This is a genomic window from Kitasatospora sp. NPDC043950, assembly GCF_056435345.1.
Map to the genome: position 1 here is coordinate 10,126 of NZ_JBWKER010000038.1, position 55,969 is coordinate 66,094.

Annotated in this window: 52 protein-coding genes and 3 pseudogenes; 35 read left to right on the top strand and 20 right to left on the bottom strand. The window is 73.4% G+C overall.

Features of this window, described 5'->3' with window-relative positions:
* Positions 1-129 precede the first annotated feature (129 nt).
* From AC07BF_RS24510 to AC07BF_RS24520, 3 genes and pseudogenes are all read left to right on the top strand, one after another.
* Positions 130-951, top strand: a pseudogene (locus tag AC07BF_RS24510) (DPP IV N-terminal domain-containing protein); the annotation flags it as partial.
* Between the two features lie 145 nt (positions 952-1,096).
* Entirely contained in the window at positions 1,097-2,152 is a 1,056-nt protein-coding gene (locus AC07BF_RS24515) for an alpha/beta hydrolase family protein (protein WP_478333919.1), read from the top strand.
* A 139-nt stretch (positions 2,153-2,291) separates the two neighbouring features.
* Positions 2,292-3,120, top strand: a pseudogene (locus AC07BF_RS24520) (phosphotransferase).
* Positions 3,121-3,177: 57 nt separating this feature from the next.
* On the opposite strand, the gene AC07BF_RS24525 reads toward AC07BF_RS24520, so the two are convergent.
* Genes AC07BF_RS24525 through AC07BF_RS24535 form a run of 3 tightly spaced genes read right to left on the bottom strand, consistent with a single transcriptional unit; the run spans position 3,178 to position 3,916 of the window.
* Positions 3,178-3,300 carry a hypothetical protein gene (locus AC07BF_RS24525; protein WP_363624651.1) on the bottom strand — a complete coding sequence of 41 codons (123 nt, stop codon included), beginning with the start codon at positions 3,298-3,300 and terminating at the stop codon, positions 3,178-3,180.
* Positions 3,297-3,551, bottom strand: coding sequence for a hypothetical protein (locus AC07BF_RS24530; RefSeq protein ID WP_363588041.1), 255 nt, complete (start codon positions 3,549-3,551; stop codon positions 3,297-3,299). The genes AC07BF_RS24525 and AC07BF_RS24530 overlap by 4 nt, the downstream gene beginning before the upstream one ends.
* On the bottom strand, positions 3,548-3,916 hold the full coding sequence (locus tag AC07BF_RS24535) for an ATP-binding protein (RefSeq protein WP_350877349.1): 369 nt from the start codon (positions 3,914-3,916) through the stop codon (positions 3,548-3,550). Before AC07BF_RS24535 ends, AC07BF_RS24530 begins: the two co-directional genes overlap by 4 nt.
* A gap of 285 nt (positions 3,917-4,201) precedes the next feature.
* Between AC07BF_RS24535 and AC07BF_RS24540 the strand changes: the two genes are divergently transcribed.
* The 7 genes from AC07BF_RS24540 to AC07BF_RS24570 all read left to right on the top strand — a co-directional run bounded on the left by AC07BF_RS24540 (position 4,202) and on the right by AC07BF_RS24570 (position 8,443).
* The gene (locus AC07BF_RS24540) at positions 4,202-5,062 is read left to right on the top strand and encodes a helix-turn-helix domain-containing protein (protein WP_363624649.1); all 861 of its coding nucleotides are present in this window, start codon (positions 4,202-4,204) and stop codon (positions 5,060-5,062) included.
* The gene (locus AC07BF_RS24545) at positions 5,055-5,255 is read left to right on the top strand and encodes a DUF397 domain-containing protein (protein WP_363624647.1); all 201 of its coding nucleotides are present in this window, start codon (positions 5,055-5,057) and stop codon (positions 5,253-5,255) included. Before AC07BF_RS24540 ends, AC07BF_RS24545 begins: the two co-directional genes overlap by 8 nt.
* Positions 5,256-5,366: 111 nt before the next feature.
* Positions 5,367-5,672 carry a hypothetical protein gene (locus tag AC07BF_RS24550; RefSeq protein WP_478333920.1) on the top strand — a complete coding sequence of 102 codons (306 nt, stop codon included), beginning with the start codon at positions 5,367-5,369 and terminating at the stop codon, positions 5,670-5,672.
* Complete coding sequence (locus tag AC07BF_RS24555) at positions 5,644-6,168, top strand: DUF6879 family protein (protein WP_478333921.1); 525 nt, start codon at positions 5,644-5,646, stop codon at positions 6,166-6,168. The genes AC07BF_RS24550 and AC07BF_RS24555 overlap by 29 nt, the downstream gene beginning before the upstream one ends.
* A 30-nt stretch (positions 6,169-6,198) precedes the next feature.
* Positions 6,199-7,047: a helix-turn-helix domain-containing protein gene (locus AC07BF_RS24560; RefSeq protein WP_478333922.1), complete on the top strand. Its 849-nt coding sequence runs from the start codon at positions 6,199-6,201 to the stop codon at positions 7,045-7,047.
* A 117-nt stretch (positions 7,048-7,164) separates the two neighbouring features.
* On the top strand, positions 7,165-7,620 hold the full coding sequence (locus AC07BF_RS24565) for a glycine-rich domain-containing protein (protein ID WP_478333923.1): 456 nt from the start codon (positions 7,165-7,167) through the stop codon (positions 7,618-7,620).
* Positions 7,621-7,720: 100 nt separating this feature from the next.
* Positions 7,721-8,443, top strand: a complete 723-nt coding sequence (locus AC07BF_RS24570) for a class I SAM-dependent methyltransferase (protein WP_478333924.1) — start codon at positions 7,721-7,723, stop codon at positions 8,441-8,443.
* 111 nt (positions 8,444-8,554) lie between these two features.
* Here the strand turns inward: AC07BF_RS24570 and hutI are convergent, their stop codons facing one another.
* From hutI to hutU, 4 genes are read right to left on the bottom strand one after another with little or no spacing between them, the layout of a single operon-like run.
* Positions 8,555-9,730 (bottom strand): imidazolonepropionase, encoded by a 1,176-nt coding sequence (hutI, locus tag AC07BF_RS24575; RefSeq protein ID WP_363588051.1) that lies wholly within the window; start codon positions 9,728-9,730, stop codon positions 8,555-8,557.
* Positions 9,731-9,764: 34 nt separating this feature from the next.
* Positions 9,765-11,144, bottom strand: coding sequence for a formimidoylglutamate deiminase (locus AC07BF_RS24580; RefSeq protein ID WP_363588053.1), 1,380 nt, complete (start codon positions 11,142-11,144; stop codon positions 9,765-9,767).
* Positions 11,135-12,316, bottom strand: a complete 1,182-nt coding sequence (locus tag AC07BF_RS24585; protein WP_478333938.1) for an allantoate amidohydrolase — start codon at positions 12,314-12,316, stop codon at positions 11,135-11,137. The genes AC07BF_RS24580 and AC07BF_RS24585 overlap by 10 nt, the downstream gene beginning before the upstream one ends.
* A gap of 17 nt (positions 12,317-12,333) precedes the next feature.
* Positions 12,334-14,001 (bottom strand): urocanate hydratase, encoded by a 1,668-nt coding sequence (hutU, locus tag AC07BF_RS24590; RefSeq protein WP_363588055.1) that lies wholly within the window; start codon positions 13,999-14,001, stop codon positions 12,334-12,336.
* Between the two features lie 437 nt (positions 14,002-14,438).
* Between hutU and AC07BF_RS24595 the strand changes: the two genes are divergently transcribed.
* A complete protein-coding gene (locus tag AC07BF_RS24595; protein WP_478316857.1) occupies positions 14,439-14,624 on the top strand; it encodes a hypothetical protein in 186 nt (61 codons plus the stop codon).
* 1 nt (position 14,625) lies between these two features.
* Here AC07BF_RS24595 and AC07BF_RS24600 read toward each other — a convergent pair whose 3' ends face one another.
* Complete coding sequence (locus AC07BF_RS24600; protein WP_363588061.1) at positions 14,626-14,949, bottom strand: hypothetical protein; 324 nt, start codon at positions 14,947-14,949, stop codon at positions 14,626-14,628.
* Between the two features lie 59 nt (positions 14,950-15,008).
* Positions 15,009-15,878, bottom strand: a complete 870-nt coding sequence (locus AC07BF_RS24605) for a MurR/RpiR family transcriptional regulator (protein WP_363588063.1) — start codon at positions 15,876-15,878, stop codon at positions 15,009-15,011.
* Between the two features lie 205 nt (positions 15,879-16,083).
* Here AC07BF_RS24605 and AC07BF_RS24610 point away from each other — a divergent pair, with 205 nt between their 5' ends.
* Positions 16,084-16,503, top strand: a complete 420-nt coding sequence (locus AC07BF_RS24610) for a hypothetical protein (RefSeq protein WP_478333925.1) — start codon at positions 16,084-16,086, stop codon at positions 16,501-16,503.
* A gap of 107 nt (positions 16,504-16,610) precedes the next feature.
* Here AC07BF_RS24610 and hutH read toward each other — a convergent pair whose 3' ends face one another.
* The gene (gene hutH, locus AC07BF_RS24615; protein ID WP_363588067.1) at positions 16,611-18,194 is read right to left on the bottom strand and encodes a histidine ammonia-lyase; all 1,584 of its coding nucleotides are present in this window, start codon (positions 18,192-18,194) and stop codon (positions 16,611-16,613) included.
* 157 nt (positions 18,195-18,351) lie between these two features.
* On the opposite strand from hutH, the gene fdhD reads away from it, so the two are divergent.
* Positions 18,352-19,221: a formate dehydrogenase accessory sulfurtransferase FdhD gene (gene fdhD, locus AC07BF_RS24620; RefSeq protein WP_400844707.1), complete on the top strand. Its 870-nt coding sequence runs from the start codon at positions 18,352-18,354 to the stop codon at positions 19,219-19,221.
* Here fdhD and AC07BF_RS24625 read toward each other — a convergent pair.
* On the bottom strand, positions 19,211-20,410 hold the full coding sequence (locus AC07BF_RS24625; protein ID WP_400844709.1) for a macrolide family glycosyltransferase: 1,200 nt from the start codon (positions 20,408-20,410) through the stop codon (positions 19,211-19,213). The two genes, fdhD and AC07BF_RS24625, sit on opposite strands and share 11 nt — an antisense overlap.
* Before the next feature lie 127 nt (positions 20,411-20,537).
* On the opposite strand from AC07BF_RS24625, the gene AC07BF_RS24630 reads away from it, so the two are divergent.
* Positions 20,538-21,134, top strand: coding sequence for a TetR/AcrR family transcriptional regulator (locus AC07BF_RS24630; protein ID WP_363588073.1), 597 nt, complete (start codon positions 20,538-20,540; stop codon positions 21,132-21,134).
* Between the two features lie 607 nt (positions 21,135-21,741).
* Here AC07BF_RS24630 and AC07BF_RS24635 read toward each other — a convergent pair.
* The 3 genes and pseudogenes from AC07BF_RS24635 to AC07BF_RS24645 form a co-directional block, all read right to left on the bottom strand.
* Positions 21,742-22,974, bottom strand: a pseudogene (locus AC07BF_RS24635) (GGDEF domain-containing protein); the annotation flags it as partial.
* 347 nt (positions 22,975-23,321) lie between these two features.
* A complete protein-coding gene (locus AC07BF_RS24640; RefSeq protein WP_363588075.1) occupies positions 23,322-24,446 on the bottom strand; it encodes an adenylate/guanylate cyclase domain-containing protein in 1,125 nt (374 codons plus the stop codon).
* 169 nt (positions 24,447-24,615) lie between these two features.
* Positions 24,616-25,509 carry a biotin--[acetyl-CoA-carboxylase] ligase gene (locus tag AC07BF_RS24645; protein ID WP_063351348.1) on the bottom strand — a complete coding sequence of 298 codons (894 nt, stop codon included), beginning with the start codon at positions 25,507-25,509 and terminating at the stop codon, positions 24,616-24,618.
* Between the two features lie 241 nt (positions 25,510-25,750).
* On the opposite strand from AC07BF_RS24645, the gene AC07BF_RS24650 reads away from it, so the two are divergent.
* The 5 genes from AC07BF_RS24650 (at position 25,751) to AC07BF_RS24670 (ending at position 30,685) form a co-directional block, all read left to right on the top strand.
* Complete coding sequence (locus AC07BF_RS24650; protein WP_363588077.1) at positions 25,751-27,340, top strand: acyl-CoA carboxylase subunit beta; 1,590 nt, start codon at positions 25,751-25,753, stop codon at positions 27,338-27,340.
* Positions 27,341-27,365: 25 nt separating this feature from the next.
* On the top strand, positions 27,366-27,587 hold the full coding sequence (locus AC07BF_RS24655; RefSeq protein ID WP_363588079.1) for an acyl-CoA carboxylase epsilon subunit: 222 nt from the start codon (positions 27,366-27,368) through the stop codon (positions 27,585-27,587).
* Between the two features lie 235 nt (positions 27,588-27,822).
* A complete protein-coding gene (mmpB, locus tag AC07BF_RS24660; protein WP_279634918.1) occupies positions 27,823-27,948 on the top strand; it encodes a morphogenic membrane protein MmpB in 126 nt (41 codons plus the stop codon).
* 73 nt (positions 27,949-28,021) lie between these two features.
* Positions 28,022-28,621 (top strand): nucleoside triphosphate pyrophosphatase, encoded by a 600-nt coding sequence (locus AC07BF_RS24665; RefSeq protein WP_400330463.1) that lies wholly within the window; start codon positions 28,022-28,024, stop codon positions 28,619-28,621.
* Positions 28,622-28,909: 288 nt separating this feature from the next.
* Positions 28,910-30,685 (top strand): acetyl/propionyl/methylcrotonyl-CoA carboxylase subunit alpha, encoded by a 1,776-nt coding sequence (locus AC07BF_RS24670; protein WP_400811329.1) that lies wholly within the window; start codon positions 28,910-28,912, stop codon positions 30,683-30,685.
* Between the two features lie 79 nt (positions 30,686-30,764).
* On the opposite strand, the gene AC07BF_RS24675 is transcribed toward AC07BF_RS24670, so the two are convergent.
* Both AC07BF_RS24675 and AC07BF_RS24680 read right to left on the bottom strand, forming a co-directional pair.
* Complete coding sequence (locus AC07BF_RS24675) at positions 30,765-31,721, bottom strand: DeoR/GlpR family DNA-binding transcription regulator (protein ID WP_400811353.1); 957 nt, start codon at positions 31,719-31,721, stop codon at positions 30,765-30,767.
* Positions 31,722-31,957: 236 nt separating this feature from the next.
* On the bottom strand, positions 31,958-33,406 hold the full coding sequence (locus AC07BF_RS24680) for an NAD(P)H-quinone dehydrogenase (RefSeq protein ID WP_350877308.1): 1,449 nt from the start codon (positions 33,404-33,406) through the stop codon (positions 31,958-31,960).
* A 99-nt stretch (positions 33,407-33,505) separates the two neighbouring features.
* Here AC07BF_RS24680 and AC07BF_RS24685 point away from each other — a divergent pair, with 99 nt between their 5' ends.
* A complete protein-coding gene (locus AC07BF_RS24685; protein WP_363580278.1) occupies positions 33,506-33,943 on the top strand; it encodes a gamma-glutamylcyclotransferase family protein in 438 nt (145 codons plus the stop codon).
* A 12-nt stretch (positions 33,944-33,955) separates the two neighbouring features.
* Here the strand turns inward: AC07BF_RS24685 and AC07BF_RS24690 are convergent, their stop codons facing one another.
* Positions 33,956-34,951, bottom strand: coding sequence for a hypothetical protein (locus tag AC07BF_RS24690; RefSeq protein WP_363580276.1), 996 nt, complete (start codon positions 34,949-34,951; stop codon positions 33,956-33,958).
* A 246-nt stretch (positions 34,952-35,197) separates the two neighbouring features.
* Here AC07BF_RS24690 and AC07BF_RS24695 point away from each other — a divergent pair, with 246 nt between their 5' ends.
* From AC07BF_RS24695 to AC07BF_RS24720, 6 genes are all read left to right on the top strand, one after another.
* Positions 35,198-37,438 carry a cache domain-containing protein gene (locus AC07BF_RS24695; RefSeq protein ID WP_363630740.1) on the top strand — a complete coding sequence of 747 codons (2,241 nt, stop codon included), beginning with the start codon at positions 35,198-35,200 and terminating at the stop codon, positions 37,436-37,438.
* A 21-nt stretch (positions 37,439-37,459) separates the two neighbouring features.
* Complete coding sequence (gene pgsB / locus AC07BF_RS24700; RefSeq protein WP_363630738.1) at positions 37,460-38,809, top strand: poly-gamma-glutamate synthase PgsB; 1,350 nt, start codon at positions 37,460-37,462, stop codon at positions 38,807-38,809.
* Entirely contained in the window at positions 38,806-39,288 is a 483-nt protein-coding gene (locus tag AC07BF_RS24705) for a poly-gamma-glutamate biosynthesis protein PgsC/CapC (protein WP_063349074.1), read from the top strand. The genes pgsB and AC07BF_RS24705 overlap by 4 nt, the downstream gene beginning before the upstream one ends.
* 56 nt (positions 39,289-39,344) lie before the next feature.
* Entirely contained in the window at positions 39,345-40,430 is a 1,086-nt protein-coding gene (locus AC07BF_RS24710) for an NlpC/P60 family protein (protein ID WP_478333926.1), read from the top strand.
* A gap of 217 nt (positions 40,431-40,647) precedes the next feature.
* A complete protein-coding gene (locus AC07BF_RS24715; protein ID WP_350877297.1) occupies positions 40,648-41,469 on the top strand; it encodes a purine-nucleoside phosphorylase in 822 nt (273 codons plus the stop codon).
* A 152-nt stretch (positions 41,470-41,621) separates the two neighbouring features.
* Positions 41,622-43,346 (top strand): phospho-sugar mutase, encoded by a 1,725-nt coding sequence (locus AC07BF_RS24720; protein WP_478333927.1) that lies wholly within the window; start codon positions 41,622-41,624, stop codon positions 43,344-43,346.
* 63 nt (positions 43,347-43,409) lie between these two features.
* Here AC07BF_RS24720 and AC07BF_RS24725 read toward each other — a convergent pair whose 3' ends face one another.
* Positions 43,410-44,084 carry a PH domain-containing protein gene (locus AC07BF_RS24725; RefSeq protein ID WP_363580266.1) on the bottom strand — a complete coding sequence of 225 codons (675 nt, stop codon included), beginning with the start codon at positions 44,082-44,084 and terminating at the stop codon, positions 43,410-43,412.
* Between the two features lie 207 nt (positions 44,085-44,291).
* Here AC07BF_RS24725 and deoC point away from each other — a divergent pair, with 207 nt between their 5' ends.
* The 4 genes from deoC to AC07BF_RS24745 all read left to right on the top strand — a co-directional run bounded on the left by deoC (position 44,292) and on the right by AC07BF_RS24745 (position 48,528).
* Positions 44,292-45,278, top strand: coding sequence for a deoxyribose-phosphate aldolase (gene deoC, locus AC07BF_RS24730; RefSeq protein ID WP_350877291.1), 987 nt, complete (start codon positions 44,292-44,294; stop codon positions 45,276-45,278).
* Positions 45,279-45,283: 5 nt separating this feature from the next.
* The gene (locus AC07BF_RS24735) at positions 45,284-46,759 is read left to right on the top strand and encodes an aldehyde dehydrogenase family protein (protein ID WP_363580262.1); all 1,476 of its coding nucleotides are present in this window, start codon (positions 45,284-45,286) and stop codon (positions 46,757-46,759) included.
* The gene (locus AC07BF_RS24740) at positions 46,752-47,654 is read left to right on the top strand and encodes an aldehyde dehydrogenase family protein (RefSeq protein WP_363624611.1); all 903 of its coding nucleotides are present in this window, start codon (positions 46,752-46,754) and stop codon (positions 47,652-47,654) included. The genes AC07BF_RS24735 and AC07BF_RS24740 overlap by 8 nt, the downstream gene beginning before the upstream one ends.
* Before the next feature lie 265 nt (positions 47,655-47,919).
* On the top strand, positions 47,920-48,528 hold the full coding sequence (locus AC07BF_RS24745; protein ID WP_363580258.1) for an ATP-binding protein: 609 nt from the start codon (positions 47,920-47,922) through the stop codon (positions 48,526-48,528).
* Between the two features lie 250 nt (positions 48,529-48,778).
* Here AC07BF_RS24745 and AC07BF_RS24750 read toward each other — a convergent pair whose 3' ends face one another.
* On the bottom strand, positions 48,779-49,441 hold the full coding sequence (locus tag AC07BF_RS24750) for a SigE family RNA polymerase sigma factor (RefSeq protein WP_107453068.1): 663 nt from the start codon (positions 49,439-49,441) through the stop codon (positions 48,779-48,781).
* 591 nt (positions 49,442-50,032) lie between these two features.
* Between AC07BF_RS24750 and AC07BF_RS24755 the strand changes: the two genes are divergently transcribed.
* From AC07BF_RS24755 to AC07BF_RS24775, 5 genes are all read left to right on the top strand, one after another.
* Complete coding sequence (locus AC07BF_RS24755; RefSeq protein ID WP_063349065.1) at positions 50,033-50,710, top strand: response regulator transcription factor; 678 nt, start codon at positions 50,033-50,035, stop codon at positions 50,708-50,710.
* A 120-nt stretch (positions 50,711-50,830) separates the two neighbouring features.
* Positions 50,831-52,375, top strand: a complete 1,545-nt coding sequence (locus tag AC07BF_RS24760; RefSeq protein ID WP_400811318.1) for an ATP-binding protein — start codon at positions 50,831-50,833, stop codon at positions 52,373-52,375.
* Complete coding sequence (locus tag AC07BF_RS24765) at positions 52,372-52,686, top strand: hypothetical protein (protein ID WP_363580254.1); 315 nt, start codon at positions 52,372-52,374, stop codon at positions 52,684-52,686. The genes AC07BF_RS24760 and AC07BF_RS24765 overlap by 4 nt, the downstream gene beginning before the upstream one ends.
* Before the next feature lie 141 nt (positions 52,687-52,827).
* Positions 52,828-53,463 (top strand): VanZ family protein, encoded by a 636-nt coding sequence (locus AC07BF_RS24770; RefSeq protein ID WP_478333928.1) that lies wholly within the window; start codon positions 52,828-52,830, stop codon positions 53,461-53,463.
* Between the two features lie 229 nt (positions 53,464-53,692).
* Positions 53,693-54,172, top strand: coding sequence for a hypothetical protein (locus tag AC07BF_RS24775; protein ID WP_363580250.1), 480 nt, complete (start codon positions 53,693-53,695; stop codon positions 54,170-54,172).
* Between the two features lie 90 nt (positions 54,173-54,262).
* Here the strand turns inward: AC07BF_RS24775 and aspS are convergent, their stop codons facing one another.
* Entirely contained in the window at positions 54,263-55,540 is a 1,278-nt protein-coding gene (gene aspS, locus AC07BF_RS24780; RefSeq protein WP_478333929.1) for an aspartate--tRNA(Asn) ligase, read from the bottom strand.
* Positions 55,541-55,969 lie beyond the last annotated feature (429 nt).

The following is a 55,969-nucleotide window of genomic DNA, read 5'->3' on the forward strand; positions in this document are numbered from 1 at the left end:
CCGTGCACCCCCCCCCCCCCCCCCCCCCCCCCCCCCCCCCCCTCCCCCCCCCCCTCCCCACCCCCCCCCCCCCCCCCGGCCGTTTTTCCCCTCGACAGCGCCGCGCCGGCCGTGCCTATGGTGCCCGGCATGACGACCGACCCGTTACCGCGCCAGCTCGCCCGCACCCGGTGCTTCACCCTGGGCGCCCCCGCCCACCCGGGCATCACCGCCGACGGCGCCGCCGTCCTGTTCCTGCGCAGCCGCGGCGGCACCGACCCGCTCGCCTGCCTCTGGGCGCTCGACACCGCCACCGGCCGGGAACGGCTGGTCGCCGACCCGGCCGCGCTGGGCGCCTCCGGCGGCATCGCCGCGTACAGCACCGACGCCACCGGTCGGCTCGCCGCCTTCGCGCTGGACGGCACGCTGTGGCTGGCCGACACCGCCTCGGGTTCGCTCCGCCCGCTCGCCTCCGCCGAGCAGCCGGTGGATCCCCGCCTCGACCCGACCGGCCGCCGGATCGCCTACGTCAGCGGCGGCGTCCTGCGGGTGGCCGGTGCGGACGGTACGGGCGACCGGGCGCTGGCCGAGCCGGAGTCCGAGGACGTCGGCTACGGCCTCGCCGAGCACGTCGCCTCCGAGGAGATGCACCGCACCCGCGGCCACTGGTGGTCCCCCGACGGCACCGCCCTGCTGGTCGCCCGGGTCGATGCCGGTGCGCTTACCCGGCTCTTCCTGGCCGACCCCACCGACCCGCAGCACCCCCCGCGCGCCATCCGCTACCCGCTGGCCGGCACCGCCAACGCCGACGTCACGCTCTGGCTGCTCGGGCTGGACGGCCGCCGCACCCGCACGGAGGTCCGCTGGGACCGCGCCGCCTTCGAGTACCTCACCGCCGCCGGCTGGGACGGCCACGGCCCGTACGCCGCCGTGCAGAGCCGCGACCAGCGCACCGTCCGTACGTTGGCGATCGGGGCGGACGGGGACACCCGGGTGCTCGCCGAGCGGACCGACCCGCGGTGGGTCGAACTGCTCCCGGGACTGCCGGTGCGGACGGCGGGCGGCGGGCGGGGCGCTGGTCGACACCGCCGACCTCGGCGACACCCGGCACCTGACCGTGGACGGCGAACCGGTCACCCCGGAGGCGATGCAGTTGCGGGCCGTCGTCGGGGTGGAGGGCGAGCGGGTGCTGTTCACCGCCTCCGACGAACCCACCGAGACCCACCTGTGGACGTACGAACCGGGCTCCGGCGTACAAAGGCTGAGCAGCGGGCCCGGCGTACACGGCGGCGTCGAGCGCGGCGGCACGCTGGTCCTCACCACCGACGGCCGCGCCACCGTTCTGCGGGAGGGCCGCCCGCCGCTGCCGCTCACCTCGTACACCGAAGCGCCCGTCGTCACCGCCCGCCCCGAGCTGCTCCGCCTCGGCCCGCGCGAACTGCGCGCCAACCTCTTCCTGCCGACCGGCCACCATCCCGGCGGCACCCCGCTGCCCGTCCTGCTCGACCCGTACGGCGGGCCCGCGATGCAGAAGGCCACCACCGGCGGCGCCTGGCACGAGCAGGTGTCCCAGTGGTTCGCCGACCAGGGCTTCGCGGTGCTGGTGGTGGACGGCCGCGGCACTCCGGGGCGCGGGCCGCACTGGGAGAAGACGGTCTACGGCGACAAGGCCGGGCCCGCCCTGGAGGACCAGATCGAGGGCCTGTGGGAGACGGCCCGGCTGCGGCCGGGAGTGCTCGACCTCGACCGGGTCGGCATCCGCGGCTGGTCCTACGGCGGCTACCTCGCCGCGCTCGCCGTGTTGCGGCGCCCGGACGTCTTCCACGCCGCGTCGGCCGGAGCGGCCCCCACCGACTGGCGGCTCTACGACACCCACTGGCAGGAGCGCTTCCTCGGCCACCCCGACGAGCACCCCGAGCACTACGACAGCGGCTCACTGATCGCCGAGGCGCCGAAGCTGAGCCGCCCGCTGCTTCTGATCCAGGGCCTCGTGGACGACAACGTGCACCCCGCCCACGCCCTGCGGCTGTCCAGTGCGCTGCTCGCCGCCGGCCGCCCGCACGAGGTCCTGCCGCTGCGCGCCACCGGCCACCGGCCGACCGACGAGGCCGTGGTGGAGCACCTGCTCCGGCACGAACTGGAGTTCTTGCGGCGGTCGTTGGGCGTGGGCTGAGCGGCGCCCGTACGACCCGACGCCGCAGCCTGGTCCCCGCCGCATAGAGACCGCCTGACCGCGCAGGAAAGCCGATCTGCCTGTGGACCGGGCCTTGGGGAGCGGCTCCGACCCCGCCGGGCATCGCTACCGTTGCCCGATGACGGATCTGCGCCGGGTACCGGTGGACGAGGTGCTGGGACGTGTCGAGACGGCCTTGGGGACGCGGCTCGACAGGGCTGCGGTGGTCCGCAAACGCCGATCCGTGGGAGCAGGCACGGCGCGTGGCACGTGGGTACGCATCGAGCGGCGGGGGCTCGACCGGATCGGCGCCCAGGGCGGGGACGGCACCCCCTCCGCCGAGGCCCTGCACGGTATCGCGAAGCCCGCGTGGCTGGCCGGCCTCGCCTGGCGGGACGAGGCCGAGCCGGTGATGTGGCGGGCCGACGAGACCGAACTGCTGCCATCCACCCCAGCGGGGTCCGCAGTCGTGGCCGAGGAGCCCCGGCTGCCGCCCGGATGGTGGTCGGAGTTGAACGCCTCTCTCGATGCGCTCGCCGGCCAGCGGACGAATCGGATCGCCACGCCGGACACGGAGACCATCACCCAGGAGCTGGTGGCTCAGACGATCCGTCAGGTGTTCCCGGACGTCGATGCCACGGTGAGCCCGGTGGTGTCCGGCGCACGCGGACCTGAACTGGGCGAACGTGACAGCGCCCGAGTTCTGCGTCTTCGACTGGGAGGACTGGGGCATGGCCCCACGTGGTCTGGACGCTGCCACCCTGTGGGCGGCGTCGCTTGCCGTACCGGCGCTGGCCGATCGCGTCCGCGTCGAGCGGAGCGGCGACTTCGCGAGCCGGGACGGCAAGCTGATGACCTTGTTCGTCGCGGCGAAGATCCTCGGGCCGTACGCGCATCCCGAGGACCCGCGCCTTGAGGGCGCCCGCGTGTTGGCGGAGCAGGTGGCGAAGGAGCTTAAGGCGGACTGACGCAGAGCGGGCAACCGCGCGACCCTCGCCCTGGGTGGGCGAGGGCCTTCGCGTGTTTCAGCGCTGCTCGTCGCGCTCCTCGGGGCGGGGCATCTTGAGGGTCGCGAGGACGCCGAGGGCTACGGTGGCGATCGCGAGGGCGAGGAGGGCGAGGAGGACCGCGACGATGAAGAGCTTCACTGGCGCCACCCCTCGTCGTCATCGTCCAGGTCGCGGAGCAGGTGGAGGAGGTTGAGCAGAGTGCTGACCGGTGCATTCCCGAAGTCGATCAGGATGCGGCCGTCGAGGGTCGTTTCGCCGGGCGAGGCGGATCCCCAGAGGAGCCCGTGCGGCAGGCCGCGCCTGTGCAACTCGCCCAGGAGGTCCATGATGTGGGGCTTGGTGTAGTCGCGCATCCGGGAGTCCTCCGGAACGACGGGGTCGCGGGTCACGCGAGGGAGTCCAGCTCCAGCTCGTACCAGATGGTTTTGCCACGCTTCTGCGGGTCGACGCCCCAACGGCGGGTGAGCCCGGCGACGAGCTGGAGGCCCCGGCCGGACTCGGCGAAATCGGCGGGGGTTCGCTGCCGGGGGAGGGCGTCGCTCTCGTCGGAGACGGTGACCCGGAGGGTGCGGCCGAGGACGGAGAACCAGACGACGGGCGCGGGGGTGTCGCCGTGCCGCCAGGCGTTGACGATGAGCTCGCAGAGGGCGAGTTCGGCGTTGAAGATGGCGTCGGCGTCCCAGCCGCTGCGGGTCATGGCGTCCCGCAGGGCCTGCCGGGAGAGGGTGAGCGAGGGGGTGTTACGGGTGCACACGGGAACCTCCGTGAGGCTGTGGTGTGGGGAGAGGTGGTGACGGTCATCGCCGTGAGCCAGGCCGGGGCGGCGGCTGCTCTTCGGCGTGCGGGCAGCAGGCGCCTACTGCCCTGCATGCAGGCACTACTGACGATCCGTCGGATCAAGCCAGAAACGACAGTAGCGCATCCGCTCTTTAATTAAAGCCAAACGGGAGAAGGTTCCTCCTCACGAGGGAAGAAGTCCGGATGGATCCGCAGGCGCCCGGCGCGGCACACTGGCCTCTGCACCGGCAGAGAGGACGCCATGCCCCTTCGAGTCCCCACCCTCCGTCAGCGACGACTCGGCGCCGAACTGCGAAGGATGAGAGAGCAAGTCGGCTTCGGCGGCAGCCACCTCGCCCGTCTACTCGGCGTGACTCCCGCCCTGGTGAGTCAGATGGAGATCGGGAAATCAGCCGTCACCGTGGCGCGTCTGCACGAGATCGCAGAGGCCTGCATGTGCGCCAATGCGCCCTTGGTCGAAGCGCTTGCCGACATGGCCAGGGAGCGAGACTCGGCCTGGTGGGACGAGTATCGAGCGGCACTCGCGGCCGCCCCGATCGATGTGGCAGAAATCGAAGGTCACGCGAAGAGACTCAAGAGCTTCACCATTGGCATCATCCCGGGACTACTTCAGACGAACTCGTATGCGACTGCGGTGTTCGCGAGCGGTTTCACCCCTCTCCCGGATCGCGAGATCGGCCGCAGAGTGAACTTCCGCCTACGGAGACAACAGATCATCCGGTCCGGCGAAACGCCTTACATGGCGCTCATCCACGAGGCGGCGTTGCGCATCCAGTACGGCGGGCCTGTGGTGCTCAGAGACCAGCTCGATGCACTCGTCAGCGACTCCCATCTTCCCGGCGTCTCACTGCGAGTCGTGCCCTTTGCTACGGCCGACTTCCCCGGCCCCAGTGAGAATCTGATCTATGCGGAGGGACCAGTGCCCGAGCTGGACACGGTCCAGGCTGACTCGTCGCACGGGTCCCACATCTTCGACTCGCCCGCCCAACTGGCGGGCTACCGCGCAATCTTTGAGCGCATCGAAGCTGTCGCGCTCCCGGAACGAGAGTCGCGAGATCTTATTCGCTCGATCACGAAGGAAATGAACGGCAAGTATGAATAGCACCGAGTGGCAGAAGTCCAGCTTCAGTGAAGCGGCCAACAACTGCGTCGAGATACGTGCGCTTGACGGGCTGGTCGAACTCCGGGAGTCCGATGAGGGCGACGTCATCGTCCGCACCACCCGCCTCAAGCTCGCCGACTTCCTCCGGGGCGCCAAGGCCGGCGAGTTCGACCACCTCACCACCGCCCCCTGAACGAATCGTTCCGGCGGCCTCTTGCTCCCCGCAAGAGGCCACCGGTAGAGAGGATGCGGCCAAGTCGGCAGAACTTGGCACCAACTACGCCCGTGCGTCATGCTCTTGACGATGGCTGCCGAGTCGGGGAGTGTCATGCAAATCCACGCAACCGAGTTGCAAGGGGAAGTTGCCATGGCACTGCGGTTCATTGGGATCGACCCCAACACGGGCGATGACGAGTGCCCGACCGTCTGGTACGACGACGAAGCTGACGAGATCGTCGTACAGGGCTGGAAGGCCACCGAGAAGCTGCGCGCCACGTGCCGGGAGACCGGGAGCATCCCCGATTCGGAGGATGTGGTCCGGCTGCCGGCCCGCATGGTGCCGATCTTGAGGAAGGCGTGCGATGCCGCCGAAGGTACCGACATTCGCTGAGCAGTTGGCTGCTGTGCGCTCCAGCGCGGTTCACCTGGAGATGCGCGACTCCTACAGCGTGGTGAAGGAGGCGGAGGCGATCTCCGCTTGGCGGGACGGCTTCCGGTACGACCCGGCCGACCGTGCGTCCTGGTGGCGTCCGTGGCTGACGCTGATCGAGGAGACCGTGAGCCGGGGTGTCGAGGTTCGCCGTGCCCGGATCGTGTCCGAGCCGGTCTCGGAGTACATCCGGTTCGAGCACTCCGGAACGTTCACCAACATCGCCGCAGGCGAGCAGATCCGCTGGCTGCCGCGACGGAAGGCAGCAGACCTTGCCCTGCCAGGCTGCGACTTCTGGCTGTTCGACGGCGAGTTGGTGCGGTTCAACCACTTCACCGGCAACGGGGAGAGCGCTGGGCCGTCCTTCAGTGACGATCAGGCGGTGGCCCTCCTGTGCGCCACCGCGTTCGAAGCAGTCTGGCAACGGGCGGTGCCTCACGAGCAGTTCAGCGTCTGACCGCCGCCGGTTTCGAGCGCCCCAGCGACGATGCCGAGCTCCCCGTCCTCCAGCGTTCAGGCAGCCCGCGCCGCCCTCGCCACCCGCCTCGGCGAGCTGATGCGGAACGCCGGTCTGAAGGGCGGGGAGCTGTCCGCCCTCTGCGGCTGGCACCCCGCCAAGACCTCCCGCATCCTCAACGCCAAGGCTGCCCCGTCCGACTCGGACATTCGCGCATGGTGCCAAGCCTGCGGCGCCGACGACCAGGCACCCGATCTGATCGCCTCCAACCGGGCGGCGGACTCCCTGTACGTCGAGTGGCGACGCATCACCCGGACCGGCCTGCGCCACGCCCAGGAAGCCCGGGTGCCCCTCTACACCCGCACCCGCCTTTTCCGCGCCTACTCCTCCCGTGTTGTTCCCGGTGCCCTGCAGACCCGGGAGTACGCCGGCGCCCTGCTGCGCACGGTGGCCGACGTCCGCCAGACCCCGGACGACGTGGCGAACGCGGTCGAGGCCCGGCTCGCCCGTTCCAGCGTCGTCTTCGAGGGCGGGCGCCGCTTCGTCGCAGTCATCGAGGAGTCCGTGCTGCGCTACCGAATCGGCGACGACACGGTGATGGCCGGACAACTCGGCCAGCTGCTCAGGGTCATGTCGATGCCTTCGGTCTCGCTCGGCGTCATCCCGTTCACGGCTTCCCGCACCATGTGGCCCACGGAGACCTTCAACCTGTTCGACGACCGCCAGGCCGGGGTGGAGCTGCTGTCGGCCCAGGTCACCGTGACCGCGCCCAGCGACCTCACCCTCTACGCGCAGGCGTTCACGCGTTTCGCCGCCCTGGCCGTTCACGGCAGCGCCGCTCGCGCACTGATCACCGCCGCGATCGACTCGCTGGGGTGAGGCATCCGCAATTCTCCGCAACTTCCTTGAGCTCCAAGGAACTTGGTCCGTAGATTTCACAGAACCGCCGGGCGGCGCCCGGCGCCACCAGGTGCCCCACCAGCAGTCGGAGGAACCATGGCAACCGCAGTTGCACCCGCCGACCTGATCGTCGGCCCGCTTCGGAACGTGCGCGACCACATCCCCGCCGCCCTGTGGGACAAGCAGATCGGCCTCCTGATGCGCGACTACCCCTACGACACCATCATGGCCGCCCGCGTCCTCGGCCAGGGCTACGCCTACCTGCTGACCGCGATGGCCCACCGCAGCGAACACCTGGGCCTCGGCCCCAGCTCGCTGGTGGACATCGGCGTCCACACGATCATCCTGGACACCGTCGCCTACGCCGAGCTGTGCCGAAAGCACAACGACAGCCACTTCCTGCACCACGTGCCGGCCGTCGAGTACAAGGACGACGGCACCGTGCTGCGCACCGCCCAGCTCATCGCAGCGGACGGTTGGGACGTGGACCTGCCGCTGTGGGCGGATGCCGCCAAGTGCAGCCCCTGCCACCCCGGCAACGACTCGCACTGACGGGATAGTTGCGGTGGCCCCAGGCTCAGTCCGGGGCCACCGCGACCCGGAAGGGTGGAGTTCACCCGAACCCCTGCGCCGGCGCACACCGGGCGCGAGGATGACCCGGGTGACGACCACCCCCTCTCGTACCCAAGCTGTCGCGCCGGACCTCTGGCACCACTACGGCCGCGCCCGCGCCGACACGGAGCGGACCGTCCCCGGCGCCTTCCACTGGGTCTGGGCCCAGGACGGCGGGCCAGGAGTCGAGGTGCTGGGGGACTTCACCGGCCTCGTCGTGGCCGACCTCGGCGCGGGCGCCGCCCGTCATGCCGCCCACCTCGTCACCCACTACGCTCCTGCTCGGGTCGATGCCGTCGATGCCTCCCCCGCGCAGCACGCGATGGCCTGCGACCTCTACGGCCACCTCGCACCGCACCTGCGCACGGTACGCGCCGACGCGACCGCGCACCTGGAGGAGCATCCAGACGAGTACGACGTGCTCTACTCCGTGTTCGGCAGCCTCGACTTCGCCGACCCCCGCCGACTGCTTCCGGCCGCTGCCCGCGCCCTTCGACCCGGCGGACTGCTGGCCGCCTCCACTCTGGGCCACTACCTCGGTGGTGCCCCCGCTGAACCGGACGTCCAGCACGCCGACGTTCCGGCCCGCACCATGGACGGCGCCCCGGCAACCATGCGCCGCTGGGTTCTCCAGGAGACCGTCTGGACGAAGCTGTTGGACGAGGCGGGGTTCACGAAGATCAGTGTCGACCGGCTCTCTCCCACCGTACCGAGTGCACGCGCTGCAGACACCCTGCTTGTCCGCGCCTACCGTCAGCCCTGACGACCTTGGGATAAATCGGCATCGCGGCATGCTGGCCGTTCCGGCTGCCGGATCACTTCACGTCGCCCCGTCGAGCCGCGGCTCGACGGGGCGACGTGAAGTGATCCGGACTCAGACCTCCCGGACGCCCGCGCGCCAGACCGCCGCCGTCAGTGGCACGCCCGGGCGGTAGGCCAGGTGGACGTGCGAGGGCGCGTCCAGCAGCAGCAGGTCCGCCCGGGAGCCGACCGCGACCGTCCCGACGTCGCCGCGACGCAGCGCGTGGGCGCCGCCGGCCGTGGCCGCCCACACCGCCTCGTCCGGGGTCATGCCCATCTCCCGGACCGCGACCGCGATGCAGAACGCCATCGAACTGGTGAAGCTGGAGCCCGGGTTGCAGTCGGTGGAGAGTGCCACCACGGCCCCCGCGTCGAGCAGCCGCCGCCCGCTCGGGTACTCGGCGCGGGTGGAGAACTCCGCACCCGGCAGCAGCGTCGCGACCGTCGCCGACCCCGCCAGCGCCGCCACGTCCTCGTCCGTCAGGTGGGTGCAGTGGTCCGCCGAAGCGGCCCCCAGCTCCACCGCGAGCTGCACGCCGGGCCCGTACGTGAGCTGGTTGGCGTGCACTCGCGGCGTGAGGCCCTTCTCGATCCCCGCCGTCAGAACAGCCCGCGCCTGGTCGCCGTCGAAGGCACCCTGCTCGCAGAACACGTCCACCCAGCGGGCGTGCGGGGCGCAGGCCTCCAGCATCTCGCCGGTGACCAGGTCGACGTACCCGGCCGGGTCCTCGGCGTACTCGGGGGCCACCACGTGCGCACCCAGGTAGGTGGTCTCCGGCGTGTGCCGCGCGGCGATCCGCAGCGCCCGCGCCTCGTCCTCGACCGTCAGCCCGTAGCCGGACTTGCACTCGATCGTGGTGGTGCCCTGCCGCAGCGCCTCCCGGACGAACCGGGCCAGGTTGGCGTCGAGTTCGGCGTCGCTCGCGGCCCGGGTGGCCGCCACCGTGGTGCGGATGCCGCCCGCCGAGTAGGACTGCCCGGACATCCGGGCGTTGAACTCGGCGGTCCGGTCGCCCGCGAACACCAGGTGGGCGTGCGAGTCGACGAAGCCGGGCAGCAGCGCCCGCCCCTCGGCGTCGAAGCGCTCGTCCGCTGCCGGGGCCTGCGCCGCCGGGCCGACCCAGGCGACGGTGCCGCCGTCCAGCACCACGGCCGCGTCGGTGAGCAGGCCGAGCGGCCCGGTGCCGTGCCCGGGGTCGTTGGTGACCAGGCTGCCGATGCCCGTGATCAAGGTGGTCCTGCTGCTCAAGACGAAGCCTTCCGGGGGAAGTTGGAGAAACGACTCAGTGGTCCAGGGCGCCGATCGAGTCCCGCAGCGCGCCCGGCACGTCCGCGACGAGCTGGTGCACGCCGTCCCGGACGATCTGCCGGCCGCCGACCACGACGTGCCGCACGTCGGCCGCCGAGGCCGCGAAGACGGCGGTCTCGGCGCCGAGCCGGGGCGGCGGGCCCGCGGTGCGCACCGAGTCCAGGGCGATGACGGTGAAGTCGGCGAGCGCACCGGCCTCGACCCGCCCCGCCTCCGGCCAGCCGAGCGAGGCGTGCCCGTCCTCGGTGCCGGCCCGCAGCAGGAGGTTGGCCGTCCAGTGCCCGCGGGTGCGGGTGCGCAGCCGCTCGTTCAGCTCCAGGGCGCGGGCCTCCTCGAACGGGTCGATGACGGCGTGGCTGTCGCTGCCCAGGGTGACCGGGCAGCCCGCCGAGGCGAGCCGGCGGGCCGGGCCGATGCCGTCCGCGAGGTCCCGCTCGGTGGTGGGGCACATGCAGATGGTGGTGGAGGTGTCGGTGAGGAGCCGGACGTCCTCGTCGGTGAGGTGGGTGGCGTGCACGGCCGAGGTGCGCGGGCCGAGCACGCCGTGGTCGGCGAGCAGCCGGGTCGGGGTGACGCCGTGCGCGGCGAGGCAGGCGTCGTTCTCGGCGGTCTGTTCGGACAGGTGGACGTGCAGCGGCGCCTCGCGCACCGCCGCCCACTGCGCGACGGTGCCCAGTTGCTCGGCCGGGACGGCCCGCACCGAGTGGACGGCGGCGCCGATCCGGGCGTGCTCGCGGGGCTTGAGCGCGTCCGCCCGCACCGCCCAGGCCTCGGCGTCGCCGTCGCTGAACCGCTGCTGCGGCCTGGTCGGCTCGGCGCCGAAGCCGGCGGACAGGTAGCAGGTGTCGAGCAGGGTGATCCGGATGCCGGCCCGGGCGGCGGCCTCGATCAGCGCCTCGCCCATCGCGTTGGGGTCGTCGTAGCGGGCGCCGCCGGGGGCGTGGTGCAGGTAGTGGAACTCGCCGACGGCGGTGACCCCGGCCAGCGCCATCTCGGCGTAGACGGCGGTGGCGAGCGCCAGGTAGCGGTCCGGGTCGAGCGCCCCGGCGAACCGGTACATGGTGTCGCGCCAGGTCCAGAAGGTGCCGGAGCCGACCTGGACGTGGCCGCGCAGCGCCCGGTGGAAGGCGTGCGAGTGGGCGTTGGCCTGGCCGGGCAGCAGCAGCCCGTCGAGGCGGACGGCCCCGGGCGGGCAGGGCCCGCTGTCCGGGGTCACCGCGGTGATCCGGCCGCCGGGGCCGACGGTGATCAGCACGTCCGGCTCGACCACCGGCCCGTTGTCGTACGGCAGCCAGGCGTGCTGCGCCCAGTACGCCACCGGCTCGGTCCCCGAGGTCAATGGGCTCAGCGACACGCCAGGTCCTCCAGTACGTCGGCGAGGGCGGCGACCCCGGCCAGGCAGTCGGCCTCCTCGGCGTGCTCGGCCGGGGAGTGCGACACCCCGCTGGGGTTGCGCACGAACAGCATGGCGGTCGGGACGGCCGACGCCAGGATCCCGGCGTCGTGTCCGGCGCCGGTGGGCAGCACCGGGGCGTCCAGCAGCTTGGCGAGCCGGTCGCGCAGCGGGCCGTCGAAGTCCACCACCGGGGTGTAGGACTCGCGGGTCAGCTCGACCCGGACGCCGTCGCGCCCGCCGCGCTCGGCGGCGGCCTGCTCGATCTCCTCGACCAGCGCGGTGAGCGTCGCCTCGTCGGCGGCCCGGGAGTCCAGCCAGCCGCGTACCAGCGAGGCGATCGCGTTGGTGCCGTTGGGCTCGACCGCGACCTTGCCGAAGGTGGCCAGCGCGCCCGCCTGCCGGGCCTTCTTGCGGGCCGCGAGCACGGTGTTGGCGTACGTCAGCATCGGGTCGCGGCGGTCCTCGATCCGGGTGGTGCCGGCGTGGTTGGCCTCGCCGTGGAAGTCGAACCGCCAGCGGCCGTGCGGCCAGATCGCGCTGGCCACGCCGACCGGCCGGTCCTCGGCGAGGAGGCGGCCCTGCTCGACGTGGAGTTCGACGAAGGCGCCGATCCGGGCCAGCCGGTCGTCGTCCGCGCCGATCGCGCCCGGGTCGTAGCCGGCCCGCTCCATCGCGTCGGGCAGCCGGACGCCGTCGGCGTCGCGCAGCTCGTACGCGGCCTCGCGGGAGAGCACGCCGGCGGACAGGCGGGAGCCGATGCAGGCCACGCCGAACCGGGCACCCTCCTCGTCGCCGAAGTTGGTGATCGCCAGCGGACGGGTGAACTCGGCCCCGCGTGCGCGGAGTTCGTCCAGGGCCGCGAAGGAGGAGACCACGCCGAGCGGGCCGTCGAAGGCGCCGCCGTCCGGGACGGAGTCCAGGTGCGAGCCGGTGACGACCGCCCCGCCCGCGTTCGGATCGCCCAGCCAGGCCCACTGGTTGCCGTTGCGGTCCAGCTCGTAGGCGAGGCCGCGGTCACGGGCCTGCTGCTCGAACCAGACCCGGCACTCGGCGTCGGCGGAGTTCCAGGCGAAGCGGCGGTAGCCGCCGGAGGCGGCGGAGCGGCCCACGGGGAGCAGCTCCGCCCACATCTCTTCGAACGAGGACGTCACAGCTCACCCATCGGGACGCGGACCCCGCGCTCGGCGGCGACCTCGGTGGCCCGGTCGTAGCCGGCGTCCACGTGCCGGATCACGCCCATGCCCGGGTCGTTGGTGAGCACCCGGCGGATCTTCTCGCCGGCCAGCGCGGTGCCGTCGGCGACGGTGACCTGGCCGGCGTGGATCGAGCGGCCGATGCCGACGCCGCCGCCGTGGTGGATGGAGACCCAGGACGCGCCGGAGGCCACGTTGACCATGGCGTTGAGCAGCGGCCAGTCGGCGATCGCGTCCGAGCCGTCCAGCATCGCCTCGGTCTCCCGGTACGGGGAGGCGACCGAGCCGCAGTCGAGGTGGTCGCGGCCGATCACGATCGGCGCGGACAGCTCGCCGGAGGCGACCATGTCGTTGAAGCGCTCGCCGGCCTTGTCGCGCTCGCCGTAGCCGAGCCAGCAGATCCGCGCGGGCAGGCCCTGGAAGTGCACCTTCTCCTGGGCCATCTTGATCCAGCGGTGCAGCGACTCGTTCTCCGGGAAGAGGTCGAGGACGGCCTTGTCGGTCTTGTGGATGTCCTGCGGGTCGCCGGACAGCGCCGCCCAGCGGAACGGGCCCTTGCCCTCGCAGAACAGCGGCCGGATGTACGCGGGGACGAATCCGGGGAAGGCGAACGCACGGTCGTAACCGGCCAGTTGGGCCTCGCCGCGGATCGAGTTGCCGTAGTCGAAGACCTCGGCGCCCGCGTCCTGGAAGCCGACCATCGCCTCGACGTGCCGGGCCATCGACTCGCGGGCCCGCTGGGTGAACTCGGCGGGCTTGGCCGCCGCGTAATCCGCCATGTCGTCGAAGGCGACGCCCACCGGCAGGTAGGCGAGCGGGTCGTGGGCGCTGGTCTGGTCGGTGACGATGTCGATGGGCGCGTCCATCGCGAGCAGCTGCGGGACCAGCTCGGCGGCGTTGCCCAGCACGCCGATGGACAGCGGCTGCCGCTTGTCGCGGGCGGCGGTGGCCAGCTCCAGCGCGTGCCCGAGGTCCTTGGCCTCGACGTCCAGGTAGCGGTGCTCGATCCGGCGGGCGATCCGGGACGGGTCGCAGTCGATGCAGATCGCCACGCCGCCGTTCATGGTGACGGCCAGCGGCTGGGCGCCGCCCATCCCGCCGAGGCCGGCGGTGAGGGTGATGGTGCCTTCCAGCGTCCCGTTGAACCGCTTGTTGGCGACGGCCGAGAAGGTCTCGTAGGTGCCTTGCAGGATGCCCTGGGTGCCGATGTAGATCCACGAGCCGGCGGTCATCTGCCCGTACATGGTGAGCCCGAGGCTCTCCAGCCGGCGGAACTCCTCCCAGTTGGCCCAGTCGCCGACCAGGTTGGAGTTGGCGATCAGCACCCGCGGCGCCCACTCGTGGGTCTGCATGACGCCGACCGGCCGCCCGGACTGGACCAGCATGGTCTCGTCCTGCTTCAGCCCCTCCAGCGTCCTCACCATGGCGTCGAACGAACGCCAGTCCCGCGCCGCCTTGCCCGTCCCGCCGTACACGACCAGCTTCGACGGGTGCTCGGCGACCTCCGGGTCGAGGTTGTTCATCAGCATCCGCAGGGCCGCCTCCTGCTGCCACCCCTGCGCCGTCAGCCCCGTCCCCCGCGCCGCCCTGACCTCACGCGGACCGCTCGCCTGCTGCACCATGTCCTGGCCTCCCTGCGGATGGATTCATTCAGATTCAGCTCGGCTGAATATATCCAAACAATCACCTCCCGACCAGACCCCGAACCCATCCGATCAGCGCCCGCGCCGGTACGCCCGCCAGCCGTACCCTGAGGCCGGAAACACCAGCCACTCGGGTCAGCAGAGGACACCATGGCGACCATCCCCCTACTCCCCGGCAAGCTCCGCCACGCAGCAGAAGCGATCGAGCAGAGCACCGGACTGCGGGTCGAGATCATCGGAGGCGCCCTGCTGCTGTCTCCGCCCCGCCGGGGCAAGCACGCCGGCACCGTGCGGCAGCTGCGCGAACGGATCGGATCACGACTGCCCGGCCTCGGGGCCTACGAGGCGGCATCCATCGCCTTTCCAGGCGACGAGGACGACTACGCGACGCCCGACCTGGTCGTCCTACCCGCGCGGTGGGAGAACCAGCATTCCTCGCGGTCGACCCCCGCAAGGGCGTCTGGACGCTTCGCACCCACCCCCGCGACGGCGAGTACCAGGGCGTGCTGCACGGCAAGTACGGCGAGCCCGTCCCGCTGCCCGCACCGCTGCCCGCCGAACTGGACACCTCCGCACTGCCGCCGTACGCACCCCGCGCCTGAGTCAGGCCGCGGCGTCACCGTCCCAGTCGATGCCGATCTCGGCGAGCCAGCGGCGGTCGGCGGCGTCGGGGGCGGGCGGGGTCGGCGGGCGGGGGATGTTCTGGACCGGGCCGAGGCCGTACTTCTCGGCGGCCGCGGCGGCGGTGCGGGCGTCGGGTTCGATGACGCCGACGTGCACGGCGGACTCGTCTCCCGGGTCGAGGACGGTCAGTTCGGGATCGGGCAGGCGCCGCAGGGTGACGCGGCGTCCGCAGGTGGGGCAGGACCATTCGTCGACACCCGAGGCCAGGCGGGCGACGAACTTCATCTCGTGGATCACGCGCATGGGAGGCACCCCCTGCTGTAGGGGATGCCCGGGTTCGTGACGGCTACTCCCCGCCGTGTCTACTCCAAAAACAGGCCACGTGCCGCGGCGGACTGCTCGATGGCCTCCAACCTGGCCTCCGCGCCCGGGAGTTCGTCACACATGCGCTGCAACAGCACCCGGCCGAGCATCATCGGCGCGCACGCGGTGTCGAAGACCAGCCCGGTGCCGACGGCGGCCGGCAGCATCAGGTCGGAGAGCTTGGCGACCGGCGCGAAGGCGCTGTCGGCGACGGTCAGCACCGTCAGCCCGCACTCGCGGGCCACCACCAGCGCGTCCATCAGCTCCCGCGGGTAGCGCGGCAGCGCGAAGCAGAGCAGCGCGGTGGCCCCGGCCGCGGCGGCCTGTTCCAGCCGGTCGGCGAGCATGCTGCCGCCCTCGTCGAGGAGGCGGATGTCCGGGTGCACCTTGGCGGCGAAGTAGGCGAAGCCGCGCGCCTGCGCGGAGGCGGCCCGCAGGCCGAGCACCGGCAGCGGGCGGGAGGCGGCGAGCAGCCGGGCGGCGCGGGTGATCGGCTCGGGGTCGGCGAGGAGTTCGGCGAGGTGGCGCAGGTGGGCGATCTCGGCGAGCACGGCCTGCTGGTGCTCGTTGCGCACCGCGTCGTCGGGGGTCTCCGGCGCGGCGGTCTCGCCCGCGCCGAGTTCGCGCAGCTGCTTGCGCAGCGCCGGGTAGCCGTCGTAGCCGAGGGCGACCGCGAAGCGGGTGACGGACGGTTGGCTGACGCCGGCGAGTTCGGCGACCTCGACGCTGGAGAGGAACGGCGCCTCGGTGGCGTGCCGGACCAGCGAGTGCGCGATCCGCCGCTGGGTCGGGGTCAGTCGGTGGCCTTCGAACAGCTGGAGCAGCCGGGCGGAGGGGCCGACCGTGCCGGCCTCGTCGGTGGCGGTCATCAGCGGTACCTCCGGATGCGAGCGATTCGGACGACGACTGTGCAGCAGTGCGTCGCGCCTGGCAAAGACGTCTCGTACGGCGGGACGCCGGGTGAGACGGCCCGAGCGGGTGGGAGCTCGGGGTAACCCTGAATTCTCCCTGAACCCGCCCGGATTCCCCCACCGACGGATGGACCGCGCCCCGGCGCGGGCCCAGGCTGGTCCCATGGACACTCGCCAGGACGACCTGCGGCGCGACCTCGACGCCGCCCTGCACGCTCGCAAGGAACTCGGCAAGGAGTACGAGCCGGAGCTGGTCGACTCGTTCCTGAGCCGCCTGGACGCCCGGTTGGACGCCCGGGTCGAGCGCCGGGTGGCCGAGCGGATGGACGACTACGAGCCCGCGCACCGGCGCCGACCCCACCGCCCGGGGCCGGGGCTCGGCCTCCCCGGCAACCGGCTTGCGGTGATCTCGCTGGTCCTCGGCATCCCGCTGACCGCGATCGCGGCCAGCCTGCAGAGCGGCGGCTTCATCGGCCTGATCGTCAGTTGGGCGGGCATCGTCGGGGTCAACTTCGCCGCCGCGTTCGGCAACCGCCGGGACCGGGACGAGCCGCGGTCCCGGTCCCGGGACGACTGGGACTGAGCCCCGCCGCCCGCACCGGACCCGACGGCCCGTCACGCCGAACGCACCGAACGCACCGAACGCACCGAACGCACCGATCTCACCAGGTCACACCAGGTCACACCGGCTCAGGCCAGCGGCCCGGTGACCCGCTCCACCGCCCGCACCAGCTCCCCGGAGGCGACCAGCGCGGCCGCCGCCTCCAGGTCCGGCGAGAGGAAGCGGTCGCGGCCGGCGCCGCCGACCCCCGCCTCCCGGGCGGCGGCCATGGCGGCCGCGGTGGCCGGGGCCGTGCGGCCCGCGCCGTCGGCCTGCTGGCGGATCTCCAGGGCGCGGGCGGCGGCGGTGAGTTCGACGGCGAGGATCCGGCCGAGGTTGTCGACGGCCTGGCGCAGCTTGCGGGCGGCGGACCAGCCCATCGACACGTGGTCCTCCTGCATCGCGGAGGACGGGATCGAGTCGACCGAGGCCGGGACGGCGAGCCGCTTGTTCTCGCTGACCAGCGCCGCCTGGGTGTACTGGGCGATCATCAGGCCGGAGTCCACGCCGGGGTCGTCGGCCAGGAAGGCCGGCAGGCCGTGCGAGCGGGCCTTGTCGAGCAGTCGGTCGGTGCGGCGCTCGGAGATCGAGCCCAGGTCGGCGGCGGCGATGGCGAGGAAGTCCAGCACGTACGCGACCGGGGCGCCGTGGAAGTTGCCGTTGGACTCCACCCGGCCGTCCGGCAGCACCACCGGGTTGTCGACCGAGGCGGCCAGCTCGCGGGAGGCGACCAGCTGGGCGTGGGCGAGGGTGTCCCGGCCGGCGCCGGCCACCTGCGGGGCGCAGCGGATCGAGTAGGCGTCCTGGACCCGCGGCGCGTCGTCCTGGTGGTGGCCGGTGAGGCCGGAGTCCTTGAGGACGGCCAGCATGTTGGCGGCGCTCAGCGCCTGGCCCGGGTGGGGGCGGATCGGGGCGTGCAGTTCGGGGGCGAGCACCTTGTCGGTGCCGAGCAGCGCCTCCAGGGTCATCGCGGCGGTGATGTCGGCGGTGGTGTACAGCCGTTGCAGGTCGGCGATGGCCATCACCAGCATGCCGAGCATGCCGTCGGTGCCGTTGATGAGGGCCAGGCCCTCCTTCTCCAGCAGTTCGACGGGCTCGATGCCGGCGGCGGCGAGCAGTTCGGCGGCGGGCTTCTCCACGCCGTCCGGGCCGGTGGCCACGCCCTCGCCCATCAGGACCAGCGCGCAGTGCGACAGCGGCGCGAGGTCGCCGGAGCAGCCGAGCGAGCCGAACTCCCGGACCACCGGGGTGATGCCCGCGTTGAGCAGGGCGGCCATGGTCTGCGCGACCAGCGGGCGCACCCCGGTCCGGCCGGAGGCCAGCGTCTTCATCCGCAGGAAGACGAGTGCCCGGACGACCTCGCGCTCGACGGCCGGTCCCATCCCGGCCGCGTGCGAGCGCACCAGCGACCGCTGGAGCTGCGCCCGCAGTTCGGGGCTGATGTGCCGGACGGCGAGCGCGCCGAATCCGGTCGACACGCCGTAGACGGGGCGCGGTTCGGCCGCGAGGGCGTCGATCCGTGCCCGCGCCGTCGCCATCTCGGCGAGCGCGTCGGGGCCTATCTCGACCCGGGCGTTCCCCCGGGCGACGGCCAGCACGTCCTCGGCGCTGACGTCGGCCTTGCCGACCTGGACCAGCGGAGCGTCGGGGGCCACAGCACTGTGCATATCCATATACACCATCACATCAGGTGAATGAAGATATGACAACAGGTGGTCGCCATCCGGAACGGCCACGATCGCACGCCCCGTACCGGCCGGCAGGACTTTCCCCCGGCCCGCCCCGTGCCGCACGCTGGTGCCCACGGACACGCACGGAGGTGGCAGGGCGATGACGCGGGCGACGGCACGGCGCCGGGTGGTGCGGCTGCGGGGGGACGAGCGCGGGGTGCGGCCGGACTCGCTGGCGGCGGAGGAGCCGCTGGAGATCCGGCTCGGCGGCGAACCGCTGACCGTCACCATGCGCACCCCCGGGCAGGACTTCGACCTGGTGGCCGGGTTCCTGGTCGGCGAGGGGCTGGTGCACACCTCCGAGGAACTCGCCGCCCTGCGGTACTGCGCCGGGACGGACGAAGCCGGCGCCAACACCTACAACGTCGTCGACGCCACCCTGCGCGGCGCCGCTCGCGCGCTGCCGCTGTCCGCGCACCGCAACCTGCTCACCACCAGCGCCTGCGGCCTGTGCGGCCGGGACACCGTGGACGCCGTCCGCACTCACGTCCGCCACCCGGTGGGCGAGGACCCGCTCACCGTCCCGCCGTCCCTGCTGTACGGCCTGCCGGACCGGCTGCGGGCCGCCCAGCGCACCTTCGAGTCCACCGGCGGCCTGCACGCGGCCGGCCTGTTCGACGCCGCCACCGGCGAACTGCTCTGCGCCCGCGAGGACGTCGGGCGGCACAACGCGGTGGACAAGGTGGTCGGCTGGGCGCTGCGCGAGGGCAGGCTGCCGCTGACCGGGCACGTCCTGCTGGTGAGCGGCCGGGCCTCGTTCGAGCTGACCCAGAAGGCCGCGCTGGCGGGCGTCCCGCTGCTGGCGGCCGTCTCGGCGCCGTCCTCGCTCGCGGTGGACCTCGCGGAGGAGCTGGGCCTGACCCTGGTCGGCTTCCTGCGCGGGGAGGGCGCGAACGTCTACACCCGGCCGGACCGGATCACCGCGCCCTCCCCCGCCACGTCCTCCCCCGCCGTGCCGGTCACCCCCTGAGCTCGGCCTCGATCAGGTCCGCCGCGCGGGCGGTGCCGCCCTCGGCCCGGCCGGCGGCGGCCAGCGCCTTCAACCGCTCGGCCACCGCCGGGTCGCCGACCAGCTCCAGCAGCGCGCCGCGCAGCGCCTCCGGGGTGGCCTCCCCGGTGTCCAGGCGGCGGGCGACGCCGAGCCCCACCAGCGCGTCCGCGTTGGCGTACTGGTCTGCGGCCTGCGGCACGGCGATCATCGGCACGCCGTGGTACAGCCCCTCGCTGGAGCCGCCCATGCCCGCGTGGGTGACGAAGGCGTCCGCCTGCGCGAGCACCGACAGTTGCGGCACCCACCGGTGCACCTCGACGGTGTCCGGCACCTCGCCCAGGTCGGCCAGGTCGGTGTGCGCGCCGACCTGGAGCACCGTGTGCCAGCCGGGCAGGTCGCCGAAGGCCTGGACGCAGGCCCGGTAGAACGCGGGCTGGTGGGTGAAGGCCGAGCCGAGCGAGACCAGCAGCACCTTCTCGGCGGCAGCCGGCCGCCACCACTCCCCCTGATGGGCGCGGTCGCCGAAGCACGGCCCGACGAAGCTGACGCGCCGCTCGTCGACCCGGTCCGCGTTGGGCTGCAGGGCGCGCGGGATCAGGGCGACGGCCCGCACCGGGCGGCCCTTGAAGGCGTCCACGTCGCGTTCCACCGCCCCGGCCTCGGCCAGCCAGTCGGCGAACCGCCGGTGGTGCTCGGCGCCGCCGGGCCCGTTGCGGATCGCCTCGTACACCTCCGCCATGTCCTGCTCGAAGCCCTCCCAGCCGACGTAGGTGGGCGACAGCTGCACCACCGGCACGCCCAGCCGCTCGCCGAGCGCCCGCCCGGCGAAGCCCGCGATGTCGTGGAGCACCAGGTCGGGGCGGTCGTCCGCGAAGGCCTCCAGCAGGACGGGGTGCATCGCGAGGGCGTCGTCCAGGAACACCTCCTGGATCGCCACCGGGTCCTCCGGCCACCCGCTCGGGTCGTCGGCGAGCGGCAGCCGCGTCGGGTACGGGACGAGGCGGGCACCGGTGGACTCGACGGCCTCGGCGAAGGAGGCGTCGTTGACGTAGCTGACCCGGTGGCCCCGGGCGACCAGTTCGGCGATCACGGCGAGGCTGGGGTTGACGTGCCCGTGGGCCGGGACCGAGACCATCAGGATGTGGGCGGGGTGGGCGGAGCGGGTCATGGGGCCTCCAGGGTTCAGAACAAGACGAGACGGTCCGTCTCGCTGGCGCCCCTCCAGCATGATCCCGGATCCGACGCCGCGTCAAGACGATACGTACCGTCTCGCCACTTCGCTTAGAATTTCCGCCATGGCCCACAGAACCGCCCCCGATCCCGCCCGCCGCAGCGAACGCTCCCGCGCCGCCGTCCTCGCCGCCGCCTCCGAACTCGTCGCCGAGGTCGGCTTCGGCAAGCTCACCATCGAGGCGATCGCCGCCCGGGCCGGCGTCGGCAAGCAGACCATCTACCGCTGGTGGCCGTCCAAGGGCGCCGTCGTCTTCGACGCCTTCCTCGCCACCAACGAGCACGAGGGCGGCCTCGACCTCCCCGACACCGGCGACCTCGCCGCCGACCTGCGAACCGTCCTGCGCCCCACCACCGCCGAGCTCACCGACCCCGCCCTCGACCGCAGCTACCGCGCCATCACCGCCGAGATGCTCAACGACCCGGCCCTGTACGCCGAGTACCGCACCCGCCTGCTGAACCCACTCCTCGACGTCACCCGCGCCCGCCTGCACAGCGCCCGCGAGGCCGGCCAGCTCGCCCCCGACGCGGACCTCGACCTCGCCCTCGAACTCCTCTACGGCCCGCTCCACTACCGCTGGCTCTACCGGCTCGGCCCGCTCGACCCCGCCTACGCCGACCGCCTGGTCGAGGCGGTCCTGCGCGCCCTCGGGCCGGCCTGACCGCGCCGACCAGCCTCCCCCGGCCTCACACCACCGGGGGCGAGGCCGCGCCCGCCAGGGCGACGGCCACCAGGGCGCGCATGGCGAAGGCGGCCTGGCCCAGCGGCAGGGTGGCGTCGTCGGCGAAGAGTTCGACGAGCCAGCCGCCGGCCGGGTTCTGGCCGCCGGCGGCGACCATGCCGCGGTAGCCGGAGACGACCAGCATGGCCTCCTCGGCCGGGTCGTTGCCGGCCGCGCCGGCGCGCAGGGCGAAGGCGCCGCCGCGGACGGCGCGGCGGGTCATCGGGTAGTGGCGCAGGTCGAAGACGGCGTCCGGGGCCTCGATCTGGGCCCGCTGGGTCTCGGCGCGGGTGCTGCTGGGGCCGCTGGTCATCCGGTAGACGGCGTGCTGGGCGGTGCGCATGAGGTGGGAGCCGGGCGGGACGTAGGAGACCCACCAGCCGACGGCGTCGAGCAGCCGGGCGGAGGCCTCGGCGACGACGACGAGCTTGCCGAGGGTGTCGGCGGGGTGGACGGCCCGGGCGGCGGCGGCCTGGTCGAGGGCCGCGAGGACGGCGGTGAGCAGCTGGCCCGGGTCGGCGCTGTGCGCGGCGCCCCGGAAGCGCCGCCGGTCGCCCGCCCCGGCCCGGCCCGGGCGGGCGCGTCCGTCGGCCCGGTGGTGCGGGTCGGCGGCGTCGGCGAGCAGCACGGTGGGGTCGGGCGAGAAGCCGGGGCCGTGGCTGCGCCCGGCGACGACGGGGTGGGCGGCCCGGGCGGCCTTGGCCCGGTACTGGGCGGCGTCGGCGAGCCGGAAGAGCCGGTCTGGGGTGGTGACCGGGCCGATGGAGTCGCCGGTGGAGGCGACGCCGCAGGCGACGCCCTCGCCTTCGGACAGGGCCAGGGCCCGGGCGCAGAGCTCCTCGGCGACGGCGACGACCTCGTCGGCCTTCTGCCCCTCGGCGAGCAGGCAGAACTCGTCGCCGCCGAGGCGGGCGGCGAGGCTGCCGGGGAGTTTGGCCGCGGCGACCGAGAGCTGGTGGGCGAACCGTTCGAGCAGCCGGTCGCCCATTTCGTGGCCGAGCTGGTCGTTGACCCGCTTGAGGCCGTTGACGTCGCAGACGACGAGCGAGACCACGGTGTTGTCCCGGTTGTGCGCCGTGAGGGCGCTCTCCAGCCGGGCGTCGACGGCGCGCCGGTTGGCGAGGCCGGTGAGCGGGTCGGAGAAGGCGAGTTTGCGCAGGTCGGCGAGGCGTTCGGTCTGGGCGAGGCCGGCCGAGATCTGGGCCGCGAGCAGGGTCGCGTAGTCGGTGTCGGCGGCGACGAACCCGGGCTTCCCGACGCTGCGGGCCAGGTACAGCTCGCCCCAGGCCTGCCCGTGCAGGACGATCGGGGCGACCACGCAGCAGGCGCGGCCTCGCCGGCGCAGCGCCGCGGCGCGTTCCTGGCAGTACGCGCCGGCGGTGGGGTGGGCGTGTCCGGCGTGCGGTTCGGCGTTCTCGGCGGTCTGCAGCCAGGCCCGAGGGAGGCGCCCGGTGGTCCAGCGCTCCTCCAGATAGGTGACGATCTCGGGGAAGTCGGCGACGGGGTAGGACTCGTCCTCGGGCAGTTCCTCCTCGCCGGGCGCGAGCTCCCCGTGGTTGACCAGGACCCGGAGCCGGCCGGATTCGCGGTCCCAGACGGAGACGGCCGCCATGGTCGCCCCGAGCGCCTCGGTGGCGCGGGCGGCGGCGGCCCGGACGGCCTCCAGCGGGGTGAGCGCGCGGGCCATGTCCTGGGCCAGCTCGACCACGGACTGCAGCCGCAGGTCGGGCAGTTGGCCGGACAGCCGCGGGCCGCCGCAGTCGCAGCCGCGGTCCGTCATGATCGCCTCGCTGCTCACCGGCTCGCCTCGCTCCCTGTGCCCGGTCCTGCCGGACCCCCGACGGCGGCCGCACCCACCCGGCCGCTTTCACCAAGACTATGGCGGTTTCGTTCGGTTATGCCCCGTTTGCCGGGGCGGACCCGCAACCGACCGTACGGGTTTCAACCGTTCGGCACCCCAAGCATCGGGACCGGCCCGGGGCCACGTCCTGGAAAGGGCCGGGGAAGGCTGGAAAGGCCCGGGAAAAGCCGGGAAGGGCACAGGAGAAGACCGGAAGGGGCCCGGAAGGGAGCGGAAAGGCTCCAGGAGAGGCGCGAGAAGGGCCCGGGAGGGGCAGCGGCGGAGGCCTACTCCGGCTTCAGCCGCCGCGACAGCAGCCACGGCTCGACCAGCCCGAGCCCGCGCACCGGCCGGCGCCACATCGGCTGCAGGTGGAACCGGTGCCCGGCGTCCAGGCCCGGCACCGGCAGGCCCGAGGCGGGCATCCCGGCGGCGGCCGACAGCGCCTCGGCGAGGCCGGGGCCGTCCGCGTCCGGCGGGGCCACGCTGCCGTACTGCTCCAGCGCGGCGGCGAACTCGCCGTCGATCAGCACCGCGTCCTTGGGCGCGATCGAGGTGAGCCGGCTGGCCAGGTTCACGGTGGTGCCGAAGACGTCGCCCATCCGCGAGGTGACCGTGCCGAAGGCCATGCCGACCCGCAGCGCGGGGATGGTCTCGTCCTCGGCGAGGGCCTCGATCAGGCTGAGCGCGATCTCGGCGGCGGTGACCGGGTCCTCGGAGACGTAGAGGATCTCGTCGCCGAGGGTCTTGATGACCCGGCCGCCCTGCCCGGCGATCAGGTCCGAACAGGTGTTCTCGAAGGTCTCGACGAGTTCGCCGAGCTCCTCCTCCTCCAGCCGCCGCGACAGCCGGGTGAAGCCGACCAGGTCGGCGAAGCCCACCGCGAGGCGGCCGCTGGTGATCTCATTGTCCTCGGCGGCCTGGACCACCCGGCCGGTGACGGCGGCGAGCTGGCGGCGCCAGACGTACACCAGGAACTGCTCCAGCTCCGGCAGCAGCAGCTCGACCAGCGGGTAGGCGACGTCGGCGCGGGTCAGGCCGGGCTCGACGGCCTGGGTGAGGTTCTCCAGGAAGGTGTCCATCTGCCAGCCGGCCAGCCGGGCGGTGGTCTGGCCGGTGGAGCGGGCCACCTGGATCGCCATCGACTCGCTGAGCAGGCCGGACTCGACCAGGCCGGCGAGCCGGCGCAGGGCGATCACGTCGCCGTCGGTGAGGGCCCGGGACTGGCCGATGTCGGGGAAGCCCATGGCCCGCCAGAAGCGGGTCGCCAGCTCCATCGGGACGTCGGCGGCCCGCGCGGCCTGGTACGGGGTGTAGCGGCGTGGCGCGTCCAGGATCAGGCGTTCCAGTTCGAGCGCGACCGTGGGGTCGTGGGTCCCCGATGTCGCGCCGCTGCTGCCGTCCTCTGCCACCGGTCCGTCCCCGTGCGGTCGCCGCACTCGCCTCGTGTCCTGCCTGTCCGGGCGCGCCCGCCACCCGGCGGGCAGTGGCGCGCCTCACACCGCTGCCAGGTGGAATGTTCGCACGGAATCGCGCGATCCGGGGCATCAGCCCGGGTCAAGGAGAGGTGAAGAGTGCCGTTCAGCGGGGCTCGGGGCGCACGTGGACGACGTCCCCCGCGCCGACCGCCCGGCGTGCGCCGTCGGGGGTGCGGACCACCAGGCGGCCGTCGCCGTCGATCGCCACCGCCTCGCCGACCAGCTCCCGGTCGCCCGGCAGGTGCACCTTCACCTGGCGGCCGAGCGTGGTGCAGCGGTCCGCGTAGGCGCGGAGCAGCTCGCTGGTGTGCGGGTCGCCGGCGGCGGCCGTCCAGGTGCGGTACAACCCGGCGAACTCGCGCAGCAGGGCGCGCAGCAGGGTGGACCGGTCGGTGACCTCGGCGCCGGCCAGCGCGAGCGAGGCGGCGGTGGGGACGGGCAGTTCGGGCTCGCGCAGCGAGACGTTGATGCCGAGGCCCGCGACCACGGCGCCACCGCTCAGCTCGGTGAGGATGCCGCCGAGCTTGCGCTCGGCGCCGTCGATCTCCACCTGGAGGTCGTTGGGCCACTTCAGCCCGACCTCGACCCCGGCGACCCGGCTCAGCGTGCTGGCGGTGGCCACCCCGACCAGGATCGGCAGCCAGCCGTAGCGTTCGACCGGCACCTCCTCGGGGCGCAGCAGGACGGACAGGAACAGCCCGGAGCGGGCCGGGGCGCTCCACTGGCGCTCCAGCCGGCCGCGCCCGGCGTTCTGCACCTCGGCGACCAGCACCGCGCCCTGCGGGGCGCCGGCCCGGGCGCGGGCGGCGAGGTCGTTGTTGGTGGAGCCGGTCTCGGCGACGACGTCCACCGAGGTCCAGAGCCCGTCCGGGACCAGCAGGTCGCGGCGCAGCGCCGCCTCGTCCAGCGGCGGGCGGTCCAGGTCGGTCCACGGCGACGGTCCGGCGTGGCCGAAACCGCGCAGTCCACTGCGGCGGGGGGAGTCGGGTGCGGTCATGGTCCAGAACACTAGGGGGTGTGCGGACGCCGGGGGCGTAGGCCGCCCCATCGTCCCGCAGAACGCGCGTTGACACACTGTGTCGATGGCCATAACGCCAGGACGTGACGTCCGGGCCCGCGCGCTGGCTACGCTACCCAACGGTAGTTCGCAGCGCCGCCCTGCCCTCATGCGCGGGCCCCCACTCCGGCCCGCGCGCACTCGAACAGGTCGCGGCCCATGGATCAGGGAGAGCCACCGGATGACCGAGGCGCCGTACGACCCCCACACCACCGCCGGCAAGCTCGCCGACCTGCGGCGCAGGCTCGACGAGGCGGTGCACTCCGGCTCCGCCGCGGCCGTGGAGAAGCAGCACGCCAAGGGCAAGCTGACGGCCCGCGAGCGGGTCGCGGAGCTGCTGGACGAGGACTCCTTCGTCGAGTTCGACGAGTTCGCCCGGCACCGCTCGACGAACTTCGGGCAGGAGCGGAACCGCCCGTACGGCGACGGCGTGGTGACCGGCTACGGCACCGTGGACGGCCGCCAGGTCGCCGTCTTCGCCCAGGACTTCACCGTGTTCGGCGGCTCCCTGGGCGAGGTGTTCGGCGAGAAGATCGTCAAGGTGATGGACTTCGCGCTGAAGACCGGCTGCCCGGTCATCGGCATCAACGACTCCGGCGGCGCCCGGATCCAGGAGGGCGTGGTCTCGCTCGGCCTGTACGGCGAGATCTTCCGCCGCAACGTGCACGCCTCGGGCGTGATCCCGCAGATCTCGCTGATCATGGGCCCCTGCGCGGGCGGCGCGGTGTACTCCCCCGCGATCACCGACTTCGTGGTGATGGCCGACCGGACCTCGCACATGTTCATCACCGGCCCGGACGTGATCAAGACCGTGACCGGCGAGGACGTCGGCATGGAGGAACTGGGCGGCGCCCGCACCCACAACAGCAAGTCCGGCAACGCGCACTACCTGGCCACCGACGAGAAGGAGGCCGTCGAGTACGTCAAGAGCCTGCTCTCGTACCTGCCCTCCAACAACCTGTCGGACCCGCCGTCCTACCCCGAGCAGGCGGACCTCACCGTCACCGACGAGGACCTCGAACTCGACGCCATCGTGCCGGACTCGGCGAACCAGCCGTACGACATGCGCAAGGTGATCGAGCACATCGTCGACGACGGCGAGTTCCTGGAGACCCAGCCGCTGTACGCGGGCAACATCATCACCGGCTTCGGCCGGGTCGAGGGCCAGTCCGTCGGCATCGTCGGCAACCAGCCGATGGACCTGGCCGGCTGCCTGGACATCAACGCCAGCGAGAAGGCCGCCCGTTTCATCCGGACCTGCGACTCCTTCAACATCCCGGTGCTGACCTTCGTCGACGTGCCCGGCTTCCTGCCCGGCACCGAGCAGGAGTGGGACGGCATCATCCGCCGCGGCGCCAAGCTGATCTACGCCTACGCCGAGGCGACCGTCCCGCTGATCACCGTGATCACCCGCAAGGCCTTCGGCGGCGCGTACGACGTCATGGGCTCCAAGCACCTGGGCGCCGACCTCAACCTGGCCTGGCCGACCGCGCAGATCGCGGTGATGGGCGCGCAGGGCGCGGTCAACATCCTGCACCGGCGGGAGATCGCCGAGGCCGGGTCGGCGGGCGGCGCCGAGCAGAAGCGGGCCGAGCTGATCGCCTCGTACGAGGACACCCTGCTGAACCCGTACCTGGCGGCCGAGCGCGGCTACGTGGACGCGGTGATCCCGCCGAGCGAGACCCGCCGACACATCGTCCGGGGTCTGCGGGCACTGCGCGGCAAGCGCGAGGTGCTGCCGCCGAAGAAGCACGGCAACATCCCCCTGTAGGCCCCCGTCGGGAGAGAATTGAGCCATGGCCCCGATCCACGTGCTGCACGGGCAGCCGACCCCCGAGGAGCTCGCCGCCGTCCTGGCGGTGGTCCAGGCCCGGGCCGCCGCCGCGCAGGCCGCCGCCGAGGCGGCACGCCTGGCCGGTGCCGGCCCGGCCGCCCCCTGGAACGACCGCTCCCGCCTGTTCCGCCCGGCCGTCCACCCGGGCGTCAACGCCTGGCGGACGTCCGGCTGGGCGAGCTGATCCGCCGGGTGGGGGGGGGGGGGGGGGGGGGGGGGGGGGGGTTGCCCCCCCCCCCCCCCCCCCCCCCCCCCCCCCCCCCCCCCCCCCCCCCCACCCCCCCCGCCCCCCCCCCCCCCCCCCCCCCCCCCCCCCCCCCCCCCCCCCCGCACCCGTTCGGGCCCGTCCGCCCGGATTGCCCGAAAGCTGAGTACGGATACTCAGGCGCCCGGGGCCGGGCGCGGCGCACCCTGGACGTGTGCTCTGGTCAGACCCCCGCGACGAGCCCTCCCCGGAGGCCCGCCGGATGATGGAGCGGCTGCACCGGGCCGGCCGGGTGCTCGCCGCCCTCGCGATGGTGGCCGCCGTCCTCCTCCTGCTGTGACCGCCGCTGATCCGACTGCGGTGGCCGTCGTTCACCCGAACGGCGGACACCGGCACCCCCTACCCTGAGGGGCATGACCGACCAGCGCATCCTCGTCCTCGCCTCCGCCTCCCCCGCCCGCCTCGGACTGCTGCGCCAAGCGGGCCTCGACCCGCGCGTGGTGGTCAGCGGCGTCGACGAGGACGCGATCAGCGCCGCCACCCCGGCCGAACTCGCCCTGGTGCTGGCCGAGGCGAAGGCGAAGGCGGTCGCCGCCGAACTGACCGGCGGCGAGCTGGTGATCGGCTGCGACTCCGTCCTGGAGCTGGACGGCCAGGCCCTCGGCAAGCCCGCCGACGCCACCGAGGCGCTCGCCCGCTGGCAGTCGATGCGCGGTCGCGCCGGGGTGCTGCGCACCGGCCACTGCGTGATCGACACCGCGACCGGCCGGCAGTCCTCGGCGACCGCGTCCACCACCGTCCGCTTCGGCACCCCGGACGACGCCGAGATCGCCGCCTACGTGGCCTCCGGCGAGCCCCTGCACGTCGCCGGGGCGTTCACCCTGGACGGGCGCTCGGCGCCGTTCATCGAGGGCATCGACGGCGACCCGGGCAACGTCATCGGCCTCTCGCTGCCGCTGCTGCGCGCCCTGCTCGCCGACCTGGACGTCCGGCTGGTCGACCTCTGGGCCTGACGGCCGGGCCCGCGGGACCGCGGCGCCCCGCCGCCCGTTCCACCGTCCTTTGAGCCGCCCGCGCGAGAGTGTGTCCGATGCCACCGGGGAACCGGACAACGCCCGGTCACCCGCTGTGGATCCGGCCGGTTCGACCGCACCGGCCGCGACCTGCGGCGTCACCGGACGGGCGGCCGACGGGCCCCGGAAATTCATCACCGTCCGTGTGGGATAGTTCACAACCTGGGGCTACTCGCCGGTACCGCCCAGGAATCCATAAACTCGACCAGGTTCAAGAAGGGAGCCACAGTGCGCAAGGTGCTCATCGCCAACCGCGGGGAAATCGCCGTCCGCGTCGCCCGGGCCTGCTCGGACGCCGGTATCGCCAGCGTCGCCGTCTACGCCGAGCCGGACCGGGATGCGCTGCACGTCCGCGCGGCCGACGAGGCTTACGCGCTGGGTGGAGACACCCCCGGCACCAGTTACCTGGACATCGCCAAGGTCCTGAAGGCCGCGGCGGACTCCGGGGCCGACGCCATCCACCCCGGCTACGGGTTCCTGTCGGAGAACGCCGACTTCGCCCAGGCCGTCCTCGACGCGGGCCTGACCTGGATCGGCCCGCCCCCGCAGGCCATCCGCGACCTCGGTGACAAGGTCACGGCCCGGCACGTGGCGCAGCGCGCCGGCGCGCCGCTGGTCGCCGGCACCCCGGACCCGGTCTCGGGTGCCGACGAGGTGGTCGTGTTCGCCCGGGAGCACGGCCTTCCGGTCGCCATCAAGGCGGCCTTCGGCGGCGGCGGCCGCGGCCTCAAGGTCGCCCGCACGCTGGAGGAGATCCCGGAGCTGTACGAGTCCGCGGTGCGCGAGGCCGTCGCCGCCTTCGGCCGCGGCGAGTGCTTCGTCGAGCGCTACCTGGACAACCCGCGGCACGTGGAGACCCAGTGCCTCGCGGACAAGCACGGCAACGTGGTGGTCGTCTCCACCCGTGACTGCTCGCTCCAGCGCCGGCACCAGAAGCTGGTCGAGGAGGCGCCCGCGCCGTTCCTGACCGCCGAGCAGAACGCCGAGCTGTACCGGGCGTCCAAGGCCATCCTGAAGGAGGCCGGCTACGAGGGCGCCGGGACCTGCGAGTTCCTGGTGGCGCTGGACGGCACGATCTCCTTCCTGGAGGTCAACACCCGGCTGCAGGTCGAGCACCCGGTCACCGAGGAGGTCACCGGACTCGACCTGGTCCGCGAGATGTTCCGGATCGCCGACGGCGAGGAACTGGGCTACGGCGACCCCGAGGTGCGCGGCCACTCGTTCGAGTTCCGCATCAACGGCGAGGACCCGGGTCGGGGCTTCCTGCCCGCGCCCGGCACCGTGACGCTGTTCGCGCCGCCGTCCGGCCCGGGTGTCCGGCTGGACTCCGGCGTGGAGACCGGCTCGGTCATCGGCCCGGCCTGGGACTCCCTGCTGGCCAAGCTGATCGTCTCCGGCCGGGACCGCAAGCAGGCCCTGGAGCGGGCCCGCCGCGCGCTGAACGAGTTCAAGGTGGAGGGCATGGCCACCGCCATCCCGTTCCACCAGGCGGTCGTCACCGACCCGGCGTTCGCGCCCGAGGTGCACGGCGGCGAGGGCCCGTTCACGATCTACACCCGCTGGATCGAGACCGAGTTCGACAACACCATCCCGCCGTTCGCGGGCGCGGCCGGCGACGGCGAGGAGGCCGAGGGCCGCGAGACCGTCGTGGTCGAGGTCGGCGGCAAGCGGATCGAGGTCTCGCTGCCGTCCTCGCTGGGCGTCTCGGCGGCCCCGGCGCCCGGTGCCGCGGGTGCCGCGAAGGCCAAGCGCCGGGTGGGCGCCAAGAAGGCCGGTTCGGCCGTCAGCGGTGACACCCTGGCCTCGCCGATGCAGGGCACCATCGTCAAGGTCGCCGTCGAGGAGGGCCAGGTCGTCGCCGAGGGCGAGCTGATCGTGGTCCTGGAGGCGATGAAGATGGAGCAGCCGCTGAACGCGCACAAGGCGGGCACCGTCGTCGGCCTCAAGGCCGAGGTGGGCGCGAGCGTCAGCAGCGGCGCCGCGCTGTGCGAGATCAAGGACTGACACGCTCCCTGGAGCACCGGCCGGCCCGTACCCCCTCGGGGGGTGCGGGCCGGCCGCGTTCGCGCGGCTGTACGGGCCCTCAGCGCCCGCGCGGGAGGCCCAGCTCGGCCAGCCGGGTCGGCATGCCGCCCGGCCCGGCCGGACCGCCGTGCGCGCCCGGCCGGCGCTGGCCGGGCAGCGGGGCGCCGCCGGGGGGCGGGGCGGGGCGGCGTGCCAGCGGGCCGGGCTGGGTCTGGTGGACGGGCCCGCTGCCGGTGCCGTGCACCGGGGCGTCCCCGGTGGGGGCGGCGCCGAGCGGCGCCAGGTCGATCTGCACCCCGCAGTCGGCGATCGCGTCGAGTTCCCGGGCGGTGCCGTCGTCGGCGGTCGCCTGCTCGTCCGTGACCAGCCGGGTGATGTTCTCGGTGGGCACGGTCTGGAACATGGAGTCCGCGCCGAGCTTGGTGTGGTCGGCGAGGACGATGACCTCGTTGGCCGACTGCACCAGCGCCCGGTCCACGCTCGCGGACAGCATGTTGGCGGTGGATAGGCCCCGCTCCGCGGTCAGCCCGCTGCCGGAGATGAAGGCCTTGGAGACCCTCAGCCCGTGCAGGGACTGCTCGGCACCGCTGCCGACCAGCGCGTAGTTGGAACCCCGCAGGGTGCCGCCGGTCATCACCACCTCCACCCGGTTGGCGTGCGCCAGCGCCTGGGCGACCAGCAGCGAGTTGGTGACCACGGTGAGGCCGGGCACCCTGGCCAGCCTGCGGGCCAGCTCCTGGGTGGTGGTGCCGGCGCCGACCACCACCGCGTCCCCCTCCTCCACCAGGCCGGCGGCGAGGTCCGCGATGGCGCTCTTCTCCGCCGCGGAGAGGTGGGTCTTCTGCGGGTAGCCGGGTTCGCGGCTGAAGCCGCCGGGGAGCACCGCGCCGCCGTGCCGGCGGTCGAGGAGCCCTTCTGCCTCCAGGGCCCGTACGTCGCGGCGCACGGTCACTTCGGAGGTCTGGACGACGCGGGCCAACTCCCGGAGCGAGACCGCTCCGTTGGCGCGCACCATTTCGAGGATCAACTGGCGACGTTCTGCTGCAAACACAGAACCGACGGTAACGTGCGTGACCGTCTGCTTTCAGGCGTTTGCAGCTAGTAGCTGGAATTGCTCACGCAAGAGCGGCGCGTGACCGTACAATACGCGCCGTCAGCAGCCCGGGACCGCGCCCGCCGTCCGGGTGACGATCACTCCTGCGCGAAGGGCGGCCGCCGATCGGCAGCCGCCCTCAACTGTGCGCCGGAGGTTCAGGATTCGCCCTCGACCCGCTTGCGGATGTGCAGCTGCCGGGCGGCCTCGGCGGTCGAGCCGGAGACCGACGGGTAGACGGTGAAGGCGCTGGCCACCTGTTCGACGGTCAGATTGGCGTCCACCGCGAGCGCGATCGGGTGGATGAGCTCGCTGGCCCGCGGGGCGACGACCACGCCGCCCACCACGATGCCGGTGCCCGGGCGGCAGAACAGCTTCACGAAGCCGTCCCGGATGCCCTGCATCTTCGCCCGCGGGTTGCCGCGCAGCGGCAGCTTGACCACGACCGCGTCCATCTTGCCGCACTCCACATCGGCCGCGGTGTAGCCGACGGTGGCGATCTCCGGGTCGGTGAAGACGTTGGAGGCGACGGTCTTCAGGTTCAGCGGCTGCACCGCGTCGCCGAGCGCGTGGTACATCGCGATCCGGCCCTGCATGGCCGCCACCGAGGCGAGCATGAAGACGCCGGTGCAGTCGCCGGCCGCGTAGACGCCCGGGGCGCTGGTGCGGGAGACCCGGTCGACCTGGATCTGGCCCCAGTCGTTGAGCTTGACCCCGGCCTCCTCCAGGCCCATCTCCGCGGTGTTGGGGATCGAGCCGACCGCCATCAGGCAGTGCGTGCCCTCGATCACCTTGCCGTCGGCGAGGGCCACCTCGACCCGGTCGCCGATCCGCTTGACGCTCTCGGCGCGCGAGCGGCCCATCACGTTCATGCCGCGGCGGCGGAAGACGTCCTCCAGCACCTCGGCGGCGTCCGGGTCCTCGCCCGGCAGCACCCGGTCACGGCTGGAGACCAGGGTGACCTTGGAGCCGAGCGCCTGGTAGGCACCCGCGAACTCCGCGCCGGTCACACCGGAGCCGACCACGATCAGCTCGCGGGGCAGCTCCTCCAGGTCGTACACCTGGGTCCAGGTGAGGATCCGCTCGCCGTCCGGCTGGGCGTCCGGCAGCTCGCGGGGGTGGGCGCCGGTGGCGATCAGCACCGCGTCGGCGCGCAGCGACTGGACGGTGCCGTCCGGCGCGTCCACCAGCACCTCGCGGGAGCCGTCCACCGCCTGCCCGCCGCCGCCGAGCCGGCCGCGGCCGCGCAGCACGGTGACCCCGGCCCGGGTGACCGACTGGGTGATGTCGTGGGACTGCGCGATCGCCAGTCGCTTCACACGGCGGTTGACCTTGCCCAGGTCCACGCCGATGACCTTGGCCGCGTCCGCGGCCTCGTCCTGCGCGACGGTGATGCCCAGCTCCTCGTACGAGCTGTCGAAGGTGGTCATCACCTCCGCGGTCGCGATCAGGGTCTTCGACGGCACGCAGTCGGTGAGCACCGCCGATCCGCCCAGACCGTCGCGGTCGACGACGGTCACCTCCGCGCCGAGCTGCGCGGCCACCAGCGCAGCCTCGTAGCCGCCGGGTCCGCCACCGATGATCACGATCCGAGTCACGTGCACCATTGTCCCGCACGCCGGGAGCGCCGCCACGCCGGGGTCCGGGCTTCTGTGCGATCGCCCAGTCGCCACGGACCGTCCACCGGCCGGGCTAGTCTTCCCCTCATGCCCCTTTACGCCGCGTATGCCACCAACCTCGATGCACGGCAGATGACCCGCCGCGCCCCGCACTCACCACTGCGCGGCACCGGGTGGCTGGACGGCTGGCGGCTCACCTTCGGCGGTGAACAGCTCGGCTGGGAGGGCTCGTTGGCCACCGTCGTCGAGGACGGCAAGGACCGGGTCTTCGTCTCGTTGTACGACGTCGCGCCGATGGACGAGGAGGGCCTGGACCGCTGGGAGGGCGTCCAGCTCGGCATCTACCGCAAGATCAAACTGCGCGCGCAGACCCTGGACGGCGACACCCCGGTCTGGACGTACGTGCTCAACGACTACGAGGGCGGCCTGCCCGCGGCCCGCTACCTCGGCCTGGTCGCCGACGCCGCGGAGAGCGCCGGCGCCCCGCACGACTACGTGATGGACCTGCGCCGCCGCCCCTGCTAGCCCCTGGCCCCACTAGCTCCGGCCCGCAGCCCAGCCGCGGACCGTCTGCGCCAGCACCCCGGCCACCTCCGCACGGCGGGCCGGCTCGGTGCGCAGCCCGTTGCCCAGCTCGACGTGCAGCCACGGCACGCCGAGCCCGGCCGCGAACCGGCCCTCGACGTTGGTGGTGCCCCCGAGCTGCCCGCACTTCTCCCGCCAGGCCCGACAGGCCGCGTACCCGGCCCTGCCCAGCCCGGTGGCGGTCAGCTCGGCGGCCGGGCCCGGCTGGCCGGCGCCGCTGGAGACCACCGCGTCCTGCCCGGGCAGGCTGCCCTCGTCGAAGCCGTGCACCTGGATGCCGGGCAGGCCGCGCCCGGTGAGCGCCTCGACCACCGCCGCGAAGACCGTGTCGGCGCGGTGCGCGACGTCCGAGGCGCCGTCCGCCCCGGCCCGGCGGTGCGCCCCGGCGAGCACCAGCACCCCGCCCGGCTCGGCCCGGAAGAGGTCCACCCCGAGCGCCTCGGTACGGGCGTCCGAGACCGGGTGGGGCACCTGCACGGACCAGCCCGCCCGGGCCGAGAGGTCCAGGTAGACCCGGCCCCAGCCGCGGCTCCCGGCGTCCGTGCCGTCGGCGTCCGCGCCGTCGGCGATCTCCGCCACCCGGCGGCCGGTCGCCGCCTCGGTGAACTCGGTGAGCCGGTAGCCGACCCGCGCCAGTGAGCGCCCGGCCTGCTCGGCCTGCCCGTCCAGCGCGCCGAGCACACCGTCGGCGATCGCCCGGCGCTGCCCGGCGTCCGGCGCGGTGTACGGGCCGCCCGGGGTGAACCCGGCGGTGTACCCGTCGACCAGGGCCGCCAGGTCCACCGGGGCGGGCCCGGTCGGTCCGCTCCGGCCCGCCGCGGCGCCCGCCGCCGACGGCCGCCCGTCGGAGCCGCGCACGGCCAGCGTCAGCACCGCCGCGAGCGCCGCCAGCACCAGCAGCACCGCCGCCGACAGCAGCAACGGGCGTCGCGAACCCCGAGTCTCCATGGCCGTCGAACCTACCGTGCCGCCCGCCGAGGACCGCCGGGGGCCACCTGGGGCCGCGCACCACGCCCGGTCCACGGAAAGAGATCCCGAAGCGGCATCCGATCGACACCGGAACGTGACAACTTTTCGAAATCTCCTTCGTACGCTGTTCCGGCTTGACCGACTCTTGATCAGCGCTTGACCGACGAGAAGGCCGGCGGACCTCCCGGGGACAGGTGCGCCGAGCCCCGAGAAGAACGAGGCCCCGTGAGCACGGCACCCAACCCGCCGCGACAGCACCGCTATCGCCGCCGGGCCGACATGCCGCTGCTGGGAGGCATCCGCCCGCCCATCGCGCTGCTGCTGGTGCTGCTGCTCGCCGTCGCCGCCATCACCGCGCTCGCCGTCGGCGGGCTGCGCGTCGACGACACCCCGCAGGCCGTCCGGGAGTCCCACCAGTACGCCGCCGAGGACACCGCGGCCTCGCTGCGCGCCGGGCTGCACGAGAGCGCCACCGACCTGCGCCGGGCCGCCGCCCGCTACGACGCCGCGCCCGCCGAGCCGACCGCGGTGCTGTCCGCACTCGGCCAGGCGTACCACAAGTGGCGCGGCACGGTGGTGGTCCGCCCCGACACCGGCCGGCTGCTCGCCGCCCGCGGCGAGACCGTGCCGCTGGCCGGCCTCGACCTCAGCCGGGTCACCGACACCGCGCCCGCGCCCGTCCTGGTGCCCTCCGCCGCCGGCACCCGGCTGCTCACCTTCGCCCTGGTCGCCACCAAGGCCGACGGCCGCGCCCTGCTGGTCGCCTCCGACAACCTGCGGCTGCCCGGCATCGCGACCCGCAAGGAACAGACCATCCAGGTCCTCGACGCCGCCGGCGCCGTCCTGGACAGCACCGGCGCCGAACTCGGCGCCGAGGCCGACCGCGCCGTGGTCACCGGTGCCCGGGAGCGCGCCGCCCGCGAACGCCCGGCGCCCGGCGGGACGGCCGCCGGCAGCCTGTCCGGCAGCCCGGACGCCAAGGGCGTGCGCCGGGTCGCCGGCTACGCCGCCGTCGGCACCGCGGGCGGGCACGACCCGGCCGCCCCGCTCGGCCTGACCGTGGTCTCCACCAGCACCGTCGACGGCAAGCCCGGCAGCCTGCGCCACCCCGCGCTCGGCCTGGCCGCCGCCGGCGCGCTGCTCGCCCTGGCCCTGCTGCTCGCGTGGTACCTCAGCCGCAGCCTCCAGCGGCCGCTGCTGCGGCTGTTCCTGGAGTCCCGCCGGCTCACCCGCGGCGAACGGCTCGACCTGCCGGTCCGCGGCCCGAAACGGGGGGAGGCCGGCCGGATCGCCCGCGCCCTGGAGGAGCTGCGGCTGCAACTCCTCGACCCGGCCCGCCCGCCGGCCCCCGCCGCGCCGAAGCGCCGCCCCGGCACCGCGCTGCCGCTGGCGCTGTGCGCCGTCCTGGTGCTCGGCTGGTCCGGCCCGCTGCTGTTCCTGGGCGGCAACGACCCGACCGTACGGGTCCCCACCCAGGTGGTGGCGGGCCAGCGCGACCGCACCGACACCGCCGCCGACCGGATCCGCCAGGCGCTCAACGAGGGTTACGCGGACCTGCGTTCGCTCGCCCCCGAACTCGCCGGCGCCTCCGTCGGCAAGGCCGACGCCCTGCTGCGCGCCACCCTCGCCGAGCACGACCGCTACCGCGCGCTGTACGTCCTCGGCGCGAACGGCGAGGTCCTCGCGCACGCCGGCGACACCCCGCACCGCACCGGCCCGCAGGCCCTCGGCGCGAGCGGCGTGCTGCTGCTCAACAGTTCCGGCCGGGAGCCCAGGATCGCCGCCCGCGCGGCCCTCACCGCCGCCCCCGCCGACGCGGAGGCGGAGGGCGCCGCCGAGCCGCCGGGGCCCGTGCTGATCGGCGAGTTCAAGACGGACTTCCTCAGCGGGCTGCTGGTCCGCCCCGGCCTCGGCCGGGTCTGGCTGGTCGACGAACGGCAGCGGGTGCTCGCCGCCAACGAGGGCTACAGCTCCTTCGGCGAGCTGCCCGAGGGCCGTGCCAGGGCCCTGCTGGCCCAGGCGAAGAAGTCGGCCGCCGCCGAGGTGCTGCGCGGCGGCGGCGACCCGGCGCTGTTCGCCGCCGCCCCGCTCGGCGGCAACGGCAGCGTGGCCAAGCTGGGCTGGTCGGTGGTCACCGCCCACCCGGTGGCGTGGCTGCACCTGGACGAGAACCGGGCCGACCGGCGGACCGTACTGGCCGGCATGCTCGGCCTGGCCGCGGCCGCGCTCTGCCTCGGCTGGCTGTTCATCGCGGTCGGCCTGCCGCTGCGCCGGCTCGCGGCGAGCGCCGAGGCGCTGGCCGCCGGGGACCGCCGGACGGTCCTCTACCCCGTCCACCACGACGAGGTCGGCGCCGTCGCCCGGAGCCTGGAGCTGATCCGCCAGGAACTCGTCCGTCAGGAGCCGGCCCGCCCCCGCCGCACCGCCGCCCCCGAGTCCGTCCCCGTGCCCGCGCACGCCCGCTGAGCCCCGCCCGAAGGACCTCCCGTGCTCTTCCTCTACGTCGTGCTGCTGGTGTGCTGCGCCGTGCTGCTGGTGGCCGGCATCGTCGAGCAGCGCCGGCACTTCGCCGCGCTGGAACAGATCCCGACCCGGGTGCTGGTCAACGGCATCCGCGGCAAGAGCTCGATCACCCGGCTCTGCGCGGGCGCGCTGCGCGGCGGCGGGCTGGTGACGGTCGCCAAGACCACCGGCACGGCGGCCCGGTTCATCCACCCGGACGCCACCGAGGAGCCGGTCTACCGCAAGTTCGGCATCGCCAACGTGGTCGAGCAGATCGGCATCGTCCGCCGCGCCGCCACCTACCGGCCGGACGCCCTGGTGATCGAGTGCATGGCCGTCATGCCGGCGCTCCAGGAGGTCAACCAGACCAAGCTGATCCGCTCCACCATCGGCGTGCTGTGCAACGTCCGCGAGGACCACCTCGCCGAGATGGGCCCGACCCTGGACGACGTCGCCCGCTCGCTGTCCCGCTCGATGCCGGTCGGTGGGGTGTGCGTCACCGCCGAGCGGGAGCGCGCGCACATCCTGCGCGCGGAGGCGGCCCGGCGCGACTGCGAGCTGATCGTGGTGGACCCGGAGTCGGTCACCGACGAGGAGCTGCGCGGGTTCAGCTGGTTCACCTTCAAGGAGAACGTGGCGATCGCCCTGGCCGTCGCCGAACTCCTCGGCGTGGAGCGGCGGACCGCGCTACGGGGCATGTGGGCGGCCCCGCCGGACCCGGGCGTGCTGTCGGTCGAGCGCTACCGCACCGAGGACGGCAAGCGGCTGCGCTTCGCCAACGTCTTCGCCGCCAACGACCCCGAGTCCACGCTGATGAACGTCCGCCAGCTGGAGGGCCTGGGCGCGATCCACCGCCCGCTCAACGTGGTGATCAACTGCCGCCCGGACCGGGTGGAGCGCAACGGCCAGATGGGCCAGATCGTGCCCGACCTCGACCCGGACGCCGTGTTCCTGATCGGCCACCCCACCAGGAGCGCCCGGGACGGCATCCCGGCCGGGTGGTCCGGCCGGGTGGTCGACCTCGGCGGCGACAAGCGCGACCCGGCCCGGCTCACCGCCGAACTGCTGGCCGAACTCGGGCCGGACTCCTCGCTGGTGGCCGTCGGCAACATCCACGGCCAGGGCGAACTGTTCCTGGAGGAGCTGGCCCGGCTCGCCCCCGACGAGGCCCCGGACGCGCCCGACGCCCCCGAACTCCCGTACCACGAGCCCGAACCGCTCTACCCCGAGCCGGTGTACGACTCCGCGTACCGGCCCGTCCACCGCCCCGAACCGCTCCCCGACTCCTGGTTCGAGCCCCACCACCACACCCCCCACCACGGAGACCAGCAGTGATCCCCACCGAGCTCACCCCCGAGATCGCCGCCATCGGCATCGCGCTCGGCCTGGTCTTCTCGCTCGTCTGCTACCTGACCACCAACCTCTCCCCCGGCGGCATGATCACCCCCGGCTGGCTGGCCCTCACCCTGGTCGAGGACCTCCAGCGGGTGGCCATCGTGATCGGCGTGACGGTGCTGACCTACCTCGCCACCCGGGTGGTCCAGAAGCTGGTGATCCTGTACGGCAAGCGGCTGTTCGCCGCCGTGGTGCTGATCGGCGTGCTGCTGCAGGCCACCGTGATGCTGGTCCTCCAGCGCGAACTGCCCACCCTGTACGCCAACCAGACGCTCGGGTTCATCGTCCCCGGCCTGATCGCCTACCAGCTGGTCCGCCAGCCCCGGGCGGCCACCCTGATGGCCACCAGCACGGTGACGCTCGCCAACTACGTGGTGCTCACCGCCGGCGTCCTGCTCGGCGCCCTGCCCGGCACCTGATCCCCCGTTCAGGAACCCTCGCCCGGAATCCCGCAGGAACCCCCAGGAAGACCCCGATGCCCGTCACCCGCAAGTCCCTGCTCAGCGGCGGCCTCGCCGTGGCCCTGCTGGCCGCCAGCGGCTACCTCACCGTCCAGCTGCGCGACCGCGACCACGACCGGCCGTCGGACCCGGGCGGCGGCGCACCCCTGATCACCACCACCGCCGCGCCCGGCCCCGCCCGGGGCACCGCCGCCGAGTACCGCTACGAGCGGCTGGGCGGACCCGACCGCACGGTGGTCCGGGACGCCCGCGGCGGCGTGGTCGCCACCCTGACCGACAGCGCCCGCACCGCCGTCCTGGCCGGCCCGAGCCGCACCTTCGCCGAACCGGGCACCACCACGGCCACCGTGGTGACCGACACCTGGGTCCGGCTGATGCCGCAGCCGTGGCGACCGGGCGCCGAGCAGGAGGGCTGGTTCCGCACCTGGTTCCAGCAGTCGCTCGGCTCCACCGCGGACGACGTGCTGGCGGTGGCCACCCAGTACCTGGCCGGCGCGGCGCCGGAGAAGGACGCCAAGGGCGTGCGGTTCAAGGGCGACGCCTCCTTCGGCCCGCTCAACCCGAACGGTTCGGTGGGCAACGACCTGCGGCTGGAGCAGACCGACTTCCTCGACTACCTCGGCGTTCCGTACACGTTCGCCGACAAGGTGGCCAAGCAGCCGGACAGGACGCGGTACGGCGCCTTCGACTGCTCCGGGTACGTCCGGATGGTCTACGGCTACCGCTCCGGTTACCCGCTGCTCTCCAAGGACGTGGCCGGCCCCGGCCTGCCGCGCAGCGCCAACGGCCTGGCCAGGGTCGGCCCGGGCGTCCCGGTGCTGCCGCTGACCACCGCGCCGGGCTCCGACACCACCCTGCGACCGGCCTCGATCGACCCGCTCCAGCCCGGCGACCTGGTGTTCTTCGAGATCGACGCCCGCACCGGCGCCCGGCTCGACCACACCGGCATCTACCTGGGCCTGGACACCGACGGCCACCCCCGGTACATCTCCAGCCGGGAGGAGGCGGACGGCCCGACCTTCGGCGACAAGGGCGGCACCGCGCGACTGGACGACAACGGCCTGTACGCGAAGGGGCTGCGCAGCGCGAAGCGGCTCTGAACCCGGGCCCGGCTCCCGGCCCGCACCGCCCGCGGGCCGACTGCGGTTCGACCTCGCACCGGCCTCGCACCGGCCTCGCACCGATTTGTACGTACCGACGAGCGGCGTCACCCGAAAGACGCCACCGAGCTGTGCTTTCGGGTCAACCGGGTAACGATCCGGCATGCCGCGCCGGATTTTCTACGCGCGTAGTCGAAACCCGTCTATCCTCGGAGCCGTGAACGCATCTCCTCAGTCGGTCGTCTCCGCCGACCCCTACGCCGCCGCCCAGGCCGCCGCCGAGCGCCTGCGCGAGCTGACCGGTGCCGAGCGGCACGACGTCGCCCTGGTGATGGGCTCCGGCTGGGTGCCGGCCGCCGACGCCCTGGGCGAGACCGTGGCCGAGTTCCCGGTCACCGAGCTCCCGGGCTTCCCCGCCCCCGCCGTCGCCGGCCACGCCGGCACGATCCGCTCGGTGAAGATCGGCGACAAGCGCGCCCTGATCTTCCTCGGCCGCAACCACTACTACGAGGGCCACGGCGTGGCCACCGTCGTCCACGGCGTGCGCACCGCCGCCGCGGCCGGCTGCGGCATCATCGTGCTGACCAACGGCTGCGGCGGTCTGCGCGAGGGCTGGGTCCCCGGCCAGCCGGTCCTGATCAGCGACCACATCAACCTGACCGCGGACTCCCCGATCGTCGGCGCCAACTTCGTCGACCTCACCGACCTGTACTCCAAGCGCCTGCGCGCGCTCTGCCGCGAGGTGGACCCGAGCCTGGACGAGGCCGTCTACGTCCAGTTCCGCGGCCCGCACTACGAGACCCCGGCCGAGGTCAACATGGCCCGGGTGATCGGCGGCGAGCTGGTCGGCATGTCCACCACCCTGGAGGCCATCGCCGCCCGCGAGGCCGGCTCCGAGGTGCTCGGCATCTCGCTGGTCACCAACCTGGCCGCCGGCATCACCGGCGAGCCGCTCAACCACGCCGAGGTGCTGGAGGCCGGCAAGGCCTCCGCCGAGCGCATGGGCGAGCTGCTCGCGAAGGTCCTTGAGCGGATCTGACAGGCCTAGGCGCACAATCATGAGCGACGGGGCCCTCGGGCGGCCGTGATCCGTTGATCACGCCCCGCGGGCCCCGTCCGCATGTGCACCCCCCTTCTTTGCGGAACCCTCCGGCCGACCAACCGACGCACTTCCCGATGGAGCAGGCAGCCATGACGCAGGCAACCACCACCGACCTCCTCGCCCGGGCCCGAACCTGGCTGGCCGAGGACCCCGACCCGCAGACCCGCGAGGAGCTGACGGCCCTGCTCGCCCGGGCCGAGGACCCGGCGGCCGAGACGGACGGCAAGCTCGCCTGGTCGGACCTCGCCGAGCGCTTCGCCGACCGGCTCCAGTTCGGCACCGCCGGCCTGCGCGGCGAACTGGGCGCGGGCCCGATGCGGATGAACCGCGCCGTGGTGATCCGGGCCGCCGCCGGCCTGGTCGCCTACGTCAAGCAGCAGAACCTGGGCGACCTGGTCGTGATCGGCTACGACGCCCGCCACAAGTCCTACGACTTCGCCCGGGACACCGCCGCCGTGGTGGTCGGCGCCGGCCTGCGCGCCGCGCTGCTGCCGCGCCCGCTGCCGACCCCGGTGCTCGCCTTCGCCGTCCGCCACCTGGGCGCGGCCGCCGGCGTCACCGTGACCGCCAGCCACAACCCGCCGCAGGACAACGGCTACAAGGTCTACCTGGGCGACGGCTCGCAGATCGTCCCGCCGGCCGACGCCGGGATCGCCGCCGAGATCGACGCCATCGGCTCGCTCCACGACGTCCCGCGCGCCGAGGACGGCTGGAAGGTGCTCGGCGAGGACGTCATCGAGGCCTACCTGGCCCGGGCCGTCTCGATCGTCGACGAGCACAGCCCGCGCAACCTCGACGTCGTCTACACCCCGATGCACGGCGTCGGCCGCGACACCCTGGTCGCCGCCTTCCGCCGGGCCGGCTTCCCGGCGCCCACCGTCGTCGCCGAGCAGGCCGAGCCCGACCCGGACTTCCCGACCGTGGCCTTCCCCAATCCGGAGGAGCCGGGGGCGATGGACCTCGCCTTCCGCACCGCCGCCTCGGTCGGCCCCGACATCGTGATCGCCAACGACCCGGACGCCGACCGCTGCGCGGTGGCCATCCCGGCCCTCGCCAACGCGGCCGGCAGCGGCAACGGCACCTCCGGCTGGCGGATGCTGCGCGGCGACGAGGTCGGCGCGCTGCTCGGCGCGGCCCTGGTCGCCAAGAAGGCCGAGGGCGTCTTCGCCACCACCATCGTCTCCGCCACCCTGCTGGGCCGGATCGCCGAGGCCGCCGGCCTGGGCTACGCCGAGACGCTGACCGGCTTCAAGTGGCTCTCCCGCGCCGAGGGCCTGCGCTACGGCTACGAGGAGGCGCTCGGCTACTGCGTCGACCCGCAGGGCGTCCGGGACAAGGACGGCATCACCGCCGCCCTGCTGGTCGCCGAACTGGCCGCCACCCTCAAGACCTCCGGCCGCACCCTGACCGACCTGCTGGACGACCTGGCGCTGGAGCACGGCCTGCACGCCACCGACCAGCTGTCCGTCCGCGTGCAGGACCTCTCGCTGATCGCCGACGCCATGCGCCGGCTGCGCGAGCAGCCGCCGACCGTCCTGGCCGGCCTCCGGGTCACCCGCGCGGACGACCTGTCGGCCGGCTCCGCCGAGCTGCCGCCCACCGACGGCCTGCGCTACTACCTGGCCGGCGAGGCCGTCCGCTCGGCCCGCATCGTGGTCCGCCCGTCCGGCACCGAGCCCAAGCTCAAGTGCTACCTGGAGGTCGTCCTCCCGGTCGCCACCGCCGCCGACCTCGCCGCCACCCGCGAGCGGGCCGCCGAGCTGCTCGAAGCCGTCAAGCGCGACCTGGCCGAGGCCGCGGGCATCGCCGTCTGACGCCCGCCCGTACGAGAAGGGGCCCGCCGGTCGCGTACCGGCGGGCCCCTCGCGTGCTTCGGCTCAGACCGCGATCACCGTGATCAGCGCGGCCAGGCCGGCCAGCGTCGGCGCGATCACCCACCAGCACCACGCCACCTCGACCGGGCCGGCCGCGTCGGGGCGGCGGGCGTTGCGCTCGGCCATCTCCTGGAGCACGTTGGTCACCTGGTCGGACCAGGCGCGGGTCGGGTCGGGCGAGCCCTGCACCACCGGGTTGGCCTGGCGGCCGAACACCATCCCCATCCGGGAGGCGTGCTCGGCGCCGCCGCGCTGCTGGGCCCGGGTCGCCCGCTTGCGCTGCCGCAGTGACACCGGCACCGCCCACACCTGGTACTTCTTGCCCCCGGCCAGCAGCTCGACCGAGTACCCCGCGCGCAGCGCGTCCACCGAGGCCCACGGCGCGGTGATGGTCCGCCACGGGTTGCGCACCAGCAGCCGGCTGCGGTCCGCCAGCACCGCCGGGCGCAGCGTGTAGGCGATCACCGGGAAGGCGAACACCGGTACCGCCGCGAGCGAGACGTACGGCGTCTTCCCCGTCCCGTTCAGCACCGCGTCGCCGATCAACCAGCCGGCGACGGCCAGCAGCAGCACTCCGGAGATCACACCGGGGACAGAGCGGTACACGCGGTCCGCGTACGCGGGATCCCCGTCGGGGGCGGCGGAACCCTGTCGGGGCTTGCCGTCGGAATCGGTCATGCCGTCGATTCTGCCCCATGCCCCCCACCGAGAGGTCTCGGTCCGGCATCGAATGCCGCCCCCGGACCACCCGGTCGCCGGTCGCCGCGCGGCCCGGCCGTACACGCTCCCTGCCACCCCTCCGCCTTCTCCGAGGTCTCGGTCCGGCCACGAAAGGCAGGCCCCCTAGCGGTCGACTACGCGCGTAGATATGCTGCTCTGGTGACTATGTCCACTGTTGCAGCCAATGCCCTCGGCGTTGCGGGCAGCGGCCTTCAGGACGTTGCGGCGTCCGAGGCCTCGCTCCGCCGCTTCCTGCACGGCCTGCCCGGCGTCGACCAGGTCGGCCTCGAGGCGCGTGCCGCCACCCTCGGTACCCGCTCGATCAAGACCACGGCGAAGGCCTACGCCATCGACCTGGCGATCTCGATGATCGACCTGACCACGCTGGAAGGCGCGGACACGGTCGGCAAGGTGCGCGCCCTGTGCGCCAAGGGCAGGACCCCCGACCCGACCGACCCGACCACCCCCCGCGTCGCCGCCATCTGCGTCTACCCGGACATGGTCGCCACCGCGAAGGACGCCCTGCGGGGCACCGACATCCAGGTCGCCTCGGTGGCCACCGCCTTCCCGGCCGGCCGCGCCGCCCTCCCGGTGAAGCTCGCCGACACCGCCGACGCGGTCGCCGCGGGCGCCGACGAGATCGACATGGTGATCGACCGGGGAGCCTTCCTCTCCGGCCGCTACTACGACGTCTTCAACGAGATCGTCGCCGTCAAGGAGGCGTGCAAGCGCCCGGACGGCACCAGCGCCCACCTCAAGGTGATCTTCGAGACCGGCGAGCTGCAGACGTACGACAACGTGCGCCGCGTCTCCTGGCTGGCGATGCTGGCCGGCGCCGACTTCATCAAGACCTCCACCGGCAAGGTCGCCGTCAACGCGACCCCGCCGGTCACCCTGCTGATGCTGGAGGCGGTCCGCGACTTCAAGGCGCAGACCGGCGTCCAGGTCGGCGTGAAGCCCGCCGGTGGGATCAAGACCACCAAGGACGCCATGAAGTACCTGGTGATGGTCAACGAGACCCTCGGCGACGACTGGCTGAGCCCGCACTGGTTCCGCTTCGGCGCCTCCAGCCTGCTCAACGACCTGCTGATGCAGCGCCAGAAGCTCACCACCGGACGTTACTCCGGCCCCGACTACGTGACGGTGGACTGATCACCATGGCCAAGAAGAAGAACATCGAGGAGCCCGTGAAGGCCTCCGGCCTCTTCGCCTACGCCCCGGCCCCCGAGTCCCCCGCCGCCGCGGGCGACATCGCCACCTCCTACGGCCACTTCATCGGCGGCGAGTTCGTCGACTCCTCCGGCAGCGAGGCCCTGAAGACGGTCAACCCGGCCACCGAGCAGGTGCTCGCCGAGTTCGCCCAGGGCACCGACGAGGACGTGGACCGCGCGGTCGCCGCCGCCCGCAAGGCCTTCGCCGACTGGTCGGCGCTGCCGGGCAGCGAGCGCGGCAAGTACCTGTTCCGGATCGCCCGGATCATCCAGGAGCGCAGCCGCGAGCTGGCCGTGCTGGAGTCGATCGACAACGGCAAGCCGATCCGCGAGACCCGCGACTTCGACATCCCGACCGTCGCCGCGTGGTTCTTCTACTACGCCGGCTGGGCGGACAAGCTGGACTACGCGGGCTTCGGCCCGAACCCGCGCCCGCTGGGCGTGGCCGGCCAGGTCATCCCGTGGAACTTCCCGCTGATGATGCTGGCGTGGAAGATCGCGCCCGCCCTGGCGACCGGCAACACCGTCGTCCTCAAGCCGGCCGAGACCACCCCGCTGACGGCCCTGCGCTTCGCCGAGATCTGCCGCCAGGCCGGTCTGCCGAAGGGCGTCGTCAACATCGTCACCGGCGACGGCCGCACCGGCGCCGCGCTCACCGCGCACCCGGACGTCAACAAGGTCGCCTTCACCGGCTCCACCCCGGTCGGCAAGGCGATCGCCAGGCAGCTGGCCGGCAGCCGCAAGAAGCTGTCGCTGGAGCTGGGCGGCAAGGCCGCGAACATCGTCTTCGACGACGCGCCGATCGACCAGGCGGTCGAGGGCATCGTCAACGGCATCTTCTTCAACCAGGGCCACGTCTGCTGCGCGGGCTCGCGCCTGCTGGTCCAGGAGTCGATCCAGGACGAGCTGCTGGACGCCCTGAAGCGCCGGATGTCCACCCTGCGGGTCGGCGACCCGCTGGACAAGAACACCGACATCGGCGCCATCAACTCGGCCGCCCAGCTGGCCCGGATCACCGAGCTGACCGACGCCGGCGAGGCCGAGGGCGCGGACCGCTGGTCGCCCGAGTGCGAACTCCCGGGCACCGGCTTCTGGTTCAAGCCGACCCTGTTCACCGGCGTCAGCCAGGCCCACCGGATCGCCCAGGAGGAGATCTTCGGCCCGGTCCTGTCGGTGCTGACCTTCCGCACCCCCGACGAGGCGGTCGCGAAGGCCAACAACACCCCGTACGGCCTCTCCGCCGGCATCTGGACGGAGAAGGGCTCGCGCATCCTGTGGACGGCGAGCCGGCTCAAGGCCGGCGTGGTCTGGGCCAACACCTTCAACAAGTTCGACCCGACCTCGCCGTTCGGCGGCTACAAGGAGTCGGGCCACGGCCGCGAGGGTGGCCGCCACGGTCTGGAGGCCTACCTCGATGTCTGATGTCGCGACGCGTCTTGACGTCTTCAAGACCTACAAGCTGTACGTCGGCGGGAAGTTCCCGCGCTCCGAGAGCGGGCGGGTGTACGAGGTGACGGACGCCAAGGGCCAGTGGCTCGCCAACGCTCCGCTGGGCACCCGCAAGGACGCCCGCGACGCCGTCCTGGCCGCCCGCGCGGCGGTCAAGGGCTGGGCCGGCACCACCGCGTACAACCGCGGCCAGGTGCTGTACCGGGTGGCCGAGATGCTGCAGGGCCGCCGCGAGCAGTTCGCCGCCGAGGTCTCCGCCGCCGAGGGCATCGGCCCGAAGAAGGCCGCCGCGCTGGTGGACGCCGCGATCGACCGCTGGATCTGGTACGCGGGCTGGACGGACAAGGTCGCCCAGATCGCGGGCGGCGCCAACCCGGTCGCCGGCCCCTTCTTCAACCTCTCCACCCCGGAGCCGACCGGCGTGGTCGGGATCGTCGCCCCGCAGGCCGGGTACGGGCACTCGCTGCTCGGCCTGGTCTCGGTGATCGCCCCGGCGATCGCCACCGGCAACACGGTCGTGGTCGCGGCCGCCGCGGACGCCCCGCTGCCGGCCCTGTCGCTGGGCGAGGTGCTCGCCACCTCGGACGTCCCCGGCGGCGTGGTCAACATCATCTCGGGCAAGACCGCCGACATCGCGCCCACCCTGGCCTCGCACCAGGACGTCAACGCGGTGGACCTCACCGGCGCGATCGCCGCCGACGGCCCCGGCGCGGCGCAGGCGCTGGAAGCGGCCGCCGCGGATACCCTGAAGAGGGTGGTCCGTCCGGAGCTGGACCCGTTCGCCCAGGACTGGACCAATGCGCCCGGTACCGACCGGCTACTCTCGTTCCTGGAGACGAAGACGGTCTGGCACCCGATGGGGATCTGACCGCCCCGTCGACCACCGAGTAACAACTCCACAGACTGGCCGTCCCCAGTGCCCTCTCCCCCCCAGGGCCCGGACGGTCATTGGACGGACCCGCGCCTCTCCCCCCCTGGCGCGGGTCCGTCGCCTTTCCGTGCCGTTTCGACGCCGTCCTCCGGCTCGCCGATCCCCGGAGCTCTCAGAAGGTGTGATCCGACGGGTTTCGGCATCGGGCCCGGATGCGTCAGACTGGTGTCCCGTGAGTGACGACCCGCTGAATCCTGTGCCGATGACCCACGCCCGGGTCGTCCTGCTGTCCGGCCCCTCCGGCTCCGGGAAGTCCTCGCTCGCCGAGCGCAGCGGGCTGCCGGTCCTGCAACTGGACGACTTCTACAAGGACGGGGACGACCCCACCCTGCCGCTGCTGCCCGACGGCGCGGTCGACTGGGACTCCCCGCTCGCCTGGCACCGCGACCAGGCGGTCGCCGCGATCCGCAGCCTGTACGCGACCGGCCGTGCCGACGTCCCGGTGTACTCGATCCCGGACAACGGCCGGATCGCCACCCGCGCCCTGGACCTGGACGGCGCCCCCGCGTTCATCGCCGAGGGCATCTTCGCCGCCGAGATCACCGCCGAGTGCGCCGCCGAGGGCCTGCTCGGCGATGCCCTGTGCCTGCGCAACGGCGCGCTCACCACGGCCTGGCGCCGACTGCGCCGGGACGTCCGGGAGGGCCGCAAGTCGCTGCCGGTGCTGCTGCGCCGCGGCTGGCGGCTGATGCGCGCCGAGCGCTCCATCGTCGGGCGGCAGGTCACCCTGGGCTCCCACCCGTGCGCCGGGGCCGAGGCCGAGCGCCGGATCCGCGCCGCGGCCGGGCGGCGGGAGCTGTCCTCCGTCTGAGCCGCCCTCCGTTGGGGCGGGCCGTGCTCCGTTCGGGCGGGCCGTCTCCGGACGAGGGCTCGACGCGGAACGAAGACACGAAGAACGACGGGCCCGGTGCGTCTCCCCCGCACCGGGCCCGTCGCCTTCCCCGAACGGCCGTCGGGCTCCCCGTGTTCACCGCTCCCCCGAGCCGGCGTCCACGCACCGCGACCGTCCGCTACCCGTCCCCCGACGGGAGTTCCACTCCTTCGCGTCACCCGCGTCCGCGTCAGGCGACCAGCTCGCCGAACGCCCGGACGGTGTCGCCCGACTTGTTCAGGTGCTCGTCCTCGCGCAGCCGGCGCAGCGCCCGCCAGATGCTGCTCTTGACCGTGCCGACGCTGATCCCCAGCACGTCGGCGATCTCCGGGTCGGTCTTGCCCTCGTAGTACCGCAGCACCAGCATGGTGCGCTGGTTCTCCGGAAGCTTCGCCAGCGCCTGCCAGAGCACGGTGCGCAGCTCGGTGCCGCCCATCGCGTCGGTGTCGCCGGCCGTCTCCGGCAGCTCCTCGGTCGGGTACTCGTTGACCTTGCGGCGCCGCCAGGCGGAGATGTGCAGGTTGGTCATGGTGCGGCGGAGGTACCCGCCGACCGCGGCCTTGTCGGTGATCCGGCCCCAGGCCCGGTAGGTGCTGAAGAGCGCGCTCTGCAGCAGGTCCTCGGCCTCGTAGCGGTCACCGGTGAGGTGGTACGCCGTGGCGTACAGGGAGGCGCGGCGCTCGCGCACGTACGCGGTGAACTCCGTGATGTGGTCCTCCGCGACGGCCGGGTGCTCCCCCTGCGCGTCCGCCCGTCCCGCCTCGGTGGTGCGGGCCGCCGCCGGGTTCAGCTGCAGCAGCGTCGCACCGGCGGCCTCGCGGCCGGCCGACTCCCCCGAGCCGACCGTCCGCAGGCCGTTCCCGCCGACGCCCCGGTTCCCCGCCGGAGCGTCCTTGCCCTCGACGCGGACGGGGAGGATCCCCCGCAGCGTGAGGGTGTTGCCGGAGTCGGCCGCGTTCCCCACCCGGCCGATCCCGTACAGCTCCCCCGTCCTGGCGCCGCCGCTCACCCGGCGGGCGACAGGGTTTCCACCGGTGCTGTGCGCGCACCCCCGTACGGTCACGGCACCGGAGTTCTCGTCGGTCCTGACCTCGTACCGGGTCCGCGGGGCGGTGGCTGACGAGCGCGCGGTGCGGACAGCCGGGTTGGTCCGGGTCTGAAGCATGGCGTTCATCGTGCGCCCCCTGGGTCGGTACGAGCGGTTCCTGTTGCCGCCTTCCAGCCGGCCGGGTTGGCCCGCTGTCCTGCGGCGACATGGAAAATCTTGCCCGCCGGTTGTGATGGCGCTGTCCGCCGACTGTCACAGGGGTGTCACAGGGGCGGGCCTTTCGTCCCGGTCCGCCTCCCTCCGTACCGGACGCCGGTGGTGCTCCTTCCGGTTCCCGTACGGGCGGTGACCGGTCCTGGGGGTGATTCGACGCTTCGAGTGGGCCAAAATGGGGCCGTGCCTTTCCTCCTTCTGATCGAGGACGACGACGCCATCCGGACCGGCCTCGAACTCGCCCTCACCCGCCAGGGCCACCGTGTGGCCACCGCCGCCTCCGGCGAGGACGGTCTGAGGCTCTTCAAGGAGCAGCGGCCCGACCTGATCGTGCTGGACGTCATGCTGCCCGGAATCGACGGCTTCGAGGTCTGCCGCCGCATCCGCCGCACCGACCAGCTGCCGATCATCCTGCTGACCGCCCGTTCGGATGACATCGACGTGGTCGTCGGCCTGGAGTCCGGCGCCGACGACTACGTGGTCAAGCCGGTGCAGCCACGGGTGCTGGACGCCCGGATCCGGGCCGTGCTGCGGCGCGGCGAGCGGGAGAGCTCCGACTCCTCCGCGTACGGCACCGTGGTGATCGACCGGGCGGCGATGACCGTCACCAAGGACGGGCAGGACCTCCAGCTCACCCCGACCGAGCTGCGGCTGCTCCTGGAGCTCAGCCGCCGCCCCGGCCAGGCGCTCTCCCGCCAGCAGCTGCTTCGGCTGGTCTGGGAGCACGACTACCTGGGTGACTCCCGTCTGGTGGACGCCTGCGTGCAGCGGCTGCGGGCGAAGGTCGAGGACGTCCCGTCCGCGCCGACCCTGATCCGCACCGTCCGCGGCGTGGGCTACCGGCTGGACCCGCCGGCCTGAGCGCCTCTCCCGTCCTCCTGCTTCCCGTCCTCCTGGCTGCCGCCCTCCTGATCCGCCTGGGCTGCCCGAAATTCCTGAACTCCCTGAACTCCCTGAACTTCCGTACGACGACAGGCTCTTGTGACTGATCATCAGACGACGGCCCGCCGCTTCACCGCGGGCCCGTGGCGCAGGCTGCGTTCCCTGCGCGTACGGCTGATCGCGGTGTTCGCGGCGGTCGCGCTGCTCGCCGCCGTCTCGGCCTCCGGCATCGCCTACTGGCTCAACCGCGACGCGGTGCTCAAGCGCGCCCAGGACACCGCCCTCAACGACTTCCGGGTCTCGCTCAGCCGCAACGTCTCCGAGCTGCCGCTGAACGCGAGCTGCCCGGACCTGACCACGCTCGCGTCCACCGTCGCCAGCTCCGGACTGAGTTACGACGTGGTGGTGGCCGACCCGGCGCACCCGGAGTGCACGGCCTCCTCCGACCCGGGGCAGTTCACGCTGGCCGACGTCCCGGCGGCGCTGCAGTCCACCGTCGCCAGACAGCGCGAGGTCACCGAGAGCAACCCGTACCCGTACCACCTGTACTGGCAGCGGCAGAACCTGGCGGGCCAGCCGTTCCTGATCGGCGGCACCAAGGTGGTGCCGACCGGCCCGACGGCGTACATGTTCAAGTCGCTGGAGAACGAACGCAAAGACCTCAACACGCTGGGCTGGTCGCTGGCCATCGCCACGCTGCTCGCGCTGATCGGCTCGGCGCTGCTCGCCCAGGCGGCCTCGTCGACCGTGCTGCGGCCGGTCAAGCGGCTCGGCGACGCCGCCCGACGGCTCGGCGAGGGACACCTGGACACCCGGCTGGAGGTCGAGGGCGGGGACGAACTCGCGGACCTGGCGAGGACGTTCAACCGGGCCGCGGAGTCGCTGCACGAGCAGGTCGAGGAGTTGAGCGCGCGCGAGGCGCAGAGCCGGCGGTTCGTCGCCGACATGTCGCACGAGCTGCGCACACCGCTGACCGCGATGACCGCCGTCACCGACATCCTGGAGGACGAGGCCGAGTCGCTGGACCCGATGATCGCGCCGGCCGTACGGCTCGTGGTCAGCGAGACGCGGCGGCTGTCCGACCTGGTGGAGAACCTGATGGAGGTGACCCGCTTCGACGCCGGCACCGCCAAGCTGGTCGCCGACGAGGTGGACATGGCCGACCTGATCATGTCCTGCATCGACGGCCGGGCCTGGTACGACGCCGTCGAACTGGACGCCCCGCGCGGCATCCTGGCCGTGGTCGACCCGCGCCGGCTCGACGTGGTCTTCGCCAACCTGATCGGCAACGCGCTCAAGCACGGCGGCTCCCCGGTGCGGGTCAAGGTCCGGCAGACCGCGGGCTCGGTCGTCATCGAGGTCTCCGACAGCGGCCCGGGCATCCCCGAGGACGTGCTGCCGCACGTCTTCGACCGGTTCTACAAGGCGGACCGGGGACGGGCCCGCTCGGAGGGCAGCGGCCTGGGGCTGTCGATCGCGATGGCCAACGCACAGATCCACGGGGGCACGATCACGGCGGCGAACGGGGAGGTCGGGGCGGTGTTCACGCTGACGCTGCCGCTGGCCCCGCCGCCTCCGCCGAACGAGGGCGAGACCGGTGACGGCCCCCTCGGCGACGCCGCCCAGGACAAGGACGCCACGTGACCGCCCCCACCCGCACCGCCCTGCGCCGCACCGCCGGCGCCCTGCTGCTGCTCGCGCTCGCCTCCGGCTGCGGCATCCGGCCGACCGCCGTCCCGGTGGACGCGGGCGCCCCGGCCAGCCGGACGGCCTGCCCGACCGCCCCGCACATACCGACCGCCCTGGCCACGCCGCCGGCGCCCACGCCGACCCCGCCGGCCCGCGGCGCCGCCAAGGCCGGTGTGAGCCCGAGCCCGTCGCCCACGGTGGTGCCCGCCACCCCGCCGGCCGACAACGTGTTCGGCGCGGTGCCGACCGCGGCGCCCTGCCGGTAGTCCCGCCTGCCCCTCGTCCGCCGCCCCGCCGCCCCGCCGTTCCACCGCTCGGCCCCGGGGCGGCGGGAGGCCAGGGGCGCGCCCCGGAATGTTCACGCCCGGGGTGGAACCACCGCGCCACCGGCCCACGTCCTTCCCCCCGTGCAGCGAGATGGCACCAGGACACGCGACGAGCGTTCCGGCGCACGGACCAGGAACCGGCCGGCGACGGCCGTCCACCGTCCCCTTCGAACAGCCGGACTGGCGGGCCTGACCTGTCACCTGGCCCTCGTCCTCTGGCTGGTGGTGCTGAGGCCGCTGCCGGTTCCCTGGGTGTACGACACCAACCTGACGCCGCTGGCCTCCCTCCGCTCCTCCACCGGCTGGCAGGTGGTCGGCGAGTTCCTCCTGCTGGCCCCGCTCGGCGTGCTGCTCCCGCTGTCCGGCGGCCGGCTGCGGGCCCCCTGGCTGCCGTCCTTCCTGCGCACCACCGGCGCCTCCGCCCTGCTGGCGACCGGCCTGGAGTTCCTCTCCTCCTGGACGCCCGGGCACGTCCTCAACGTCGACCACATACTGCTCGCCGTGATCGGCGTGGCCATCACCCACCTGGCCCTCGTCCCCGGCCTGCGGCGGCTGCTGCGCGACCGGCGGCCGCAGGTCCGGGTGCCGGTGCCCGCGCCCGGGGCTGCGCCCGCGACTGCGCCTGCGCCTGCGCCTGCGCCGAAGGTGACCGCCCTGGTCGGCCCGCCGGTCGCGCGCGCCCGCGCCTACGCCGAGCCCACGCCCCCCGCTCGCTGAGGCCCGTCCTCCCGCACCACGGCGAGTGCGTTCCCGCACTCGCCGTCGAGGCCGCAAAAGACCCGCGGCACCTCATAGTCAGTCATTTCCCACCTCGTCCATTGCCGTTCCGTCGGGGTGCGACGACTCCGTGATGAAAAGGCGACGCCGAATGTCGGCCGCCTCCGGTAATCTGCGCTGTCGCCCCAAAGGCCTCACCGCCTTATCCCCCGTCCCACAGGAATCCCCCTTGAACAATCTCGATTTCAGCGCCGAGCCGCTTTTCTCCTGGTACGTCGTCGCGCTGGCGATCAGCGGTGCCGCCATGCTGGTCCTCGGAGCGGTCAATCCCGGTAGCGGCCTGAAGGTCGGCTGGCGAATCATCAACGTCCTCGCCGGCCTCGGATTCCTGGGGTACGCCTACTACCTCGCGTTCGTCTTCGAAGGCGGCCGGTACGAGATCTTCTTCAAGGCGTTCATCCTGCCGATCGCGCTGATCGCCAACTCCGTGAAGGCGATCGTCGAACGCGGCAACGCCAAGAACCAGCAGTCGGCCCCGCAGGCGGCGCCGTACGACCCCAACGCCCCGCAGGCGCCGTACGGCCAGCCCGTCCCGCCGCAGGGCGCCGCGCCGCAAGCCGCGCCGTACGCTCCGCCGGCGCAGCCCGTGCCGAACAACCCGTACGCGCAGCCGGTGCCGCCGGCCGGGCAGTCCGGGCAGGCGCAGTAACCGCCTGTTGATCCGCCGCCGACGGGCGGGGGGCTCCGGTCCGTCCGGTGTCCCCCGCCCGTCGGTGTCAGGGTGTCAGGGCGTCAGGGGTCAGGGCGTCAGGCGGTGCAGGTCGCGCGGGAAGAGCGTGGTCCGGCGGATGTTGTCGGTGCCGGTGAGCCGCGCCGTCCAGCGCTCCAGCCCCAGCGCGAACCCGCCGTGCGGCGGCATCCCGTGCGCGAAGGAGCGCAGGTAGCCCTCGTACGGCTGGACCGGCTCGCCCCGGGCCGCCAGCGCGGCCAGGTAGTCCTCGTACCGGTGCAGCCGCTGGCCTCCGGTGACCAGTTCGAGCCCGCGGAAGAGCAGGTCGAAGCTGTTGGAGTACTCCGGGCGGCCCGGTTCCGGGTGGGTGTAGAAGGGCCGCTTGCGCATCGGGTAGCCGACCACGAACAGGAACTCGCTGCCGTGCTCGCGCAGCGCCCACTCGCCGAGCCACCGCTCGTGCGCCGGGGCGAGGTCCGGCTCGTCGACGCCCAACAGCCGGATCGCCTCGGCGAAGTGGAGTTGCGGGATCTCCGCCGGGACCTCGGGCGGCTTCACCTCCAGCAGGTCGACGGCGGCGCCGGCCCGCTCGGCCACCGAGGCGACCATCCCGGCGACCACCTCGCGCAGCACGGCCATCACCTCGCGGTGGTCGGTGATGAAGCCGAGCTCCGCGTCGAGGCTGGTGTACTGCGCCAAGTGCCGCGCGGTGTCGTGCGGTTCGGCCCGGAACACCGGCCCGGTCTCGTAGACCCGCTCGAACACCCCGACCATCGCCTGCTTGAAGAACTGCGGCGACTGCGCGAGGTAGGCGGGGCGGCCGAACCAGTCCAGCGCGAAGACGTCCGCCCCGGACTCGGTGGCCGAGGAGACCACCTTCGGGGTCTGGATCTCGGTGAAGCCCAGGCCGTCGAGGGTGGCCCGGAACCCGCCCACCGAGGCCGCCGCGATCCGGTGCAGGGCGGACAGGCGCGGGTGGCGGAGGGTGACGGGAGCGCCGTCGAGGATCACCGGGAGGGCGGCCTCGACGGTCGGCCGGAACAGGCTGAACGGGGGCGCCTCGGCGAGGCTGGACAGGACCTCGACGGTGGGCGAGGTCAGCTCGACGCCGGCCGGCGCCTGCGGGTTGGCGGTGACGGTGCCACGGATCCGCAGGACGGTCTCCTCCGGCAGGTCGGGACCGGCGCCGGGGGCGACCACCTGGGCCGGTCCGGAGCGGTCCCGGATCACCAGGAAGGTGACGGACTTGAGTGCGCGGCGGCGGTGCAGCCAGCCGCTGATCTCTACGGATTCGCCGACGTGGCCGGGTAGTTCGGCGGCCAGGACACGGGTCGTCGGGTGGATCATCGCGGCCCTCCAGGGGCGTCGTGGTGATCCCTTCGGAATGCGGGCGAGAAGGGCAACTCGCGGTGCCACCGCACTTTCGCCGCCGCCCGCGCGGGCGGCGGCCTCATTGCGGCCCGTTGACGGGGGCCGGCCGGCGGGGCATTTCCTCCCCGCACTCGGGAGTGTCTTCGCTCCGGGGCGCGGGGCCGCCTTCACAGCTGCCGGCGGCTCTCTCGGCCCACGGGGCCCGGAGGTACTCGTCTCCCTCGACGTGTTGCCGGAGAGGCTAGACCGGCCCGCCACCGGCCCGCAACGGGCTTTCCCGCCGCCGGGCGGGCGCCACCTGGGGCATCCGCACTCCGGGCGACCCTGAGACGGACCCCGACACCCGGCTACGCCTCACCGGCGAGTCGGCGGGGTGGCGAATCGACTGCCAGGTGGACGTTTCCG

Bases quoted from the DNA above. Each gene is read 5' to 3' on its own strand.
- AC07BF_RS24540 (WP_363624649.1), top strand. From the start codon at position 4,202: ATGCCCCTTCGAGTCCCCACCCTCCGTCAGCGACGACTCGGCGCCGAA.
- AC07BF_RS24545 (WP_363624647.1), top strand. From the start codon at position 5,055: ATGAATAGCACCGAGTGGCAGAAGTCCAGCTTCAGTGAAGCGGCCAAC.
- AC07BF_RS24550 (WP_478333920.1), top strand. From the start codon at position 5,367: ATGGCTGCCGAGTCGGGGAGTGTCATGCAAATCCACGCAACCGAGTTG.
- AC07BF_RS24555 (WP_478333921.1), top strand. From the start codon at position 5,644: ATGCCGCCGAAGGTACCGACATTCGCTGAGCAGTTGGCTGCTGTGCGC.
- AC07BF_RS24560 (WP_478333922.1), top strand. From the start codon at position 6,199: ATGCCGAGCTCCCCGTCCTCCAGCGTTCAGGCAGCCCGCGCCGCCCTC.
- AC07BF_RS24565 (WP_478333923.1), top strand. From the start codon at position 7,165: ATGGCAACCGCAGTTGCACCCGCCGACCTGATCGTCGGCCCGCTTCGG.
- AC07BF_RS24570 (WP_478333924.1), top strand. From the start codon at position 7,721: ATGACCCGGGTGACGACCACCCCCTCTCGTACCCAAGCTGTCGCGCCG.
- AC07BF_RS24585 (WP_478333938.1), bottom strand. From the start codon at position 12,316: ATGTGGGCGGAGCTGCTCCCCGTGGGCCGCTCCGCCGCCTCCGGCGGC.
- hutU (WP_363588055.1), bottom strand. From the start codon at position 14,001: ATGGTGCAGCAGGCGAGCGGTCCGCGTGAGGTCAGGGCGGCGCGGGGG.
- AC07BF_RS24600 (WP_363588061.1), bottom strand. From the start codon at position 14,949: ATGCGCGTGATCCACGAGATGAAGTTCGTCGCCCGCCTGGCCTCGGGT.
- AC07BF_RS24605 (WP_363588063.1), bottom strand. From the start codon at position 15,878: ATGACCGCCACCGACGAGGCCGGCACGGTCGGCCCCTCCGCCCGGCTG.
- AC07BF_RS24610 (WP_478333925.1), top strand. From the start codon at position 16,084: ATGGACACTCGCCAGGACGACCTGCGGCGCGACCTCGACGCCGCCCTG.
- hutH (WP_363588067.1), bottom strand. From the start codon at position 18,194: ATGGATATGCACAGTGCTGTGGCCCCCGACGCTCCGCTGGTCCAGGTC.
- fdhD (WP_400844707.1), top strand. From the start codon at position 18,352: ATGACGCGGGCGACGGCACGGCGCCGGGTGGTGCGGCTGCGGGGGGAC.
- AC07BF_RS24625 (WP_400844709.1), bottom strand. From the start codon at position 20,410: ATGACCCGCTCCGCCCACCCCGCCCACATCCTGATGGTCTCGGTCCCG.
- AC07BF_RS24630 (WP_363588073.1), top strand. From the start codon at position 20,538: ATGGCCCACAGAACCGCCCCCGATCCCGCCCGCCGCAGCGAACGCTCC.
- AC07BF_RS24645 (WP_063351348.1), bottom strand. From the start codon at position 25,509: ATGACCGCACCCGACTCCCCCCGCCGCAGTGGACTGCGCGGTTTCGGC.
- AC07BF_RS24650 (WP_363588077.1), top strand. From the start codon at position 25,751: ATGACCGAGGCGCCGTACGACCCCCACACCACCGCCGGCAAGCTCGCC.
- AC07BF_RS24655 (WP_363588079.1), top strand. From the start codon at position 27,366: ATGGCCCCGATCCACGTGCTGCACGGGCAGCCGACCCCCGAGGAGCTC.
- AC07BF_RS24665 (WP_400330463.1), top strand. From the start codon at position 28,022: ATGACCGACCAGCGCATCCTCGTCCTCGCCTCCGCCTCCCCCGCCCGC.
- AC07BF_RS24675 (WP_400811353.1), bottom strand. From the start codon at position 31,721: ATGGTGCGCGCCAACGGAGCGGTCTCGCTCCGGGAGTTGGCCCGCGTC.
- AC07BF_RS24680 (WP_350877308.1), bottom strand. From the start codon at position 33,406: ATGGTGCACGTGACTCGGATCGTGATCATCGGTGGCGGACCCGGCGGC.
- AC07BF_RS24685 (WP_363580278.1), top strand. From the start codon at position 33,506: ATGCCCCTTTACGCCGCGTATGCCACCAACCTCGATGCACGGCAGATG.
- AC07BF_RS24690 (WP_363580276.1), bottom strand. From the start codon at position 34,951: ATGGAGACTCGGGGTTCGCGACGCCCGTTGCTGCTGTCGGCGGCGGTG.
- AC07BF_RS24710 (WP_478333926.1), top strand. From the start codon at position 39,345: ATGCCCGTCACCCGCAAGTCCCTGCTCAGCGGCGGCCTCGCCGTGGCC.
- AC07BF_RS24720 (WP_478333927.1), top strand. From the start codon at position 41,622: ATGACGCAGGCAACCACCACCGACCTCCTCGCCCGGGCCCGAACCTGG.
- AC07BF_RS24725 (WP_363580266.1), bottom strand. From the start codon at position 44,084: ATGACCGATTCCGACGGCAAGCCCCGACAGGGTTCCGCCGCCCCCGAC.
- deoC (WP_350877291.1), top strand. From the start codon at position 44,292: ATGTCCACTGTTGCAGCCAATGCCCTCGGCGTTGCGGGCAGCGGCCTT.
- AC07BF_RS24735 (WP_363580262.1), top strand. From the start codon at position 45,284: ATGGCCAAGAAGAAGAACATCGAGGAGCCCGTGAAGGCCTCCGGCCTC.
- AC07BF_RS24740 (WP_363624611.1), top strand. From the start codon at position 46,752: ATGTCTGATGTCGCGACGCGTCTTGACGTCTTCAAGACCTACAAGCTG.
- AC07BF_RS24745 (WP_363580258.1), top strand. From the start codon at position 47,920: ATGACCCACGCCCGGGTCGTCCTGCTGTCCGGCCCCTCCGGCTCCGGG.
- aspS (WP_478333929.1), bottom strand. From the start codon at position 55,540: ATGATCCACCCGACGACCCGTGTCCTGGCCGCCGAACTACCCGGCCAC.